General features: G+C 65.1%; 41 protein-coding genes (1 of these 41 cut by a window edge). 13 read left to right on the top strand and 28 right to left on the bottom strand.

The window, feature by feature from the left end; genetic code table 11:
• Positions 1-737 precede the first annotated feature (737 nt).
• Positions 738-2,795, top strand: a complete 2,058-nt coding sequence (locus B2246_RS12645) for a TonB-dependent receptor (RefSeq protein WP_286881397.1) — start codon at positions 738-740, stop codon at positions 2,793-2,795.
• 80 nt (positions 2,796-2,875) lie between these two features.
• Here the strand turns inward: B2246_RS12645 and B2246_RS12640 are convergent, their stop codons facing one another.
• From B2246_RS12640 to B2246_RS12605, 8 genes are all read right to left on the bottom strand, one after another.
• Positions 2,876-4,333, bottom strand: coding sequence for a hypothetical protein (locus B2246_RS12640; RefSeq protein WP_008643868.1), 1,458 nt, complete (start codon positions 4,331-4,333; stop codon positions 2,876-2,878).
• Positions 4,334-4,868: 535 nt separating this feature from the next.
• Positions 4,869-7,283: a TonB-dependent receptor gene (locus B2246_RS12635; protein WP_008643870.1), complete on the bottom strand. Its 2,415-nt coding sequence runs from the start codon at positions 7,281-7,283 to the stop codon at positions 4,869-4,871.
• Between the two features lie 10 nt (positions 7,284-7,293).
• The gene (locus tag B2246_RS12630; protein WP_286881400.1) at positions 7,294-9,528 is read right to left on the bottom strand and encodes a TonB-dependent receptor; all 2,235 of its coding nucleotides are present in this window, start codon (positions 9,526-9,528) and stop codon (positions 7,294-7,296) included.
• Between the two features lie 103 nt (positions 9,529-9,631).
• The gene (locus B2246_RS12625) at positions 9,632-10,603 is read right to left on the bottom strand and encodes a FecR domain-containing protein (RefSeq protein WP_008643874.1); all 972 of its coding nucleotides are present in this window, start codon (positions 10,601-10,603) and stop codon (positions 9,632-9,634) included.
• Positions 10,604-10,630: 27 nt separating this feature from the next.
• Positions 10,631-11,131, bottom strand: coding sequence for a sigma-70 family RNA polymerase sigma factor (locus tag B2246_RS12620; RefSeq protein ID WP_035884603.1), 501 nt, complete (start codon positions 11,129-11,131; stop codon positions 10,631-10,633).
• A 687-nt stretch (positions 11,132-11,818) separates the two neighbouring features.
• Positions 11,819-12,802: a Bug family tripartite tricarboxylate transporter substrate binding protein gene (locus tag B2246_RS12615; RefSeq protein WP_286881402.1), complete on the bottom strand. Its 984-nt coding sequence runs from the start codon at positions 12,800-12,802 to the stop codon at positions 11,819-11,821.
• An 87-nt stretch (positions 12,803-12,889) separates the two neighbouring features.
• Complete coding sequence (locus B2246_RS12610) at positions 12,890-14,584, bottom strand: long-chain fatty acid--CoA ligase (RefSeq protein ID WP_286881403.1); 1,695 nt, start codon at positions 14,582-14,584, stop codon at positions 12,890-12,892.
• Positions 14,585-14,597: 13 nt separating this feature from the next.
• Entirely contained in the window at positions 14,598-15,605 is a 1,008-nt protein-coding gene (locus tag B2246_RS12605; RefSeq protein WP_286881405.1) for a tripartite tricarboxylate transporter substrate binding protein, read from the bottom strand.
• Positions 15,606-15,902: 297 nt separating this feature from the next.
• Here B2246_RS12605 and B2246_RS12600 point away from each other — a divergent pair, with 297 nt between their 5' ends.
• Positions 15,903-17,093: an AraC family transcriptional regulator gene (locus B2246_RS12600; protein ID WP_286881407.1), complete on the top strand. Its 1,191-nt coding sequence runs from the start codon at positions 15,903-15,905 to the stop codon at positions 17,091-17,093.
• Here B2246_RS12600 and B2246_RS12595 read toward each other — a convergent pair.
• On the bottom strand, positions 17,050-17,976 hold the full coding sequence (locus tag B2246_RS12595) for a LysR family transcriptional regulator (RefSeq protein ID WP_017513732.1): 927 nt from the start codon (positions 17,974-17,976) through the stop codon (positions 17,050-17,052). The two genes, B2246_RS12600 and B2246_RS12595, sit on opposite strands and share 44 nt — an antisense overlap.
• Before the next feature lie 291 nt (positions 17,977-18,267).
• Here B2246_RS12595 and B2246_RS12590 point away from each other — a divergent pair, with 291 nt between their 5' ends.
• On the top strand, positions 18,268-19,572 hold the full coding sequence (locus B2246_RS12590) for an MFS transporter (protein WP_008643885.1): 1,305 nt from the start codon (positions 18,268-18,270) through the stop codon (positions 19,570-19,572).
• Positions 19,573-19,637: 65 nt separating this feature from the next.
• Positions 19,638-20,849 carry a M20 aminoacylase family protein gene (locus tag B2246_RS12585; protein WP_286881411.1) on the top strand — a complete coding sequence of 404 codons (1,212 nt, stop codon included), beginning with the start codon at positions 19,638-19,640 and terminating at the stop codon, positions 20,847-20,849.
• Positions 20,850-20,894: 45 nt separating this feature from the next.
• On the opposite strand, the gene B2246_RS12580 is transcribed toward B2246_RS12585, so the two are convergent.
• Entirely contained in the window at positions 20,895-21,767 is an 873-nt protein-coding gene (locus B2246_RS12580) for a flagellar brake domain-containing protein (RefSeq protein ID WP_008643888.1), read from the bottom strand.
• Positions 21,768-22,112: 345 nt separating this feature from the next.
• On the opposite strand from B2246_RS12580, the gene B2246_RS12575 reads away from it, so the two are divergent.
• The 4 genes from B2246_RS12575 to B2246_RS12560 are packed head-to-tail and all read left to right on the top strand — an operon-like array spanning position 22,113 to position 26,940.
• Positions 22,113-22,367, top strand: a complete 255-nt coding sequence (locus B2246_RS12575) for a YtcA family lipoprotein (protein WP_008643890.1) — start codon at positions 22,113-22,115, stop codon at positions 22,365-22,367.
• Positions 22,364-23,413 carry a multidrug transporter subunit MdtN gene (gene mdtN / locus B2246_RS12570; protein WP_286881414.1) on the top strand — a complete coding sequence of 350 codons (1,050 nt, stop codon included), beginning with the start codon at positions 22,364-22,366 and terminating at the stop codon, positions 23,411-23,413. The genes B2246_RS12575 and mdtN overlap by 4 nt, the downstream gene beginning before the upstream one ends.
• Positions 23,394-25,385 carry an FUSC family protein gene (locus B2246_RS12565; RefSeq protein WP_008643894.1) on the top strand — a complete coding sequence of 664 codons (1,992 nt, stop codon included), beginning with the start codon at positions 23,394-23,396 and terminating at the stop codon, positions 25,383-25,385. Before mdtN ends, B2246_RS12565 begins: the two co-directional genes overlap by 20 nt.
• Positions 25,378-26,940 carry a TolC family protein gene (locus tag B2246_RS12560; RefSeq protein WP_035883575.1) on the top strand — a complete coding sequence of 521 codons (1,563 nt, stop codon included), beginning with the start codon at positions 25,378-25,380 and terminating at the stop codon, positions 26,938-26,940. Before B2246_RS12565 ends, B2246_RS12560 begins: the two co-directional genes overlap by 8 nt.
• Before the next feature lie 7 nt (positions 26,941-26,947).
• On the opposite strand, the gene B2246_RS12555 is transcribed toward B2246_RS12560, so the two are convergent.
• Positions 26,948-27,799, bottom strand: a complete 852-nt coding sequence (locus B2246_RS12555) for a 3-hydroxyacyl-ACP dehydratase FabZ family protein (RefSeq protein WP_286881417.1) — start codon at positions 27,797-27,799, stop codon at positions 26,948-26,950.
• A 176-nt stretch (positions 27,800-27,975) separates the two neighbouring features.
• A complete protein-coding gene (locus B2246_RS12550) occupies positions 27,976-29,655 on the bottom strand; it encodes a site-specific integrase (RefSeq protein ID WP_286881418.1) in 1,680 nt (559 codons plus the stop codon).
• A gap of 794 nt (positions 29,656-30,449) precedes the next feature.
• On the opposite strand from B2246_RS12550, the gene B2246_RS12545 reads away from it, so the two are divergent.
• Entirely contained in the window at positions 30,450-31,595 is a 1,146-nt protein-coding gene (locus B2246_RS12545; RefSeq protein ID WP_008645919.1) for a sensor histidine kinase, read from the top strand.
• Entirely contained in the window at positions 31,592-32,236 is a 645-nt protein-coding gene (locus B2246_RS12540; protein ID WP_008645920.1) for a response regulator, read from the top strand. The genes B2246_RS12545 and B2246_RS12540 overlap by 4 nt, the downstream gene beginning before the upstream one ends.
• A gap of 30 nt (positions 32,237-32,266) precedes the next feature.
• Here the strand turns inward: B2246_RS12540 and B2246_RS12535 are convergent, their stop codons facing one another.
• Positions 32,267-32,719 (bottom strand): universal stress protein, encoded by a 453-nt coding sequence (locus B2246_RS12535; RefSeq protein ID WP_008645921.1) that lies wholly within the window; start codon positions 32,717-32,719, stop codon positions 32,267-32,269.
• Positions 32,720-32,917: 198 nt separating this feature from the next.
• Here B2246_RS12535 and B2246_RS12530 point away from each other — a divergent pair, with 198 nt between their 5' ends.
• Positions 32,918-33,766 (top strand): universal stress protein, encoded by an 849-nt coding sequence (locus B2246_RS12530; protein WP_286881419.1) that lies wholly within the window; start codon positions 32,918-32,920, stop codon positions 33,764-33,766.
• Positions 33,767-33,817: 51 nt separating this feature from the next.
• On the opposite strand, the gene B2246_RS12525 is transcribed toward B2246_RS12530, so the two are convergent.
• A complete protein-coding gene (locus B2246_RS12525) occupies positions 33,818-35,176 on the bottom strand; it encodes an MBL fold metallo-hydrolase RNA specificity domain-containing protein (protein ID WP_286881420.1) in 1,359 nt (452 codons plus the stop codon).
• A 140-nt stretch (positions 35,177-35,316) separates the two neighbouring features.
• Positions 35,317-36,141: a universal stress protein gene (locus B2246_RS12520; protein ID WP_186426627.1), complete on the bottom strand. Its 825-nt coding sequence runs from the start codon at positions 36,139-36,141 to the stop codon at positions 35,317-35,319.
• Between the two features lie 400 nt (positions 36,142-36,541).
• On the opposite strand from B2246_RS12520, the gene B2246_RS12515 reads away from it, so the two are divergent.
• A complete protein-coding gene (locus B2246_RS12515; protein WP_008645927.1) occupies positions 36,542-37,315 on the top strand; it encodes a helix-turn-helix domain-containing protein in 774 nt (257 codons plus the stop codon).
• A gap of 20 nt (positions 37,316-37,335) precedes the next feature.
• Here B2246_RS12515 and B2246_RS12510 read toward each other — a convergent pair whose 3' ends face one another.
• Positions 37,336-38,277: a GlxA family transcriptional regulator gene (locus B2246_RS12510; RefSeq protein WP_035883570.1), complete on the bottom strand. Its 942-nt coding sequence runs from the start codon at positions 38,275-38,277 to the stop codon at positions 37,336-37,338.
• Between the two features lie 144 nt (positions 38,278-38,421).
• Here B2246_RS12510 and B2246_RS12505 point away from each other — a divergent pair, with 144 nt between their 5' ends.
• Positions 38,422-39,222, top strand: a complete 801-nt coding sequence (locus B2246_RS12505) for an SDR family NAD(P)-dependent oxidoreductase (RefSeq protein ID WP_286881422.1) — start codon at positions 38,422-38,424, stop codon at positions 39,220-39,222.
• Between the two features lie 33 nt (positions 39,223-39,255).
• On the opposite strand, the gene B2246_RS12500 is transcribed toward B2246_RS12505, so the two are convergent.
• The 12 genes from B2246_RS12500 to B2246_RS12445 all read right to left on the bottom strand — a co-directional run.
• A complete protein-coding gene (locus B2246_RS12500; RefSeq protein WP_035883568.1) occupies positions 39,256-39,906 on the bottom strand; it encodes an FMN-binding negative transcriptional regulator in 651 nt (216 codons plus the stop codon).
• 257 nt (positions 39,907-40,163) lie between these two features.
• Positions 40,164-41,168, bottom strand: a complete 1,005-nt coding sequence (locus tag B2246_RS12495) for a DUF58 domain-containing protein (protein ID WP_286881424.1) — start codon at positions 41,166-41,168, stop codon at positions 40,164-40,166.
• A 17-nt stretch (positions 41,169-41,185) separates the two neighbouring features.
• Positions 41,186-42,166 carry an AAA family ATPase gene (locus tag B2246_RS12490; RefSeq protein WP_017513186.1) on the bottom strand — a complete coding sequence of 327 codons (981 nt, stop codon included), beginning with the start codon at positions 42,164-42,166 and terminating at the stop codon, positions 41,186-41,188.
• On the bottom strand, positions 42,163-44,697 hold the full coding sequence (locus B2246_RS12485; RefSeq protein WP_286881471.1) for a fused MFS/spermidine synthase: 2,535 nt from the start codon (positions 44,695-44,697) through the stop codon (positions 42,163-42,165). Before B2246_RS12485 ends, B2246_RS12490 begins: the two co-directional genes overlap by 4 nt.
• 177 nt (positions 44,698-44,874) lie before the next feature.
• Positions 44,875-45,951, bottom strand: a complete 1,077-nt coding sequence (locus B2246_RS12480) for an HAD family hydrolase (protein ID WP_286881427.1) — start codon at positions 45,949-45,951, stop codon at positions 44,875-44,877.
• A gap of 63 nt (positions 45,952-46,014) precedes the next feature.
• Entirely contained in the window at positions 46,015-47,241 is a 1,227-nt protein-coding gene (locus tag B2246_RS12475; RefSeq protein WP_051705451.1) for a formylglycine-generating enzyme family protein, read from the bottom strand.
• Positions 47,242-47,369: 128 nt separating this feature from the next.
• Positions 47,370-48,461, bottom strand: coding sequence for a BatD family protein (locus B2246_RS12470; protein WP_286881429.1), 1,092 nt, complete (start codon positions 48,459-48,461; stop codon positions 47,370-47,372).
• Positions 48,458-50,053, bottom strand: a complete 1,596-nt coding sequence (locus B2246_RS12465; RefSeq protein WP_286881430.1) for a VWA domain-containing protein — start codon at positions 50,051-50,053, stop codon at positions 48,458-48,460. Before B2246_RS12465 ends, B2246_RS12470 begins: the two co-directional genes overlap by 4 nt.
• Complete coding sequence (locus B2246_RS12460; RefSeq protein ID WP_286881432.1) at positions 50,050-51,054, bottom strand: vWA domain-containing protein; 1,005 nt, start codon at positions 51,052-51,054, stop codon at positions 50,050-50,052. The genes B2246_RS12465 and B2246_RS12460 overlap by 4 nt, the downstream gene beginning before the upstream one ends.
• On the bottom strand, positions 51,041-51,556 hold the full coding sequence (locus B2246_RS12455; protein ID WP_286881434.1) for a DUF4381 domain-containing protein: 516 nt from the start codon (positions 51,554-51,556) through the stop codon (positions 51,041-51,043). Before B2246_RS12455 ends, B2246_RS12460 begins: the two co-directional genes overlap by 14 nt.
• Positions 51,557-51,721: 165 nt before the next feature.
• Positions 51,722-53,362, bottom strand: coding sequence for a phage integrase family protein (locus tag B2246_RS12450; protein WP_286881435.1), 1,641 nt, complete (start codon positions 53,360-53,362; stop codon positions 51,722-51,724).
• Positions 53,363-53,481: 119 nt separating this feature from the next.
• On the bottom strand, positions 53,482-53,553 hold the 3' end of the coding sequence (locus B2246_RS12445) for a SphA family protein (protein WP_286881437.1). Its footprint extends 885 nt past the window's final position; 72 of the gene's 957 nt are visible here — the last part of the coding sequence; its start codon lies off the right edge, out of view; the stop codon is at positions 53,482-53,484.

Here is a 53,553-nt window from a genome sequence, read left to right as displayed (position 1 = left end):
CACATAACGTCTATTATGTTAAATAATTGATGGGCAGGTATTTGATCGAGGAAACTACGCAAATGGCTGCCTCTTCGGCAAGCCTAGCGATGGGCTTAGATTGAGGCCCCACTCACAATTACCGCGTTTTGTTGGGCACGGGTATCACCCGCAGACTGAGATCGGCCATGCTCACCCGATCCCGCAAATCGCCCGATTTGCCACAGAGCCACAGAGCCACAGAGCCGCAGAGCCGCAGAGCCACAGAGCCGCAGAGCCACAGAGCCACAGAGCCACAGAGCCACAGAGCCACAAAGCCACGTAGCGCGTCCGCGCACGTGAACTGCGCCGCCTCCATTGCACCTGCCCAGCGTGCGGCAGGTTTGGCATTGACTCGGCCACACTGACGCAGCGGGCCATGCCGGTGACAGTACGAAAGGATCTGCAGCGGCTTAGCTCCTTCGGCCACCTGCCACATGTGCGGCTTGGCCGCACGGGAGTTCGCATCGTCCCCGGCCGCGCGTGATGCCACGACTGACAGCAATTCCGAGACCGCTTCGGTCTGCGAGCGGCCCCCACCCTGCCCGACCGATCCGCACCACATCGGTGCTTGCTCGTTGGTATGAAGTTTGCGCACCTCCTCATTACCAATTCACAAAATAAAAATGACCCAGAGCAATTTTTCTCGTCGGGCGCCTTTGCGGCGCCCGACCACGCCAAAACTTGGCCTTCGCGCGGCGACACTTGGCGCCATTCCAGTGAGCGCCCTTGCAGGTGGCCTTCAGCAAGCCCAACAAGAGCTTCCGGCGATCACCGTCCAGGCGGCACGTTTCGATGTCGCGACTGCGGATACCGCCGTCTCCGCCAACCAGGGCTACGTCAGCCGCGAGCAACTCGCCAATCGCCCATTGTTACGTCCCGGCGAACTGCTGGAAACCGTCCCGGGACTGATCGTCACACAGCACAGCGGCGACGGAAAAGCGAACCAGTACTTCTTGCGTGGCTTTAACCTTGACCACGGCACTGACTTGTCCACGACCGTGGCAGGCATGCCGGTCAACATGCGTACCAACGCCCATGGCCAGGGGTACACCGATCTCAATTTCGTGATTCCCGAGTTAGTCAGCGGCATCGCCTACAAGAAGGGCACGTACTTTGCCGAAGAGGGAGACTTCTCGGCAGCGGGTGCCGTGAGCATGGACTATGTGTCGCAACTGCCGACCGGTCTCGCGCAGATCGAACTGGGCCAGCACGACTATCGTCGGGCGGTATTGGCCAACTCCCACCAGGTCGGCCCCGGCACCGCGCTCTATGGGCTGGAATGGCTGCAGGAGAATGGTCCGTGGGTGTTGCCGGAAGGCGTGCGCAAGCTCAATGGCATGTTCCGTTACACGCTGCCGCTCAGTGCCGGTGAGCGCGTCAGCATCACCGCCATGGGCTATCGCAATAGCTGGGACTCGACCGACCAAGTGCCGCAGCGCGCGATCAACGAAGGGCTGATCTCCCGCTTCGGGAATATCGATCCCACGGACGGTGGCTATGCGTCGCGCTACAGCCTGTCCGCCGACTGGTTCAGGCCCGTGCAATCGGGCTTGTTCAGGGCGAATGCCTATGTCATCAAGAGCCGGCTGCAACTGTTCTCGAATTTCACCTACGCGCTGAACAACCCGGAACGTGGCGACCAATTCCAGCAGTTCGAGAATCGCGTCACCGCAGGCGTCAACGCGTCGCGCCTCTGGTTCGGCAAGCTGGGCCCGCGCGACACCGAGACCGAGGTCGGCGCGCAGGTCCGATTCGACCGGCTGGGCCCTATCGCACTGGCCAATTCGGAAGAGCGGCAGATCTACGAAACGATTCGGACCGATACCGTCAACGAATCCAGTGCGGCGCTATATGTACGCAACACGACCGAATGGCTGCCTTGGCTGCGCACGATCGCGGGACTGCGGGCGGATCAGTTCTGGTACGGTGTTTCGAGCGACAATCCCGCCAACTCCGGAAACGGCACCGACCACATCGTCAGTCCCAAGTTCGGCGTCGTGATGTCTCCGGCCGACCAGACCGAAGTGTTCCTGAACTGGGGACGCGGTTATCACAGCAACGACGTACGCGGCGCCACCACCACGATTGACCCGTCCACGGGCGTACCGGTACAGAAGGTCAGCGTGCTCGTGCCGGCAACCGGCTACGAGATCGGCATCCGCACCCGGCGGCTCGCCCCTGCCCTGCAGTTGTCGGCCTCGCTCTGGCAACTCGACATCGGATCGGAACTGGTCTTCTCGGGCGACAGCGGCACGACAGAACCGAGCCGACCAAGCCGCCGCCGTGGGATTGAGCTGGCAGGCTACTATGCACCGCCCGACGGCCCGCTCGCCGGCTTGATCCTCGATGCGGACGCGGCTTTCTCGCGGGCACGCTTCCGCGATCACGAGGACATCGGCGATTACATTCCGGAATCGATCCAGACCACGGCGTCGGCCGGCGTGTCGTACAACACGGGACGCTGGTCGGTAGGCGCGCGGGCCCGCTACTTCGGCCCACGTCCGCTCATCGAGAACAACAGCGTGCGTTCCGCTTCCTCGTTTCTCGTCAACCTGAAGGTGGGCTATCGAGTACTGAAGGGCGTGCGGATTTTTGCCGAAGTTCTGAACGTGTTCGGCAAGCGGGTCAACGACATCGACTACTACTATGCTTCGCTGCTGAAGGGCGAGATGTCACCGCTCAACGCAGACGGCTCGCCTGCCGGGATCAACGATCACCATATCCACCCCGCCGAACCGAGGACGTTCCGGGTGGGCGTCTTGTGGAGTTTCTGAACATTGGACCTTTCGAGGCATGACGCAAGCGACGATTGACGGGTTCCGATTCCGTCCCGACTTCACCGCTCGTCATGCCATCAGAATGTGATCGGCAGCCGCACCGTGACTGTCAGGTCAGGGGTGTCGCGTGTCACGCCCGCGCCCACCGACAGGTTCAGCGTGTACCGGTTGTTGAAGCGATACGAGTAGCCCACCAGCAGCGTGCCCTGCGTGATACGCACCGATCCCGCGATGGTTTCTCCGTTCTGCTTGGTCGGCCAGATGATGCTCTGGTCGTAACCGATACTGAATGACGCGTTCTCATTGATCGCCAGACCCATGCCGAAGTTGAACTCGAACATGTCTCCGGGAGCGATCTTGCCAAGGAACTCCTGCTGGCCAGCAAGCACATTGCGGTAGACATTGTCACGCGCGAAGTTGTGCATGTAGCTGAAGCCGCCGAAGAGTACCGCCGGTTCGGTTGGAAACAACCACGTAATGCCGGGCTGGATCGCCTGGAAACCAGTTCCCGTTGGCATGCTCAGGGGTAGACCGGTGCCGGTGGCATTGCCCACGCAACGGGTCACGCAATCGGTGACCACCTGGAACGGATCCCTGCCGGTGTTCGACTTGTAGCGCAGCCAGCCGATGAAGTACGGCATCTTCTCGCTGCCGTAGTTGAGCTGGTAGCGAAGGGTCGCTTCCACATCGCCAAGGCCACTGCCATTGGCGGTGAAGGCGCTGTCGACAGCGGTCCCCGTGAAGACCTCGTGACTGATCGTGTTGCTGCTTGCGCTCACGTACGGCACCTTGGCTTCTATCTCGAGGCGCTTGGTGATGCCGTAGCGGAATGCGAACGCGCTGATGTAAGTGGACGTCCTGATGTCGCGCACATCGATCAAGCCGACCAGTATGGCGGGGATTACCGTGTAGCCTACCAGCGACACCGAGTCGCCGTACGAGTAGCTGTACTGGAAGCTCGGCTCGACGACAATTTTGCCGACTGGCGTGAGCACGCCTGGCTGGTCGAAGATCGGCGCGATCGCCGGCGGGCGCGTGTCGCGCTCTGGCGGATTGCCCACCGGCTGCTCGGCACCTGCTGCAGATTCGCCCTGCTGTTCGCCCAGGGCTGCCTGGCCCTGTTGCGTATCCTGTGGCGCAACGGCCTGTGGCGGCGTTTCGGATGGCGTCTGCTGGGCCTGCGCGGTGCTGTTGATCTGCGTGGCGCTGCTGGCTGCCGCAGCCGCTCGGGCGCCGGTCGCGGAATTGCCTGGCGTCGCGCCGGCGCCAACTTCTGCCTGGCCGCCGCGCTTATGCGCCAGCATCTCGTTGTCCACAGTGTTACGAAGTTCGCGAATGGTATCCGCCCGTTCGGTCAGCACTCGCTTCATGGCTTCGAGCTGCTTCGCCCGCTCGGCGATTTCCTTCTGTAGCGACTCAAGCTGCGCGGGGGTGGGAGCGTCATCAGGCGTCGTCTGCGCATGGGCCATGCCGCCTAGCAGCAACATCGTGGAGCAACTGGCAAAGCGAGTGCCCCACAGCGAGCGCTTCTTCATGACGTCCTTCTCCCAAGGGCCGACGCTCGGCTACCCGGATGCTCGAAATCGGCCCGGTCGATGTTCGCCTGGGCGCACCATGGCTTGGGGCGACTTCATTCCGGACGATATTTGGACAACCCTGCACCGAGGGAAAGTGGTCCATGCTCAATAGGAACGCAAACGTGCTCATGCTTGCGTTGACCGCCTTCGCGCTCTGGATGCTCTGGCTATTGAGATTATGCTGACGTACGTTGGACGGCAAGTTCGATACCGCACCTACGTAGTGACGATCTTGCCCGTGACTTGGCGGATCAAGGTGACAATCTGTCAACTGTTCAATGCCACCAGATCACCTTCCATATGTCTGCGCAAAAGATCATTAGGGAGGCGGAGGTATGCTGCCCAGACATCAGGTGGAGCCATACTCCTGGCAGTTCGGAATGCTACGGAGCCATCGCAAGGCTGCTGTCTCGCAATGTGAGACAGCTGATAGGGTTCGTGTGTGGGACCCACTGAACATGGAATCGCGACCATCGCCTGCAGGCGCGGACAATCAGAAGCTGGCAGTTACTGAGACCAATGCGACCCGTGGATCCGCTTGAGCCAGCCCTCCGTAGGCATCAACGGCGGCCCATCCTCGTCTTCCCAGAACGTTGCGAACGGCAAGACGCACCGTGGCGGGGTAGCGCGTGCCACTCACGCGATATCGCATTCCCAGGTCCCAGCGAGTCCATGATGGCACCTGCTGCGTATTCGCCGCATCCACATACTGCGCACCGTTGCTAGCCACGGCAGTGAGCAGCGTCAGGCCTGGTATCTGGCGGACATCCCATTCCGCGCCAAGATTGAGTTGCCATGATGGCACGCCGACCGGGGTCTTTCCAGACAGCGTTGGACTCCCCGAGATCGTCGCGTCGAGCCACATCGCACCGGCGTTGACGCGCACGCCGCGCAGCAACTCATGTTGTACGCCAAGCTCCAGTCCGCGGTTGCGCTGCTCGCCATCGGCCCCGAAATGCGCCCCGTTCAAGACACCAACAGGCCTGCTGATCAGGAAAGCACTGATGGTCGCCTCAAGGTCTCGCCGCGCGAGCCTGACCCCTGCCTCGTACTGGGTAGAACGGTAAGGTGCCATCACCTCACCTGCGTTTGCCGCGCTCGTCGGCGCGACATCTCCTTTGCTGAGTCCGTCAATGCGGTGCGCGTAGAGTGATACGGCCTGGTTCGGCTTGAACACAATACCGAGCAGAGGGGCTAACGCACCCGCATCGTAGTGCTCGATCACAACGCCTTCCGGGCTGAAGTTGTCGGAACGAATGCGCTGATAGCGAAATCCGGCCGTCAACTGCAAGGACTCATCCCTTGTCGATACCGTGTCGACAAGGGACAACCCAGTCAGGTACGTCGAGGACACCTTGGGGACGCTGACAGGATCGGCAATTGACTGCGGGGGTAGCTGCACGGGATCGTAGAGATTGGTAAGCGACGTGATCGCAGAGTTCACGAGTCCGCGATTGAGCCGGTCCCTGTAGCCGCTGGCCGACAGTGCAATACGATGTTTCGTGGGGCCGATGGCAAGCCGCCATCGCATACCGGCTTCGGCGCTAGTGCGTGCCACGTCGAATCGGTAGTTCGTATCGGATACGGATACGTCTCCCGCCTCGTTGATGATCGTTGGCGTGATGGCGAAAACGCGCGCCACACGTGTCCGGCCACCTCCGACGTGGGCGAACACCTGCGTGTTCTCGTCAACGTCGTAGGCAACCCGCGCCAATGTCGCGCCATCATGGATTTCCGAAGACTCCCATGGCTGGGATATGTTGCGATGGCCGTCCGGCGCCGCTGGCACGTCGATACCCGCAACGATATGCAGCAGCCGGAACGGCGCCGATATCCGCTCATACTGGGCGATGACATCGAGGCTCGCGCGCAACTGGCTGCCGCGATAGTCGAAAGCCAGCGCCCCCGAGCCGGCATCGCGATGCTGGTTGTCCAGAGCGGTATCACCACCGCGGTAGCCACCATTGAAGCGAATGCCGAACGCACGGTCGCCGCCGAGCCGTCTGCCCACATCGATGTTCGCGCCAAACTGGGACAACGAGCCATAGTCCGCAGCGGCCTCGGTCACGTCCGCGTCCCCTGCCCGCTTCGGCACGATGTTGATGGCGCCACCCACGCCGCCGCCAGGTGACATGCCGTAGAGCAGCGTCGCGGGGCCCTTGATCAGTTCCACCCGCTCGACGTACCCCGTCGCAACGCGATAGTTGGATGCGATGCCGTAGACGCCATCGAACGCAATTTCACCGAAGTTGCCGTTGCTGTACGGAAATCCGCGAATCGTGAAGGCGTCGAGAATGCCGCCCGGCTTGCTGACCGAGCGAACCGAAGCATCGTTCTCCACGACATCGGCCACGCTATACGCCTGCTGGTCCCGGATCTCGCGCGCGTCGAAAACCCGGGTACTGACTGGCGAGTCCATGCCGTTTATGCTTCCCAGGGCTCCCAGATTCACCGTGCCGGCGATTCCATGCCCGGCTTGCGCGCCCTGCGACACATCTGCGCGATAGGCCTGGCCGACTACGGTCACCGTGGGCAATGTCTGCGCGGCTTCCGCCTGCGTGTCGGCGGCAGAGGCCTTGCGTATCAGGTACCCTCCATCGCGCAGGTCGACGGCGTGGTAGCCAGTCTCGTGGAGCAGGATCCCGATGCCGTCGGCAATCATATGCTGCCCCGTCAGCCCCGCGCTGTGCAGCTTCCGCAGCGCGTCGGCATCGAAGGCCAGGTCCACCCTCGATGCCGTGGCGAACTGTATGAGCACCGCGTCCAGCGGCCCGGGTGGTATCGAGTAAGTGCGAGCCTCGGCCGCTGCCTCTTGCACGGAACCAGCGGCCGGACAGTCCTGGGCATCCAGGATGATAGCCGTCGCGAGAATGATCCCAACCAGGATCTGGCGGCAGCCTATCTGCATGGACCCTGCATCAGAAGTCCACCGTCACCGAGCCGAGGAACGTGCGCGGCGCGCCCTGCGAAATCGTGCTGTAGGAAGCCACGCCCGACCAGTAATGCTTGTCGAAGGCATTGATGACCGTGGCCCTGAACGTGGTGGTCTTGCCCGACACCTTCGTCCGGTAGCGAGCCCCAACGTCGACGGTGGTCCACGACGGCACCGACTGCGTGTTGGCCTGGTTGACGTAGGTGCGGCCCGTGTAGTTGAGCGCGCCAGTCAACGTCAGGCCCTGCAGCCACGGCAGGTCCCATTCGGCGCCAAGATTGGCCATGAAGTCCGGTACGCCCACCGGCCGGTTGCCCTGCGTCGCAGCGCTATTGGTCTTGGTCAGCTTGCCGTCCAGCCAGGTAATGCCGCCCAGCAGCCGAACCCGCCGCACCACTTCGCCAGAGACAGTCAGTTCCAGCCCTTGATTTCGTTGCTCGCTGTCCACGGCGTAAACCGTGCCGAACAACTGGCCGCTCGGCTTGGTCATGCGGAAGGCTGCCAGCGTGGCCATGATCGATCCGGCATCGACCTTGACGCCGACTTCCTGCTGCTTCGTCTTGTAGGGAGCGAATACCTGACCTGCATTCGAGGCACTGGCCGGCGCAATATCCCCCTTGCTCAGCCCCTCAACATAGTTCGCATAGAAGGAAACATTGCGCCATGGCCTGAAGACGATGCCCGCCAGCGGCGTCACAGCGTTCTCGTCATACGAGGACGACTTTGCGCCGGTTGCGGTGTTGTAGTTGTTCGACTCGACCTGTTGATACCGCAAGCCGAGCGTCAGCGCCACGCGATCATCCATGGTGCTGACCGTGTCGACCAGGGATACGCCGGAGAGCGTGGAATCCGACACCTTGGGAACAAAGCTCGGCGGCGCGATCGACTGCTCGGGGCTCACCACCGGGTTGTAGATATTCGAACGGACCGGCGTTCCCGCGACGTTGGCGTTGGCAATACGATCCGAGTAGAGATTGGCCTGCAATGCAAGTGCATGCTTGACCGGACCGGTGTCGAACTTCGCGCGCACGCCGGTATCGAACGACATCCGGTTGATCTGAAACCTCCAGTTTTGCACTGCGGCGGAAGTGTCGCCCGCCGCGTTGAGGATTGTCGGGGTCTGGTCCGAGAGTCGGGACACGTCAGACCGCGTCCCGCCGGCATCGGCATAGACAGTGACGTTGTCCGCCACGTCATATTCGACGCGCAACAGCGTCGAGACGTCGTTGGACTTCCACCATCCCCAAGGCTGGGTGACGTTACGCCGGCCATCGGGTGCCGCCGGCACTTCGATGCCAGGAGCCACCAGGAACGGGCGCGTCGGCGCATCGATCCACTGGTACTGCTCGATCAGGTCCAGCGATGCCCGCAGACGGTCGCCGTGATAGTCCAGCGATACGGCCGCCACCTCGCTGCGTGACTTCTGGTTGTCCAGCGGCGTGGGCCCCTGACGGTGCAAGCCATTGAAGCGAACGCCCCACTCCTTGTCGTCGCCCCAGCGACGGCTCAAGTCAACGGCCCCGCCCACTTGGGCGTCCGACGCATAGTCGAGTGTGAAGCGTGTCAGGTCCGTGGCGCCCGCCCGCTTGGGAACGAGGTTCACCACGCCCCCCACGCCGCTGTTGGGCGACATCCCGTAGAGCATGGCGGCCGGCCCCTTGAGGACCTCGACGCGCTCCATGTATTCAGGAAAGAGATGGTAGTTCGGCGAAACGCCATACACGCCGTCGAACGCGACTTCCGACAGGTTGCCTTCATTGATCGGGAAGCCGCGAATCATGAACGAGTCGGTGACGCCGCCAGTCTGCCCGGTGAAGCGAACCGAAGGGTCCGCGTTGAGCACATCAGCCAGGGTCACGGCCTGTTGGTCCTCGATGCGCTGGGCCGTGTAGCTGGTGGTGGAGAACGGCGTATCCAGGCTGTCACGGTTGCCGAGCATCCCGAGGCGGCCGCCGCGCGCGGTTTGCCCGCCTGCATAGGCTGCCGGGAGATCGGTGGCATCACTGGCGGCCACGGCGCTCACCGTCACTGCGGGAAGGGTGGTTTCCGGAGCCTTGTCCGTGGAAGTCTGCGCGGTGGCGTTGATCGACACGGCACCCGAGCCGACGGCAAGGCAGAGCATCGCCTGATGGAGTGCGGCAGCAAGTGGCTTGGGCGAAGGGAAGCATGCGGACTGGGTGCTGGTGCGGGATGACAGATGGCGGGATCGGTGTGACGACATGGTTGCGAAGTCCAGAGCGGATTGAAGAGGGTTCCTACAATCCAAGCCGGACAGGTCGCCCAATCCCCTCAATTCACCTCGATTTTTTTCACATCACCCTGTCTCAGGCATGCACCCTGGGCCCGACGCGAACCCAGTAGCGCGTGAAGTACGACACCCGGATTGGCAGCGCCTTCTCCAGGAAACGCAGCGTGCGATCCGTATCGTCGATGCGGTACGCACCCGAGATGACCAGATCCGCGACGGCGGGATCGCAATCGATGCGTCCGTGGCGATAGCGGGCAAGCTCCGCAAGCACGTCGGCCAGACGCATGTTGCTGCCGGAAAGCAGCCCGTTGGCCCAGCTGTCGGGCGACAGCGCGGCGGCATCGCTCAATGCGCTTGCCTCCTGCGTCATCGTCCAGGTCGTGCCGGGCGTGGCAACGGCTTGTGATTGCGCTTTGCCGTCGTGCAGCGCGACCGCGCCCTGCTGCACGCTGACACACGCGCGATCCGCTTCGAGCCGCACCGCGAAACGTGTCCCGAGCGCGCGCATCGCGCCGAACGGCGTTTGCACACGGAATGGCCGCGCTGCGCCGCCGTCGTGCCCGGTCGTGACCAGAATCTCGCCACGCCGAAGCAACACGTCTCGATGCTGGCCATCGAAGCGAACATCAAGGGCGGTCTCGGTATTGAGCACGACGACCGTGCCATCTTCCAGCGCCAGCCTGCGTTGTTCGCCCACGCCAGTACGCACGTCGGCGGCCCAGCTTCTCCATGGCGTTTCGCGATAGGCCATGGACAACCCAAGCATGGATACGCCACCCAGAGCCAGCAACTTGATCGCCTGGCGGCGGCCGCGAATGGTCTCGGCGTTGCGGAGCGTCTCCACAGCCAGCTTCGCCGGCACACGGGGGAATCCATCGCGTAGTGATTGGATGCGTTGCCATGCCAGCCGGTGCCGGGGATCCGCACCCTCCCAGACCAGAAAGCGCTGGCGCATCTCGTCGCTGGGTTCGTTGAACAGCAGGCGGACGGCCCAATCAATGGCCGCATCAATGACTTCTGACGGCAAATCGGCTTGCGAACTGGACATCTGTGCGCCCTGTGCTTGTGCCGGTTGCTAAGCGCCGAACTGCAACGCGTAGCATCGGCGCAGCGCCTGGCTGATGTACCGCTCGACGGTCGCCAGCGACATGCCAATGCGCTCCGCGATCTGCGGGCAAGTCAGGCCGTCAAGCTGCGCCAGCAGAAATGCCGTGCGCGCGTTCGGCTTCAACGTATCGAGCATCTGATCGATCTCGATCAACGTCTGCAGAAAGTGCAGACGGCTTTCGGGCGATGGCGAATGCGCTTCCGGCAACTGAGCCAGCGTCTCCAGCCACGCTTGCTCAAGTTCCCGCCGCCGCCAGAAATCGATGACCAGACCATTGGCAATGGTGCCCAGGTAGGTGCGCGGCTCGCGGATCTCGGCGACTTTCCTGTGAAGCACCCTGACGAATACGTCCTGGGCGATGTCCGCCGCATCGCATGCATTGCCGATCTTCCGCAACAGCCAGCCTTGCAGCCATGCGTGATGCCGGCTGTAAAGGACATCGACCTGCGAACGGGTACCTGGATCCATCGCGACTACCTCATCTCACCACAGCGGGTGTCATCAGGTCTTCCAGGACATACGCCGCCAACTGACGGCGCCCCGCTATGGCCGAGCGGATAAAGATCCCAAGCCTGATAGGCAGGAAAAACGGCAAGTAGAAGAGGCAACCTGGTGAACATAGACACTGCGGCGGGCACCGCCGTGCTGCACGGCGGTTCAGGAATTTCGAATTCGCATCAGATGCAAATGTAACTGATTCTCACTTACGAAGAAAGAACGTTACTAGAAACACCGCCACATGTGCCGCATACGGCATATTAGATGCCTGGGGCGTGACCAAACAAATGCCGCGCCAAGGCGAAACAGCACTGGCCACCGAATCGCACGCACTAGGTCGTCAAGGATTGGACACGGCACCGCATTGGCGTGGTGAAGCCAAGGTTCTACGCGCGCCTGATCGGCAGCGAAAAGACGTTTCCGGGCAAGACCCTGCCCCTCGACATCGTGCCAAGTGGCAAACCCCTGGAGTTTCGCGCGATCTTCAAGGACGCGCCGCTTTCCGGCGCGGATGTGAGGCGTTCGCACGCGAGGTCGTGCACGACCTCTGCGTCTGATAGCTGGAAAAGCCATCACGGGCCACTGGCGGGCAGGGGCTGGGGCCTCTCCTCCAAACATCGGAACCTGTCCGATAACCCGCGTGTGATCCGACGGTGTTCAGTCGAGCTGGATATGGGCGTCCTGCACGATCTTGGCCCACTTGGGCATATCACCCGAGACCACCGCCGCCAGTTCCTGCGGCGCCGACCCGACCGGTTGCAAGCCCATGCCCGCAAGCTTCTGGCTGATTTCAGGCAGCTTGACGATCCGCGCCACCTCGGTGGCCATACGGCTGGTCACGTCTTTCGGCGCATTGGCGGGCAGGAACAGGGCAAACCATCCGCTAGGCTCGAATCCCGGCAAGCCCTGCTCCGCGAACGTCGGCACATTCGGAATCGCCTTGTAGCGCTGGGTACCGGTGATGCCCAGGATCTTGAACTTGCCGCTGGTCAGGTACGGATACGCCGATGTCACATCGACGAAAGCCGAATCCACCTGGCCGCCGAGCAGATCGTTGAGCAAGGGCGCAGCCCCCTTGTACGGAATATGCGTCAGTTCGACGCCGGTCTGCTGTCGTAGGAGTTCGCCATGCAGATGCGACGAAGTCCCGTTGCCGTATGAGCCGTAACTGAGCTTGCCGGCCTTGGCCAGTGCGATGAACTCGCGTAGCGTGCTGGCCGGCACGCGGTTGGGCACGACAAACAGGTCGGACGATTTGGCAATCAGCGAGACCGGCGTGAAATCCTTGTTCACGTCATACGGCATACGCTTGTAAAGGCTGGGCGACTGGATCAGCGCGGTGATGGCCAGCAGCACCGTGTAGCCATCGGGCGCGGCCTTGGCCACGGTGTCGTTGCCCAGCATGCCGCTGGCGCCGGGCTTGTTGTCGACGACCACGGGCTGTCCCCAGGCTTCGGCCAGCCGCTGGCCGATCATGCGGCCCACAGTATCGGTGCCCCCGCCGGCCGGATACGGGACGATCAGCCGGATCGGCTTGTTCGGGTAGCTGGGCTGGGCCAGTGCCTGGCCAACGCCGCCCAGCATGGCGGCGCCCGCCAGGGTGCCGGCTTGCGCCAGCCAGGTTCGTCTGCTCGTTTGCATGAAGCTGTCTCTCTCAAGAACTGGATTCGGTACGCCGGATACGTCGGATGCGTCGGATACGCCGGAAACACCGGCCTCCCCCGCCGCCTATGCCCGCATGGCGTGTTCCTGCAGCGCGCGCCACTGGATCTTGCCGGTGGCCGATTTGGGCAGCGCGTCCACGAACTCGACGATGCGCGGCACCTTGTAGGCCGCCAGACGCTCGCGGCACCAGGCCATGATGCGTTCCGCATCGGCCTCCGGCGTGCCGCGCGATTCGGGGCGCAGCGCCACCACGGCCTTGACCGTTTCGCCGCGATGCTCATCGCGCGCGGCGATCACGCAGGCCTCGTGGATGGCCGGGTGGCCGTAGAGCAGGTTTTCCACCTCGGCCGGCCAGACCTTGAAGCCAGACGCGTTGATCATGCGCTTGAGGCGGTCGCGCATGAAGAAATAGCCCTCTTCATCCATGAAACCGAGGTCGCCGGTGCGTAGAAAGCGCTTGCCGGCGATTTCGATAAAAGATTCCGCATTGGCCTGCGGGTTGTTCCAGTAGCCCTGCATCACCTGACCACCGTGAACGACGATCTCGCCGATCTCGCCCTGCGGCAGCTCGGCGAGCGATTCGGGGTCCACCACGCGGGCATCCACGCCGAAGGTGGCGATGCCCAGGCATTCACGCTTGGGCTTCTGGCGCGGGTTGGACAGCAGGAACGACGCGGTCTCGGTCATGCCATAGGCCTCGACGTACGGCAGGCCGAAGCGCTCCTGCAACATGTTGGCCACCGCGTCGGGCATCGCCGCGCCACCGCCCCCCAGAAAAGCCAGGCTGGACAGGTCACGCCGGGCCACATCGGGCTGCGCGAAGAAGTCCACCAGCATGGCCGGCGGCGCGCCCCAGGCCGAGACGCGGTAGCGCTCGATCAGATCGGCGGCAAGCGCGCGGTCCCAGCGCGGCATCAGCACCACGGTGGCACCCAGGTAGATCGGCGAATGCATGCAGTTCTGCATGCCGAGCAGGTGGAACATCGGCGCCACCGCCAACACCACCGATTCCGGCGAACTGCTGCGCCAGACTTGCGAGCCCACCGCGGAACTCATCATGGTGCCGTGGGTATGCATGCAGCCCTTGGGATTGCCCGTGGTGCCCGACGTGTATGCCAGCATGCAGAGCGTGTCGTAGCCGGCCTCGTGCGCACGCGGACGCTGCCCGGCATTGCGCGCGGAGTCCCAGTCCACTGGCATGGCGCCACCTGGCGCCGCGCGCAGCGCGGGAGCAGGCTCGCGGAGCCAGGCCGGAACCGGCAGGCCACCATCGTCGCGCAGCATCCCCGCGTAGTGGTACGTGATCACGTGACGCAGCGCCTTGCCATGCAGCGGCGCGACGCGCTCATACAGTTCGCTGCCGCAGAACGCGGCCACCGCGCCGCTATCGGTAACCACATGCTCCAGTTCGGCTTCCAGCCACATCGGATTGGCTGGCACGACCACCGCCTCGGCACGCAGGATGGCGTAGTACGCCACGATGAACTGCGGGGCGTTCTGGCTGTAAAGCACTACCCTATCCCCGGGATGAATGCCGCAGCTTTGCTGCAGATAGCCGGCCATCCGTTCGACGTCATCCAGCAGTTCCGCATAGGAGATCGCGGTGCCGAAATACTGGATCGCCGTCTTTCCGGGATAGCGCCGCGCGGCCACTTCCAGGTTGTGGAACAGGCTGGTCTGCGGCACATGCAGCGTGCCAGGCAGGCCGGCAGGCCAGGCAGGAGAACGGTAAGGCTGGGATGTACTGGCGGACTTCATGTCAGGCAAAGGCTCAATCAAGACGAATGTTGTGGGTACGGATCACCTTGCCCCAGCGGGCATAGTCGGTCTGGACGGTCTGCGCAAAGGCATCGGGCGTGCTGCCGGTCAGGATCACGCCCATGTCGTTCATGCGCGAACGCACGGCGGGGTCTGCCAACACCTTGTTGACGTCGGCCGAGAACTTCTCGACGATCGGCCGCGGCGTGGCTGCGGGCAGCAGCAGGCCGAACCAGCCCAGCGAATCCATCCCGGAAACGCCGCTCTCCTTGAAGGTCGGCACATCAGGCAGTTGGGGCGAGCGCGACGCGCCGGTCACAGCAAGCGCGCGCAGACGCCCGGACGCGGCGTGGGGCTTGGCGCCCATCACCGAGATCACAGCGGCTGGCACTTGGCCACCGAGCAAGTCGTTCAACTCGGGCGCCTCGCCCTTGTAGGAGACGTGGATCATGTCGAGGTTGGCGGATTCGTTGAATATCTCGCCATAGAGGTGGCCGCTCGATCCCGTGCCATACGATCCGAAGGAGTAGTGCCTGGGCTTGGCGCGGACCAGCGCGATGAATTCCTTCAGGCTGGTGGCCGGCACCGCACTGCTGTTGATGGCAAACACCAGGTTGGTGGTGCCAAGCTCGGATACCGGCGCAAAGTCCTTGACCGGGTCAAACGGCGCCTTGGTATAGAGGCTCGGTGCCTGCACGAGCGTGGTGATGGTCAGCAGCGCGGTGTAGCCGTCCGGCTCCGCGCGGGCTACGGCCTCGGCGCCGATCATGCCGCTGGCACCGGGGCGGTTTTCCACCACGACCGGGCGCCTCCAGATCTTGCCGAGGCCATCGGCAATTGCCCGCGCCAGCACGTCGGTAGCCCCGCCGGCCGGGTACGGCACCACAAGGCGCACCGATTTCGACGGGAAGGCCCCTTGGGCCATGGCGGTACCGGCGCCGGATAGGCCAGCAACAGCACCCGCCAGCGCCAGCGCTCCGGTGCCAAGACGCAGCAATGCACTCCGGCGATTTGCCAGCATGTGGTTGTCTCCTTTCTTGTTGTCCTTTTTTTCCCGGGTCGCTGCCGAGTCCGGCGTTGCCGGCGGCGATCCGCCCGGCTCCGGACTTCTGCATAGTGAGAGAGTGCGTGATCCGGCACGGTCTGGACAATGACCAGACAACCCAAAATCATTGGCCGAATCGTTCAGACGGAAGGCAGGCTTTGGCAAATCCCGATTGTGTGTCGCGAACCGGGCGCGGTAAGGTCCGCATCAGCCCGGCATGCCGCCATTGCGCGCGGCAGGGTTCCGGAGCTGCCCTACACGACGAGGAGACTCATGCACATCGTTGCCACTCCCGCTCACCGGCACCCCGTGCCGGGCAAGCAGCGCAGCACCGCTGTACCGGGTCCGGCATTGGCTGGCACTACTGGCACCACCATCGCCCCGCTTGCGACAACGGCAACGCCAGCGCCGGCCCGCCATACCATCGCCATCCATCATGTCGACCAGATCCTGCTCGGGGTGCGCCGACTGGGATTCGACATCGATGCCGTGCTGCGGCGTGCTGCGATCTCTCCGGCGCTGCTGGCATCGCCGAACGCGCGCGTGACCCAGGACCAGTACGCCGCGCTGATCCGTACGCTGCGCCGCACCACGCGCGACGAACTGTGGGGCCTGCTTAGCCGCCCCGTACCTCCCGGCGTCTTCGCCCATGCGGCCGGCGCGATGGTCCACAGCGCCACCCTGGAAGAGGCCATCCAGGCCGGGTTGCGCCAGTACCGGCTGCATCTCGACGAATTCACGCCACGGCTGCACCTCAGCCCCGACGGCAAGACGGCTTCACTGATATTGCACGGGCATGCGCCAGCCACGCCGTGCCAGATCTTCGCCAAGTCGACCTTCGCGTTCCATGCTTACGGCCTGATCAACTGGCTGGTGGCGCGGCGCGTGCCCCTGTCGCATGTCGATCTGGGTTCGGGCCCGCCCCAGGCGCTGACGGACACCGAGCGTATCTTCAATACGACGGTCCGATACGGGCAGTCCTGCACGGCCCTGCACTTCGATGCTGCCTGGCTGCGGCTGCCGGTGATGCAGGATCCCGCCGGCCTGCGCGAATTCCTGCTCGAGACCCCGCACAAGCTGCTGGTGCGTTATCGCGACAATAGCTGCCTGGCGGAACGCATCCGGCTGCACCTGCGCTCCCACCTGGATGACGAGCTGCCGTCGCTGGAGCAGATGGCGCAGATGCTGCGCCTGACACCGCAAACCCTGAGCCGTCGCTTGCGCGATGAAGGCCGCGGTTACCAGAACATCAAGGACAACCTGCGCCGCGACGCGGCGATCGGCATGCTCGAGCACTCATGCCTGTCGCTGCAACAGGTGGCGCTGAGGCTGGGCTTTTCCGAGCTGAGCACCTTCCACCGCGCATTCAAGAAATGGACCGGCGTCGCGCCCGGCGAGTACCGGCAGCGCGGCATGCAACCTATCTCGCCCATCCAGGACGATAGCCCTCGGCAAAGTGCCTGATTTCCTTGCTGAACTCGGCACAGACATGCGTCATCAGGTCCATCGAGCGATAGACCAGGTAGACGTTGAAGTCCGGCAGTTCGTCCTCCATCGGTAGCACCTCCAGCGAACCGGGGTCCATGCGCAACGGCCCGCCAGTGCCCCGGAAAACGAAGTCTGACCACATGCTGATGAGGTCAGTCTTGGTAGCCAGTTGCAGCCCCAGCAGATTGGATGCGCTCTGCACGATCCGGCGCGGTATTTCCAGTCGGTGCAACCGCATCAGGCTCGAAATCGGGCTGCCGGGGTCATCGAGCGGGTCCAGCACCAGCCAGTCGGCATCCAGCAGCGGACGCAGCCGGCGGACACGTCGCAGTGGATGGCCCGGCCGCACGGCCAGACGCATCGGCACCGAGAACAAGGACTCCCACTGGAGTCCGCCCGCTCCCGGCCCGCTATTGGTGGAGATCAGCCCGAGATCGAGCCGCCCTTCCCGCAGCCCTTCCTGAATCTGCTGCGGGCGCTGCTCGAAGCCACGCAAGGCGACATTGGGGAAGCGCTTGCGCAGCGCCGCCATGGCATCAGGCAGCGGGCCACTGGAGGCCACGGCGGTAAACCCGATGTTGAGTTCGGCTTCCGCGTGGCCGCGTATGGATTCGATGTCTTCCAGCGCGTGCCGCAGTTCCTGTTCGACCACGGTGGCGCGCTTGACCAGCGCCATCCCATACGCAGTCAGACTCACACCGCGCACGGAGCGGGACAGCAGCGTGACGCCAAGTTCTCGCTCCAGTTCAGCGATGGCCTTCGATAGCGCGGGCTGCGAAATATGCAGCCCGCGTGACGCCTCATGGATGCTGCCGTGCTGCGCCACGGCCAGCAGAATGCGCAGTTGATGTAGCTTCACGTTCGACTGGTCCCCCTCTTCTCCGCGCCCGCCGCGGCGCCCCGACCGGACCATGCCCGCATCAGGTGCGCATCAGGTGCTTCGCGCGCCTGTGCGGTGCACCATGCGTCCGGTCTCTCGCGCCAGCACTTCCGGGCTTTCCCCGATAGCCGGTGAACACTGGTTATGGCGGTGATTCTATTTGGTTATCGGGATGAATATTTGCGATTTTGTAGGTTCGCGACTTCCCCGAATACTTCATCGCCAAGGGTTCCTGAACAGAAGCCCGTCCCCCACCTTCGGAGACCACCGATGAATGACGCCACCCTGCAGCCGGCTCTTGCCCCCGCACCGGCTGCCGCCGAGCCACGACGAACCAGCCAGGCCCGGTTGATCGCCGCCTGCTCCATCGGCAATGCGCTGGAAATGTATGACTTCACCGTCTACAGCTTCTTCGCGCTCATGATCGGCAAGCTGTTCTTCCCCTCCGAGAGTGCCTACGGTTCGCTGCTGCTGGCCGTGGCAACGTTCGGTATCGGCTTTGTGATGCGGCCTCTGGGCGGCTTCGTGATCGGCAACTATGCCGACCGCCACGGACGCAAGGCTGCCATGACGCTGACCATCGGCCTAATGGTGGTTGGAACGCTTTGTCTGGCGGTGGCCCCGACGTACGCCACGGCGGGCCTGCTTGGCCCGCTGATCATTCTGGCGGGGCGTCTGCTTCAGGGCTTCTCGCTGGGCGGCGAGATCGGTGCCTCCACCGCCATGCTGATGGAGGCCGGCGGTATCCGCGGGCGTGGATTTCGTGTGAGCTGGCAGCTTGGCAGCCAGGGCATCGCCGCCCTGTGCGGCGCGCTGACGGCGGCGGTGCTGTACGGCAGCCTGTCGCCGGAAGCGCTGCAGAGCTGGGGATGGCGCGTGCCGTTCTTCCTGGGCTTGCTGATTGCGCCCGTAGGCTTTTACATCCGATCGCATCTGGACGAAACGCACACGGCCGAGACCCATGCGCCAAGCCCGCTCGGCACGCTGTTCCGCGAGCACGGCACCCTGGTGGCCAAAGGCGTCCTCACCATCATCGGCGGCACCGTCGGCACGTATCTGGTGATCTATTTCATGCCGACCTACATGATCCGGGAACTGCATCTCCCGGCCTCGCTATCGCTGCTGGCCGGCTGCGTCACGGGTCTGACCAGCTTTGCCGCGTCGCTCTGCTCCGGCTGGCTGGCCGACCGCCTCCAGCGCCGCAAGCCGCTGGTGGTCGCCGCCATCCTGTTCACCGTGGTGGCCCTTTATCCGGCCTTCTGGCTGATGACGCACTACCCCAGCGTGCCGCTGGTGCTGTCGCTCTCCGCGCTGCTGACCGCGAGCCTGTATCTGGGAACGACGCCACTGCTGCTCATGATGATGGAGATGCTGCCGATCAAGGTACGGGCCAGCGGCCTGTCGGTGATCTACGCCATCGGCGTCACGGTGTTCGGCGGCTCATGCCAGTTCGTCGTCACCTGGCTGCTGGCCCGCACCGGCAATCCGCTGTCCCCAGCGTTCTACATGATGGCCTGCAGCGCCGTGACATTGCTGACCGTGCTGACCCTGCGCGAAGTGCGCGAAACCCACTGACCCGCCAGCATCTGCCAGCACCCGCTAGCCGCCGATTGCCCCCTTTCCCCGCAAGGAACCCTGACATGACCAAAGCGCCCACGCTCCAGCCCTTTCAACTGCTGCCCCATCTGCTGCCTCCGGTCGACATCGACGCCGAGACCTTCGTCAACATCCGTCGTCAGATTCACGCCCAGCCCGAACTCGGCTTCGAAGTCGGCGCCACCAGCACGCTGGTGACGCACCTGCTGCAGAGCTGGGGCTATGACGTCCACACGGGTATCGGCAAGAGCGGAGTGGTTGGCCAGTTGAAACTAGGCAACGGCACGCGCCGGCTGGGCATTCGCGCCGACATGGACGCGCTGCCCATCGTCGAAGCCACCGACCTGCCCTATGCCAGCCGCAACCACGGCAAGATGCACGCCTGCGGGCACGACGGCCATACCGCCATCCTGCTGGCGGCGGCGAAGGCGCTGGCCGACAGCCGCAGCTTCGACGGCACGCTCAACCTGATTTTCCAGCCTGACGAAGAGAACCTCTGCGGCGCGCGCGCGATGATCGACGATGGGCTCTTCGAGCGCTTCCCCTGCGATGCGGTTTTCGCGCTCCACAATATGCCGGGCGTGCCGGCGGGCAGTTTCCGTGTGTTGCCAGGGCCGGTCAGCCTGTCTTCCGACGTGGCCGACATCACCATCAAGGGCGTGGGCGGGCATGGGGCGATGCCGCACCGCGCGCGTGATCCGATTGCAGCATCCGCCGCGATCGTGACGGCGCTGCAAACCGTGGTAGCCCGCAATGTGGCGCCAGACGACACCGCCGTCGTGTCGATCGGTTTCATTCGTGGCGGCGCCACGCACAACGTGATCCCCGAATCGGTAGCCCTGGGCGTCAACGTGCGCGCGGCGCGCGCGGAAACCCGGGCGATGGTGGAGCAGCGCATCCGCGAGATCGTCAGCTTGACCGCGCAGGCCCACGGCGTCGAGGCACACATCGACTACCGCCAGCTCACCCCGCCCATGGTCAATACCGAAGCCGAAACCCGACTGGCGCAGCGGATCTGCACCGATCTCGTGGGGGCGGAGAACGTCGTCACGCAAGCCCCGAAGGGACTCAACGGCAGCGAGGATTTCGCCTGGATGCTCAATAAAGTCCCGGGCTGCTACCTGATCCTCGGCAACGGCGAAGGCGAATTCGGCGGCTGCATGGTGCATAACCCCGGCTACGACTTCAACGATCAGGTGCTGCCGCTTGGTGCGGCCTGCTGGGTACGGCTGGCGCAGACGTACCTGACAGCCTGACTGCCTGAGCCCCGATCCGGTCGCCGCCGCCGGCCCCGTCGGCGGCTAGTCCTTCGCCAGCTTTGCCGGGCGCATGGTCGCGCTTTCCAGCAACTGTTCGTGGACGAAGGAGCGCAGCAGCAGCGCCTCGCGTTCGCCATAGCCGTCAAACGCCACGCCGACGCTGTGGTACGGCGCGGCGGCGCCAGCATTCGGGTCCTGCCGCGTCCAGCCCTCCAATGAGAAAGCCGACTTGATCCCACCGGTGCGCAGCGTGAACGCCAGCCGCACCTGCAAGCCCGGCGCGGTCAGCGCGTCGTTGGCCGTGGAAACCGACACGCCGCCGGTACTCAGGTCCGTGATCAGCACGGTCTGAGGGGCGTCGGCACCATCCACACGGGACATTCGTCCCACCAGCCGGACCGGCACGCGGATGCTGCCACGCATTTCACGGGCATCGACATGGCTGATGTCCGTCAGCATCCAATAAGGGAACGGCGTGCGCGAAGTCGCCCGGACACGTGCCGAAAAGCTGTGGATGCTGGTGCCCGTGAAACCACGGACCAGCACCAGATCGCCGTCGCAGGGCTCCGCAGACGTGCCGGCCAGGCCTGGCCACGCCACGAACACGGCGTCATCGTTGAAGCCGATCAAGCGGCTCACCCAGGCGCGCTCCAGATCGCCCGGTCGCTTGACGTGCAGCAGCGTGCCGACCAGCAGCCCGTAACCGCCGGCCCATGGGGGCGATGGCTCGTCCGGCCTGAGCGGCGCCATGTCGTCCGCCCAGAAACAACGTCCCGCCTGCAGCACGAGCGCAACTTCGTCCCCGGTCTGGAAGACGGTTCCCTCATCCGCCACGGGAAAGCCCAGTTCATCGACCAATGCCGACTTCAGTGGCTGTCCCAGCTCGATCTCATTTGCCAGAATTTCCCTTCGCATTGCAGTCTGCCCTTGATTCTTCCCTGGTCGTGCCTGTTGGCCCTTACTCTACCGCCGTATCTGTTGCAAGCGTTCGAGTGCCTTGTGCGAATTACCAATCAATCACCTTTGGACAAGCGTCAATGTGCGCTGTTATATTGCCTGAGCCGATTTTGTCTCGGTTTCATGCATGTGAGCGACGCTATCCATGACCTCTGAACTGTCCACGTCTACAACCGGTCCCCGGTATTCCGCTCGCCAGTTTCCTGAATTTGCTGATCCATCAGCCCATCGGCTTCCCGAGTGATGCGGATGCCCGGTGCCTTTTCCCCGAAAACCGTTGCCCGGCTTGGACTTCGGGCTCGCATGGCCATTATCGGCACGTTGACTTGTCTACTTGAAGGATGCGCCGGAGCGCCTTCGGTCGGCCTGTTTGGCGCTTATTTTCCATTGTGGCTGTTAAGCGCCGTCATCGGTATTTTCGGCGCCGTGGTTTCCTACCGCGTGTTCGTGAAAACCGGTTGGGCGGAAACCGTTCGTTCCCAATTAATTGTCAATACAGCAATTGGCCTGATCATCGCCGAGATCGTCTGGCTGATCGGTACGGGGCATCTTCTATGAAAATGGCCGGCGTTCAAAAGGGGCCGCTACGCGGCCGGGTCATTACCCTGGCCATCGTGCTGGTGGCCGTGCTGCTTTCCGTCTATGCCTATGAGCGGACCGTGCACCATCCGTCGTCGGACGATGCCACGCTCGACGCCGATGTCGTTCATGTGGCCTCGCCGGTAGGCGGACGCATCGCCCGCATCGCCGTCACCGAGAACCAGCACGTCGCCAAGGGCGACGTGCTATTCGAAATCGACCCTGTGCCTTACAAGCTGGCGGTGGACCAGGCGCGGGCAGATCTCGAACTCGCGCAGGCGGGCCTCGGCACGCGGCGGCGCACGATCGTCAGCGAACGCGCGGCCGCGTCGATCGCCTCCGAGCAGACCACGCGCGCGGCGCAGAACTACGCCTTGACGGCACGCACGGTGGAACGCCTGCGCCCGCTAGCCGCCGATGGCTACGTGCCAAAGCAGCAGCTCGACCAGGCCCAGGTGGCGCAGCATGACGCGGCGGTCTCGCTCAAGCAGGCGAACGTCCAGCACTCGGCATCCACGCAAGCCATCGGCAACGACGACGACGCCATCGCCGCGGTCCACGCCCGGGAAGCCGCGCTGGCAATCGCCCAGCGCGCGTTGCAGGACACCGTGGTCCATGCCCCGCAGGAAGGCCGCGTCACCGGGCTCTCCGTGCTGGCCGGTGAAGTCGTGATTCCGAACCAGTCGCTGTTCCTGCTCGTTCATACCGGCGAATGGTTTGCCGTGGCGAACTTCCGGGAGACCTCGCTGGCCGATATTCACATCGGCGACTGCGCCACGGTCTATTCGTTGATCGACCGGGGCAAGGCGATACGCGGCACCGTGACCGGCATCGGCGCGGGCATCACCGATACAGAACGGCTCAACCTGCCGCGCTCGCTGCCCTACGTGCAGGCCTCGGTGAACTGGGTACGTGTTGCCAAGCGTTTCCCGGTTCGCATCCGGCTCGAAGACCCGCCCGAGACGTTGGCCCGCGCTGGCGCCAGCGCAAACGTCGAGATCCGGCATGGCGCAGCCTGCCGCTGACAAGCTGCGCCTCGGCCTGGGCGACATCGGCGCCCTGCTCGCGCCGACGCCCGGCCGGGCGTCGGCCACCACTCGCATCACCGTGGCGAGCGTGCTGACGGTGCTCGTCACCGCCATCTACGGCACGCCGGAAGCCGCTATCTCTGCCTACGTCATCTTCTTCATCAACCGGGAAGATCGCACCGTCAGCATCGTGATGAGTGTGGCAGCGTTGGTGCTGGTCAGCCTGATCATTGGCCTGGTGATCGTGCTGGCCAACTTCAGTGTCGACGATTCGCTGCGGCGGCTGGCCTTCATGGCCGTCCTGTCGGCCGCGCTGCTGTTTCTCACGTCGGCCAGCAAGCTTCGGCCGATTGGCGCCATCGTGGCAATGATCATCGGCTTCGGGCTCGATGAACTCGGACTGGTCCCGGGCGGAGAAGCCGCCACGCGCGCCCTGCTCTACGCGTGGCTGATGGTAGCGATCCCGATTGGCGTCAATGTGGCGGTCAATCTGGTGATGGGACCTTCACCACGCCGGCTGGCGGGCGACCGCCTCGCCCATTGCCTGCGCATGGCTGCTGCCAGCCTGCGACAGGAGGACGCCGCCCCAGCCATGCTCGTCCCGCTGCTGCGCGACGGCACGCAACCCGTCGGCATGTGGCTGAAGCTGGCGAAGATCGAGGGCCTGTCCCGCGCCGAAGACCTTGCGGCGCTGCGACGGGCCGCCGCGTCGACCACGGCCATTCTGATTGCTGCCGACATGGCGCTCCGGCAGCCGAACGCCCGCTTGCCGGCCGCCTTCCGCGCCCCGATCGCAGACACGCTCGATCAGATGGCGGCGATGCTCCAGGCGGGCGGCTACCCGGCGGAGATCACGCTGGCGCTTCCCGCGCTCGAATCGCTCGCGCCAGTGCAGCAGGCCATCGCCGTGGAACTGCGTGACGCCATCGTCGGCTTCGCCGATGCGGACGCGCCGAGCGCACAGGCCAACGCGGCCCTCGCTGCGGCCCCCAACGCAACGGAAGAGAAAAAAGGCGGATTCCTCAGCGCGGATGCCTTCACGAATCCCGAGCACATCCGCTACGCGCTCAAGACCACCGGCGCGGCAATGTTCTGCTACGTGCTCTACCAGCAACTGAACTGGCCCGGCATCCATACCTGCTTCATCACGGTCTATCTGGTATCGCTGTCGACCGCGGCCGAAACGGTCGAAAAGCTTTCGCTGCGGCTGGCGGGCTGCCTGATCGGCGCGCTGATTGGCACTGCCGCGCTGGTCTATGTCGTACCGTCGATCGACTCCGTCGGTGGGCTCCTGATGCTGGTCTTCGCGGGCACATGGGTGGCCGCCTGGGTCGCGCAGGGGTCGCCCCGTATCTCCTATGCGGGCTTCCAGATCGCGTTCGCGTTCTACCTCTGCGTGATTCAGGGAGCCGGGCCTGGCTACGACCTGACGATTGCGCGGGACCGGACCATCGGCATCGTGATCGGCAATCTGGTGACATTCCTGGTCTTCACGCGCATCTGGCCGGTCAGCATTTCAGGGCGGATCGAAGCCGCGCTCCATGACATGGTGCGGCAATGGCGGCAACTGATTGCCACGCCCCGGCGCGAGGCACAACGGCAAAACGCCGCCGCCGCGTTGGCGCTGCATGGCGCGATCACGCAGGACCTGATCCTGGCCAGATATGAGCCGGCATTGGTCGGACCCGGCACCGACTGGATCGAGGCCCGCCAGCGCCATCTGGCAACGCTGGACGCCGTAGCCGGTCCGCTTTTTCTGCTGGCGGAGCGGTTTCCGGGCGATCCGGAGGTCGATCGACGTCTGCAGGCCGTTCGCATGGATGGTCACGCGCCAGTAACAAGCGCGGCCCCGCTTTCTCCGCAGCATTCCCCGCGCGACGCGCTGCTCGCCCTGGTTGACCGGCATCTCGCCGCTCCGCGCCAGGACGATCCGCCGGCCGCCGCCACCGGATCACCGTTGCATGCCTAGAACAGGATTGCCGATTTTCCCGCTGATGCTGCTCGGCGCCAGCCTTGCCGGTTGCGCGACGGCGTCGCTCGACCTTGCACCGGAGCAGCCCGATCGTCCCTGGCAGCCCGCGACCACGGCATCCGGAGAGCTCGTGCCGGGCAAGCCTTCCGCAACGGCCAACACCAGCAAGCCGGCCGACTACCGGCTGCCCGCCAATTCCGCGCTGGCGTCGATCACACCGCCGGCGGCGCTCGATCCAGCGCATCCCTACACGTTGCCCGAGCTGATCGACATGGCCGAATCGGCGAATCCGATCACGCGCGTGGCCTGGAACGATGCACGCAACGCCGCGCTGGCTGCGGGGATCGCGAAGAGTAGCTATCTGCCGCAGATCTCCGCTTCCGCGCTGGGCGGCTACCAGAACGGGCACGGTTCGGTATCGGGCGCGCTCGGATCGGTCGGCACGAATTCGTCGGGCCATGGCGGCGTGGGCGTGCTGTCACTGCAATGGCTGCTGTTCGATTTCGGCGAGCGCGCGGGCATTGTCGAAGCCGCCGAACAGACTTCGCTCGCGGCAAACATCGCTTTTACGGCCGCGCACCAACGCATCATCCACGATGTCAGCGTGGCGTTCTACCGCTATCAGGCAGCGCGCACCCGCGCAGGCACCGTGCAGCAGGCGATGGAAAACGCGGATGCCGTGCTGGCAGCCGCCAAGTCCCGCTTTCAGCGCGGTATCGGCACCGTGGTGGAAGTGGCCCAGGCCACACAGAACCGCGCGCAGACCAACCTGGCGATGGTGCAGGCGCGGGGCGCCGAGACCGATGCCTACCTGGCGCTGGTCACCGCGATCGGCATCTCGCCATTGTCGAAGCCGAGTATCGCCGAGATGCCAGTCCGTCCGTTGTCGCCGGCCCTGCATAGCTCCGTCGAGCAGATCGTGGAATCAGCCATCGCGCGGCGGCCCGACGTGCTGGGCGCCTACGCAATCGAGCGGGCCAGCCAGGCCAAGGTCAAGGCGGCCGAAGCCGAATTCCTGCCCAAGGTGTTCATGTCGGCGTTCACGTCGTATGCGTCGGGCGGGTCTTCGATCACGGCGATCCCCTCGGTGGCCCAGCAGGCACCGACCGTGAACCTGAATGGCTACCGCTATGGCGCCAGCGTGTTCCTCGGGATTACCGTGCCGATCTACGACGGCGGGCTGCGGTCGGCGGTGCTGACGCAGGCGCGCAACGACGCCGACAGCGCGTCGACCAAACTCACGCGGGCCAAGGAAGAATCGGTGCGACAGGTCGTGGTCAGTCAGAGCGCGCTCGAAACCAGCCTTGCGGCATACGAAGCCGCCAAGGCCCTGGCCGACGCCGCCCAGATCACGTACGACGCCGCGTTCGCGGCTTACCGCAAGGGAGTCGGCACGGTCACGGATGCCAATCTGGCCCAGAACCAGTTACTGCTGGCGCGGAATGCATCGGCCGACGCGTACAGTGGCGCGCTATCGGCGGCTGCCGCGCTGGCCCTGGCCACGGGAGCGGTCGGCGCGACACCAGAGCCGGGCGGCTGGGCACCGCGCTGAGTGCTGGCTATGCGCCTGCCGAGGGCTGCTCCGGCCCGACCATGACCACGAGACTGCCCACGTGGATGACGGACTCCTCGCCGATCCGGATATCACCACCAAAGACCACGGCATTGGACCGCAGGCGTTCGATGCGGACATCCAGCGTCAGTACCGTGTCGTAGGGAATGGTCCGATGCACGGTAACGTCGCGCATCAGTCCGACCAGCACCTGCGCCGGCGAAGCGTTGTCCTGGCTCAGGCAGAACAACGTGACGCCGGCCTGCCCGAACGACTCGATCGCCAGTGAGGCCGGATATGCGGCGGGCGGGTGCGCCCCCAGAATCGGGGATTCACGATTGATGACCTTCGTGGCCAGGATGTGCTCACGCGGGGTGAAGCTGCGGACCGTGTCCAGCAGCAGGAATGGGTAGCGATGCGGCAACAGGCGGGCGATGTCGGGATGCGTCAGCGCCGGTGCCTCGCTGGCCACGTCACATTCAAGCGGTGCCGAAACCGGCTCCGCGTCCGACACGCACACGATCGTGGCCTGGACACGCGCATTGCCGTGAACGTGCGCCACGGCAAGACACGTAATCTGATCGCCTTCGCGCTCGACGATCGACACGTCAAGTTCGACGACATCTCCGGGCACGACCACGCCGAGGTACTGAACCCGTTTCACGCGCCGCGCCCACGCCTCCTGACCGAACGCCTGACCGGCCAGCGCCGCAGCCATGATCAACATGCGATCGAGCATCAACGCGCCGGGGTAAACGGGATTGCCTGGGTAGTGGCCCAGCGCGAACAGATCGGTACCGCTGACAAACAGCCGGTCGCGCAGCGCAGTGGCCGCGCAGGGAATCTCGGAATGCGACATGAGGAGGCTCGATGAGCAGGCGGAATGATCCGTCAGGCTAGAGCACCGAAGCAGCCCGCCGTTTGCGTTGACGCAATCTGATGCAATCTGGGTGATGCCCGGGGGGGCCAGGCTTGGGAATACCCCTGTCCGCATTTGCGCCATCCGTCACGCGGCGGGCACGTGTCTGTCATCCGTCACTGGAATGCGTCGTCCATCTGCCTGGCACGCTTCACATCGTCGCCATGTAGATACAGTGACGTGGTCGAGACCGACGCATGGCGCAGGTTGTCCCGCACCGTGGTCAGTTCCGCGCCGCGCGCCAGCGCATGGGTGGCGTGCGTATGGCGCAGCCAGTGTGGGCTGGCGCGGCGCAGCTTTTCGGCGGTGGCCGGGCGCTCGGCTTCGAGCTGGTCGGCGGCGGTGCCGAAGAATCGCTTGATCACCATCCACAATCGCGCTCCGGTGATGCCGCCGGCTTCGTCGGAACCTAGATTGCCGACGATCGGCGTCGTCGGGTCCCAGAGGGCGCGTGTCACCGGCAAGCCCCGCTCGACCAGATAGCGGTCAAGCGCGTTGCGGGCCATGGTCGGCAGCGCCACCCTGCCCGCCTTCGCGCCCTTGCCCACCAGCCGCAACCAGTGATCGCCGTGCACGTCGGTTTCGACATTGCGCAGCGTGGCGCCGACCAGTTCGCTCGCCCGCAGTCCGGTCGCGTATGTGAAATCGAGGATAAAGCGCAGCCGTTGCGCGGCGGAGGCTTCCCAGCCGTATGACCACTCCAGGCCATCCGCGATGCTGCGCGTCAGCAGCCATTCCCCTTCGGAGAACGCGTGCGATACATCGAGCGCCGCTGTCTTGGCGCCGCCCCGCACCTTGATGCCGGCGAACGGGTTGGCCAGCACGTAGCGTTGCTGCACCAGCCAGCGAAACAGCGCCCCAAGCACTTGCAGGCTGTAGGCTGCCGAGCGTGGCGACAGCCCGTCAGCAAACGGCTTCCAATCCGTGGCCCCACGCGGCCGGGCGGGCCCTACCCAGCGTTCGCGCGGCGCGGGTTGGCGCAGGAAGTTCCGGTAGGCCGTGGCGTCCTCGGTGGTCAGCGACGACAGCGGCCGCCCGCGCTCGATGATCGCCCAGAGGATCAGCCTCTCGGCTTCCTTGCGATAGGCACGCAGCGTGGACGGCGATTCGTGCAACCCCAGCCATGCTTGCACGGCCGCGTAGTCGTTGTCCGCGTTCAGCGTGGAGGTCTCCCGCGGCGCGCGGAACTGGCCGAGCGAGCCGTCCACCTCATGCGGCAGTCGCCCCATCTGCTCCCAGGGCACGATCACGCCGCGCGGCTCGGCTTCGATCAGCGCCCGCGCGCGCGCCGTCAGTTGCGGATGGTCGGCGAAGAACGCCTCGATGCGCCTGGCGCCCGCCACTCCCAGCCCGGAGACGCCGCGCCACCACTGGCGCCGGCGCGGGATTCGCACGGTGAGGTCAGCCAGCGTGTGAATGTCGCAAGCGCGCAGGGCCTCCGCGGCAGCCGGTGCCAGCCACATGCCGATATCGTCGGAAATCGCTGGTGCTGGGGGCGGCAAGGCACGGAGTGTTTCGATTGCGTGGTCTGCTTCCCTACCCTTCGCCGCCCGTTCCGCGGCCGGGAATTCGAACAACTGCGCAAGATCTTCACGCAGCCGGTAGCGCGCATAGGCGGCAAGCTGCCGGCGAATCCTGCTCACCATCCCGCGCGAGGACTGGCCGGTGGCCCGCGCGTCGTCCAGATACCGAGAGACCGCGTCACGCGTGGAAAGTCCCGCATGCCAGGCTCGCAGGGCGGCCAGGGCAGCGGCGTCGGGGAAGTCCGTGGGCGTGGCGGTCGGGCGATTCGTCATGGGCGCAATCTTAACATTTGCCCATGTCATTGCGATAACTTTTCTTATCGCAATAGCATTAACATGGAAGCAAACTCATGGCTGTTGATCGGCGTCCGAGGCACCGCGTAGAGACGCCCCCCGGCAGAGGAACCCATCGAAAACCTGGCGAGGCGGGAAAACTCAGCAAATACACCTCGTCCTGTCAACAAACGAGGCGTAGAACGCCCTCAGGCCGACGGCGCGGAGGCAGCGGCGTCCCAATCCCGCTTGTTGATCCTGGCACCGCCCAACGAGACTTTCGATAACAAGCCCGAATTGGTTTGCACAAATGCAATCAGCGGTCTTGGACAATGCAACGCTATCGCCTTCCACTGTCCAGCCTTGCGACTGCACCAAGTGGTGAATGTGGGCCCTGCGGTATTGCGTGATCACCTCGAGGGGCTATTGGCGACAATATCTCCCACGATAAAAATCCTCCGATATCGTATTAATGGACCGAAATAAGAAATTGAGGTACCAAGGCGCCAATAATCAATCGCCGCGCCAATTTGGCGACAACGGTCTCTACTTAGTCCGAAACTGCATTCCTGCTGCATGCGCATATTCTTGATTCACCCATGGCGTACGCTTGACGCTGCCTGAGCCCGGATTCCGCGTACGCCGGACACGAAACCGGCTTTGCGTTGCCTCGATGGATATTGGGCACATGCGTGGCGCCACTCCCATGTTTCATCGCATAATTACGAATACAGATTCTGGCTGGAGCAGCAAATCGCCCGCTACCGACCACGAATCCAGGACAGGAGTTGGGAATGGGGCCGGAAGCCTTGACGGGCACCGACGACAATGGCGACCGGCGAATCGCCGAAAACGAAGCCCGGCTGGCGGGAATCATCCGCTCGTCGATGGAAGCCATCATCTCGGTGGACGAAGAACAGCGCGTGGTGCTGTTCAACCCGATGGCGGAAACGCTGTTCGGCTTGCCGGCGGAACAGGCCATGGGCCGCCCCCTCGGCGATTTCATCCCTGCCCGTTTCCGCACTGCCCATGCCGCGCACGTCACGCGTTTTGGCGTGACCGGTGTTTCCGACCGGCAGATGGGGCGCCAGCTCACGCTATACGCCCTGCGTCAGGACGGAACCGAATTCCCGATCGAAGCGTCGATCTCGCAGACCTCCGATGGTGCCGGACACAAGCTTTTCACGGTCATGCTGCGCGACGTCACCGCTCGCGTGCGTGCCGAGGCAGCGCTGCAGCGGTCCCGCGAGGAACTCCAGGCGCTGTCGGACAGCATCCTGGCTGCGCGCGAGGACGAAAGCCGGCGCGTCGCGCGCGAGCTTCACGACGATCTGGGCCAGCGTCTGAGCGCGCTGAAAATGGATCTTGTGATGCTGGAGACCGACTTGCGTGCGGACTGCGGCGCCGTGCGCGCGCTCGAACAGGTCAGCGCCATGCACACCGTCATCGACGAAACCATCGCCGCCGTGCGCAGGATTTCGTCCGATCTGCGCCCGGCGTTGCTCGATGAACTGGGCCTCGCCGCCGCGCTGGACTGGCTAGCCAAGGATTTCAGCCGGCGCTACGCGATCTCGGTGAGCACGCGGACGCCGGAGGAAATCGACGTCACCGAGCAAGCCGCCACCGCTGTATTCCGGATCGTCCAGGAGGCGCTCAACAACGTCGTGCATCATGCGGACGCCAGCGAGGCCTGGGTGACGCTGACCCACCAGAACCAGGACCACGACCACGACCAGTACGTGCTGCGCGTGCTCGATAACGGGCGCGGCTGGAACGGCCAGCCGAAGGATGGCGCGCGCCGCTCGTTCGGCCTGCTTGGCATCCGGGAACGGGCACGCCTGCTGGGTGGCACGGTGTCCATCGAACATTCGCCCGGCGACGGCTTCGAACTCGTCGTCACTTTTCCGGGTCATCCGGATTGCAAGGAGACCCAGGCATGATTCGCGTGATCATTGCAGACGATCACACTGTGGTGCGCAACGGATTGCGCCATATCCTCGAACGCACCAGCGACTTCGAGGTGGTTGGCGAAGCAGCCCGCGGTACCGAGGTGCCACAACTCGTGCGCGAGCTGTCCCCGCATGTCATCCTGCTGGACCTGTCGATGCCCGGCCGGAACGGGCTGGAACTGATCCGGCAACTGCGGGCCGATCATCCTGCACTACGAATCCTCGTGCTGACGATGCACGCGGAGGAACAGTATGTGGTCCGCGCCTTCCGTGCCGGCGCGGCCGGCTACCTGACCAAGGAAAGCGCGGCGACGGAACTGGTCGAGGCGCTCAGGAAGGTGGCCGCGGGCGGCACCTACGTCAGCCCCGCCATGGCCGAAAAGCTGGCGCTGGGCCTGCAGGAAAAGCCCGATGCGCCGCACGAAGGCCTGTCGGATCGTGAACTCGAGGTATTCCGGCGCATCGTCGATGGCGAGTCGCTGACGCAGATCGCCGCCGCGCTGTGCGTCAGCGCCAAGACGGTCAGCACCTACAAGATGCGCCTGATGGAAAAGCTCCAGCTTCGCAGCGACGCCGCACTGGTCCGCTATGCGATCGAGGCGAGGCTGTTCGGCGACGAAGACAAGCTATAACGTCGTGGCCCCCGGCCACAGCCCCGTCGTTCAGGCCGACTCGCCGCGAATCAGCAGCACCGGCTTGCTGGTCTTGGCCACCACACCTTCAGAGACGCTACCCATGATCATGCGGCGCACACCGCGTCGGCCGCGTGTACCCATCACGATCACATCGGCTGGCCAGCGGTCGGCATAGCCGACGATCGCGCCAGCGATGTCACCCGGCACCGCTGACTTCTCTGCCAGTTCGGTCTGAAACCGCACGCCAGCGTCCTGGAGACGGTGAGCGGCGGCTGCAAGGGCCTTCCTGCCAAAGTCCGTCAGTCCATTCAGGATGTCCTGCGGATTGACGAAACCTGCCTCAAGGAACACTTCGCCCTCGTCCACTACGAACAGGACCTTCACCTCCGCGCCCAGGCCCTTGGCCAGCCCGGCTGCCTGCGCAATGGCCAGGTCGGAAGACGGGCTGCCATCCACGGCAACCAGGATGCGTTCATACATATCGGTCTCCTCAGTCCGGGCCACGTGCCCTCACTGACCCAGCATAGGACGTGCCAAGGCTCCATGGTTGATGTATCGCAAGATGACCCGAGTCCACCGAATCAGGCGCTCTTGATCTGTCGCAACCATACGCGGCACATCACGCATACATTTGAGACCCAAATGGCGCCGAAGCGCCTTGCTTTTTCAGGAGACCATATGGACATCTCGGCGATCATGGTCCACGTCGATGCCTCGCAATCAGTGGAGGCCCGGCTCTGTCATGCCGTGGCGCTGGCCGGATCGTTCAACGCCACGCTGATCGGCCTGCTTTCGCTGAGCGCGGACGAGCCAGCGTGGGTCTATCGCACCGCGGACGGCCGCCGCGAGCGCCAGGCATACGCGCCGGATCTTGGCGCCGCATGTGAAGCCGCCCGGGAAGCCTTCGACATCGCCACCGAAGCCGCGACGTTTGCCGTCGACTGGCGCGTCGGCGAGGGCGCGCCCACCGACGCCATCCAGTGCGAAGGCCGGCTGGCCGACCTGCTGATCGTCGGCCAGCCCGACCGACTGAACGCCGACAGCGACGTAGCCCGGCACTTCGTCGAGACGGCCATTCTTTCGAGTGGCCGCCCGGTGCTGGTCATTCCTCAAGGGCCGCTGCCGGACGCTTCCACCTTCCCCTATGGCTCGATCGTGGTGGCCTGGAACGGCACCCGCGAATCCGCGCGCGCGCTGCATGACGCGCTGCCGTTGCTCAAGCGCGCCACCCAGGTCGACGTGGTGTCCTGCATTCCTCCGTACGCGCGCCGCAAGGCCGAACTCTCCCCGCCCGCCTACGCGGCAAACTGGCTGGCTCGGCATGGCGTGCACGCGAGCATGGTCGAGATGGTGCTGGAACGATCGGCCGATATCGGCGAGTCACTGCTTGCCATCGCCGGCCAGCGCCGCGCCGACCTGCTGGTTTGTGGCGCGTATGGCCGGGGGCTGCTGCGCGAGGAATTGCTGGGTGGCGTGACGGACACCGTGCTTCGTCACGCCACGATTCCCACCCTCTTTTCCTACTAGCCGCGCCGGCACGCCTTGCTCGGTCGCCCGGTCGAACGCTTAGTCGAACGCTTAGTCGAGCGTATAGATACCCCGGTACTCGGGCATCGTGACATCCCAATGCAGCGAATGCTCGATGCGCTGGCGCAGCGCATCGGCGGCACTGGGCTCGCCGTGCACGATGAACGTCTGCCGTGGCGGCGTCCCGATGGCACTCATCCAGTCCATCAGCCCATCCGCATCGGCATGTGCCGAGAAATGGCGAATCTGTTCGACTGAAGCACGCAGTTCGACTTCGCGCCCGTGCATCCGCAACGTGCGCTGGCCGGACGCCAGCGTCGCACCCCGCGTTCCGGCCGCCTGGAACCCCACCAGCAGGAAAGTGCTGCGTGGGTCCTGCCCGAACGATTCGAGGTGATGCACCACGCGCCCGCCCGTCAGCATTCCGCTACCAGCCAGGATGATCTTCGGCTGATCCACCCGGTTGATGCGGATCGACTCCTCCATGCTTCGGGTTGGAATCGCCACCGAACAGGCAGCCGCGCACGTTTCGGGGTCGATCCGCAGTTCGTCCGAGTGCTCGGAGAGAATCCGCGTGGCTTCGATGGCCATCGGGCTGTTCAGGTAGATGGGCACATCGGGAAAGCGCCGTCGCTGGCGCAGCCGGTAGAGGCAATACAGCAGCAACTGGGCACGCCCAACCGCAAAGACGGGAATGATCACGCTGCCGCCCCGGGCAACGGTCTTGCGAATGATATCGGCCAGCAGCTCGATGGGATCGCCTTCCGGATGCAGGCGGTCACCGTAAGTCGATTCCACTATAAGGTAATCCGCCGCGGTGGGTGGCTCCGGCGGCCGCATCAGCATGTCATCTTGCGGGCCGAGGTCGCCGGAGAACAGGATGCGCCGGCCCTTGGCATGGATCGTCACGCTGGACGAGCCAAGAATATGGCCCGCGCGATGAAACTCCGCTTCCACACCGCGTGCGATTGTCACCCGCTTGCTATAAGGCGCGGGCTTCAGATGCTCCAGCGCATGCATGGCATCCGCCACGGTATAGAGCGGCAGCGCCGGTTGATGACGCGAATACCCCTTGCGATTGGCATAGTTGGCGTCTTCTTCCGCCAGATGGGCGCTGTCCGGCAGCAGCAGGCCGCAAAGCTCCGCGGTTCCCGTCGTGCAGTGCACGCGCCCCTTGTAACCGCGCTTCACCAACAAGGGCAGATAGCCGCTGTGGTCGATATGCGCGTGTGTCAGCACCACGGCATCGAGACTGCCCGGGCTGATCGGAAAGCGATCCCAGTTACGCAGCCGCAGGGCCTTGTAGCCCTGAAACAGTCCGCAGTCGATCAGAACCCGCGCTTCTCCGGTGTCTAGCAGAAAGCGCGAACCGGTCACGGTGTCCGTTGCCCCAAGGAACTGGATGTGCATGGTCTGTGATGTTGGTGTTGGTGTTGGTGTTGGTGTTGGTGTTGGTGTTGGTGTGGGCGGCGTCAGCAGCGGTGTTGTCAGTATTGCCGTAGCCGTTCACTGGCTTTGAAACGATGGCAGAACAGCACGTATCACGCGCTTCAATGCGACATCAGCAGTGGCACCGGTGCGTTGCGCAGCAGCGTGCGCGTGGTTCCGCCCATGACGAGTTCGCCGAGCCGTGAGTGGCCGTAGCCGCCGCTCACCAGCAGATCGGCTGCCTCGTTGCGCGTCACGCGCATCAGGCTGTCGGCTGGCGATGCGCCCTCGTCGATACGCAGCGAAGCGCTGACGCCGTGATCGGCCAGCCAGCGCACGGCCTCGGCCGCGCCATGCTCGTTCGGCCCCGCGCCGCTGAGCACCACCTGCAGGATCACACGCGATGCCAAAGCCAGTAGCGGCAACGCATCCCTCATGGCGCGCGCAGCTTCGCGCCGGCCGTCCCAGGCCACCACGACGGTGCCGCCCGGCACCAGGCTGACGTCGGGGGGTATTACCAGAATCGGGCGGCCAGAGTTCAACAGCACATACTCGGCGGAAGTGGCCATCAGCGCCGGCGTATCGTGCGCCAGCGACGGTGGCGCCGGCAAAATCAGATCGCTGCTGACACCGCGCGAGGTCAACGCCCAGCCCGCCTCCTGCTCGACCACCACGTGTGAAATCTCGATGCCCCGCCCACGTCGCGCCACTGCCGCATCGAGCGCGGCGGCATCGGCCTGTTTCAGGTTGCGCAGCATGTCGGCGCGCATCTGCTGATAACGCGCGGTCTCCTCACCGGCGCTCCGGAATGGATCCAGCAAGGTGCCAGTAGCGGTCAGTCCGATGACGCGGGCGGTGAACAGCGACGCCAACGTCAGCGCGGCATCCAGACGCGCATCGCGCGCCGGATCAGCGGCAAGATCGACGAGAATGGTCTTGAAATCCATGGGGGCTCCAGGCAAGGGGGCGATCGGGCGGCAAGAATGGATACCGTCTTGTGCACTTTAATCGTCAAAGGTGCTCCGCGCTTGCCTCAAGTCAAATACATGACAGCCGGGAAACCAAACATTGTCGGTAGAAGCCGCGGCAATCAACCTCCTGAAGGAGGAGTCAGTCGAAGGCGAGCTACCTTGCCTCGGCTATCGGGAGCACCTGTGCTGCACGTAGGTAATGTCCGGCCCGTCAGGTTAACCTGACAAGCGCACTCCAGACCCTGACACAGGTATCAGCCGACGCTGATTTCAGCCTTTCCGATCACAAGGCATACTTCCGCGCAGATGGGGAGTTATTCAGATCAAAGAACCTTGATTTGGCGGTGAACGCCTGACGACCCCAGGGGAGAGCATCATGTATGAAGTGGTAGAGGGGTCGAGCGTCGAAGCAGGAATGGATGGGGAATGCACCGGACATGCGCACGCGCCGGGCACGGCGCGGCATTTCCAGGCGCGCTGCATGGATTGCGGCCTGCGCCGCCTCTGCATCGCATCGTCTCTCGAACCGGAGGAGCTTCCGCAACTGGAAGCCGTGGTCAGCCACTGGCGCATGGTGCATCGTGGCGAATACCTGTACCGCTCCGGCGACAAGTTCCAGAACCTCTACACCGTCCGCTCGGGATCGCTGAAGACCGTGGCCTCCCACGCCGGCGGCCATGAGCACGTGACCGGTTTCTTCCTGCCGGGAGAAACGGTCGGCCTTGGCGCGATTGGCGAAGGCGAGTATGACTGCGACGCGATCGCGCTCGAAGACAGTGCAGTCTGCGTGCTGCCGTTCTCACCGCTCGAAGGACTGTGCCGCGACGTCAAGAGCGTGCAACAACATTTCCATCGGATGCTGAGCCGCGAGATCCTGCGCGAGTCCAAGCAGATGATCCTGCTGTCGGGCATGACTTCGGAACAGCGTGTCGCGGCATTCCTGATCAACGTGTCGTGCCGCCTGCAGGAACGCGGCTATGCTTCGCGCGACTTCACGCTGCGCATGACCCGCGAGGAAATCGGCAGCTACCTCGGCATCAAGCTCGAAACGGTTAGCCGCACGTTCTCCCGGTTCCAGCGCGAAGGCCTGATCCGCGTGGATGGCAAGCGCATCGAACTGTTCGATATCGAGGCGCTCGCGGCCATCTGAGCCGCTGACACCGGCGCCCGCTACTCACGGGCCTCCCGCCGCACCGCCTGCGGCGGCACGCCGAACCCCCGCAGGAATGCCTCGCGCATATGGCGCCGGTCTCGAAAGCCGGCTTCCCGCGCCACGACTTCCAGCGGGTGGCGACTCTGTTCGATCATGAGTCGCGCCGCTTCCAATCTCAGATTCTCGATCGCCTTGGCCGGCGACTGCCCGGTCTCCGCGGTGAATACGCGGCTGAACTGGCGTGGGCTCAGATGCACCGTCTCCGCCAGTTCCTCCACCGTCAGTGCCTGGCTCAGATTCTTGCGCGCGTAATCCAGCGCATTCTGGATACGGTCGGATTTCGGCGCCATATCCAGTAGCTCCGAGTGCTGCGACTGTCCGCCCGAGCGCCGCTGGTGCATCACCAGCTTGTGGGCGACCGACCGCGCGATATCCGCGCCCAGATCCTTCTCGACCATCGCAAGCGCCAGATCCAGGCCGGCCGTCATGCCCGCCGACGTCCAGATCGCGCCATCGACGATGTAGATGCGATCGTCCTCCACCTTGATGTCCGGATGGAGCCGTTGCATGTCGCGCGCGAAGGCCCAGTGCGTGGTCGCGCGTCGGCCATCGAGCAGACCGGCTTCCGCCAGGATGAACGCCCCCGTGCAGATCGACGCCGTCCGGCGCGCACGCGGCACCGCCTTGCTCACGAACGCCAGTACCGGTGCGGGTGTTGGCTGCGCGACTGGGTCGCCAACGCCGGCCAGCACCCAGGTATCCACCGCCACGCGCGTGCTTGCCGCGTGCGTCTCTACCGTCATCCCCAGCGAAGAGACTACCGGCCCACCGTCGATCGAGAAATTCCTGATGCGGTAAAAGGGCTCGCCGGCCACAAGATTCGCGTACTCGAAGACGCTCTGCGTCGCCAGCGCCATCACCTGAAAACCGTCCGTCAGCAGGAAGCCGATGTTGTGCATGATTGGCCTCGTTGGAGCCATGTCCTAAAACATGACCATAATCGTCATTTCTGCCATGGTCAAGCCGCTTTACGATGCAATGGATGGATTCGACGCATCCCGATTTTCGGATCCCCATCGCAACGACATCGCAAGGAGAACACCATGACGCAAACCCATCTCGGCACGGCCCTGATTACCGGCGCATCCTCGGGCATCGGCGCCATCTACGCGGACCGCCTGGCACGCCGCGGCTATGACCTGATCCTCGTCGCCCGCAATCGCGACAAGCTCGATGCCCTGGCGCGGCGCATCACTGACGAGACGCAGCGCGTGGTCGAAGTCTTCCCGGCCGATCTCAACGACCGCCAATCGCTCGCGCGGGTGGAGGAAAAGCTGCGGCAGGACGCCAGCATCACGCTGCTGGTCAACAACGCAGGCGTCGGCACGCACACGCCGCTGCTCGACAGCGATGTCGATGCCATGAACCGGATGATCGACCTCAACGTCACCGCGCTGACGCGCCTGACCTATGCCGCCGTGCCGGGATTCGTCGCGCGCGGCCGTGGCGCGATCATCAACATTTCGTCGATCGTCGGCATCGCGCCCGAAATCCTGAACGGGGTGTATGGCGGCAGCAAGGCGTTCGTGCTGGCATTCAGCCAGTCGCTGCATCACGAACTCGCGGCCAAGGGGCTGCGCGTGCAGGCGGTACTGCCGGGGGCGACCGCCACGGACTTCTGGGAAACCGGTGGCCTGCCGATCGAACATCTCGACAAGGCGATCGTCATGCCGGCCGAAGCGATGGTCGATGCAGCACTGGTAGGCTTCGACCGCGGCGAGCTGGTGACGATTCCACCGCTGCACGCGATCGAGCAATGGAATGCATATGAAGGCGCGCGCCAGGCGATGGCGGGCCAGCTATCGACCAACACTCCGGCGCCCCGGTACGCGACGGGACGCTGAGAGGCGGAAGGTAAAGGGTGGGAGGCCCGGGAATTACTGGGTCTCGCCCCGCTCCTTGGCATCTGCGCGGGCCAGCATCGCTTCGCCGAGCATCGTGCTGCCCTGCTCGGCCAGCGCCGTGCCGGCGCCACGGATGTCGCGCACTTCCTTGTTCTGGCTCAGCTTCAACTTGCCTTCCAGGCGCGTGATCTCAATTTCGATGCCGACAATCGCCTTGAGCATCGTGTCGACAAAATCCGACGGGGCGTCGGACATCTTCCACGGCCTGGGTTGCGTGGCTTCGTGCGTGCGAGTCAGATGGGCTACCACACCGCGCACGAAGCGCTCATCGTCGCGAATCGTGATGCGACCGTGCGCGTGCACGACCATGTAGTTCCACGTGGGCACCTGCTTATGGGCCTCGTGCTTGCTCGGATACCAGTTCGGCGAGATATACGCATCAGCGGCACGGAAAATCACCAGTACCTCATCACCGTTCGCCACGTCCTGCCAGACCGGGTTGGCGCGGGCAACGTGAGCCTTCAGCATCCCATTCGGCCCTTGCGAGGGCTCGAGATGGAAGGGAATGTGGTTCGCATCCAGACCGTTCCTGCCATGCGTGACCAGCGTGCCAAACGGATACGCGGTCATCAACGCATGGAGAGCCTCGGGGCGCGATTCTTCGAAATGGGCAGGGACGTACATGAGCGTGCGGGGCGTGGGTGTGTTGGGTTCGGAATGCAAGCATTGTCATCGGAAACTGGAGCCGAGTGTAGCCGCAGTTTGCGGTTATCGCCCACACGCTGATGGAGAACTGTAGGCTCAGCGGCATCGAACCCACCGAACCAGAGGGTGATCAAGCGGTTGCTTGATTTTCGGCTGGGGTCCCCGCCAGTTGTGCTACGCGGTCATAAGGGCCAACTGAGAGTGCTTGGACTGCACATCCAGCCCGAAGCTGCGTCCTATGCCTTGCCGCGCCGCGGCGACGCATCGGCTGGATATCCCAGCAGCCGGCGCAGTTGCAGCGCCGTATCCTCGGCTGCCGATATCGGGAGCAGCGGCACGCCAATGCCGTTGTGCCACTCGACCAGCGACGCATTGTGATCGTCCGCGAAGCGGTGAATCGCGCTCCGGAGTGTCTCCCGGCCAAAGCCGAGTTCCACCTGCAGTTCACCGTCGCTGACCACGAGGTGACCGGAATCGGGCAGGTTCAGCAGGAACGGGTCATAGACCAGCACCGACAGCATGTCGTTGCGACGGCGCAGTTCGAGCATCAGGTCGCGGGTCTGCGCATCGTTGCCGCTGAAGTCGCTGATGACGATGACCAGATAGTCGCGACGGGCCAGTTGCAGCGCGTGCTGCAGCGCCGCGTTCAACTGGCTGGCGCCCTGGCTGGCCGGGGCGTCCGCGCGCAGCGCCTGATTGTGGCGCGCCAGTTCGCCAAGCAGGTGGAGCACGCCGTGCTGGCTGCGCTGCGGCGCCAGCGCGGTCACCTCCTTGTCGCCAAAGACGACGCCGCCCACGCGGTCCCCCTCCACCACCATTCGCCACGTGGCCAGCGCCGCCACCTCCGCCGCCGCCACCGATTTCATCGCGCGGCGGCTGCCGAAGAACATGTTGATGCGCTGATCCACCACCACCAGCGCCGGGCGCTCCTTTTCCTCGGCATAGACCCGCACGTGCGGCTTGCCGGTTCGCGCCGTCACGCGCCAGTCCATCGTCCGAACGTCGTCCCCGGGCAGGTAGGGGCGCAATTCCTCGAAGGCCAGCCCACGGCCCCGCACACGTGACCCATGGCGCCCCGACAGCAGGCTGTGCACGGGCTGGCGCGACAGAAAATGGAAGTCCCGCGCAGCAGCTTCGAGCGCGGCCAGCGATGCGGTGTCGACATTGACACCGGGCGTGGCGCTGGACGGGAGCGTCTTGTGCTGGGGCGAGCGGCCGAGTGCGGCGGTATCGGGTTTCATAACGAAGCCGGATGGCCTCAGGCCACCGCGACGCGCTGCACCAGGCGGTCGATGACCGCGTTGGCGCTAACCCCCGCCGCGTGGGCGTCGTACGAGAGGATCAGCCGGTGCCGGAACACGTCGTGCACCACCGCCTGCACGTCCTCGGGAGTGACGTAGTCGCGCCCACGCAGCCAGGCGATCGCCCGCGCTACCTTGTCGAGACCGATCGAACCACGGGGGCTCACGCCCACCTCGATCCAGCGTTTCAGATCGTCGTCGAGACGCGCGGGATCGCGCGTGGCCTGCACAAGCGCGACGATATAGCGCTCCACCGGCTCGCTCACCTTGATCTCGTGAATTTGCCGGCGCGCATCGAACACCGTAGCCGGGGACATGCGGGTTTCGCTGCGACCGGCACCACCCTGATGGGTGTCCGGTTCTTCCTCGGCACGCGCCAGCCGGATGATCTCCGCTTCGGCATCGGCCGCGGGGTAGTCGACGTTCACGTGCATCAGAAAGCGGTCCATCTGCGCTTCGGGCAGCGGATAAGTACCTTCCTGCTCGATCGGGTTCTGCGTGGCCATGACCAGGAACAGCCGTTCCAGCGGGTGCGTATTGCCGCCCACGGTGACCTGCCGCTCCTCCATGGCTTCGAGCAGCGCTGATTGCACCTTGGCCGGGGAACGGTTGACTTCGTCCGCCAGAATCAGGTTCGCGAACAGCGGGCCGGGCTGGAAGCGAAACTCGCCCTTGCCGCCTTCGCTGTAATAGATGTCCGAGCCCGTGATGTCGGCGGGCAGCAGGTCTGGCGTGAACTGCACGCGCGACAGCCGCGCGTCGAGATGCTTTGCCAGACTCTTGATGGCACGGGTCTTGGCCAGCCCCGGCAGGCCTTCCACCAGCAGGTGCCCGTCGGCAAGCAGTCCAAGCAACAACCGCTCGATCATGCGTGCCTGGCCGACGATGGATTCGCCCATACGTGCCTGCAGCGCCAGAAAATCGTCGCGAGCGCTCATTGCGCGCCTCCCGTGAACCAGTTGTAGTACGGATTGCCCGGATCCTCGCGCATGACCTGCGTGATATCGCGCATCCATTGCTGGCGGTCGCCCCGGTATGCATCGAGCCCGGCGCGATAGAACAGATGCAGGTTGGCCCGCTCGCGCCGGATGGCGACTTGCAGCGCGTCGTCCGCGCCTTGCAATTGCGGTTCGGACGAGAGATTCAGCAACTCCTCCAGCACGGGCGGGAACGACTGCTTGCGCACCCAGCCCGAGTATTCGATGCGCGGACGATCGTCCGTAACGGCGGGCGCGTCGCTGGCAAACCAGTCGAGGCCGGTGCGGTCGGTCACGTAGGTAGCCAGCAAGGCGGCGGGCGATGCCACCCCGACGGACTGCAGCGCCGCGCTGACCCCGGCATCGGCGAAACGCGACTGGATACGCGCCACGTCAAGCGTGACCGGCTGCAACGATCCAACCAACAGCATCTCGTGCAGTTCGGTGGTCCAGAGCGTGGCGTGCGGGAACACATCGAGGAAGCTACGCACCAGCGAGCGAGTGTCCTCGGGATTTTGCGTCGGCAGGGGCAACCATTGCGCCACGATACCGCCCGTCTCCAGACGCTGCGCGGCGAGACGATAGAAATCACGCGAGTACAGGTTCACGACACCGCTGGCCGACGGCGGCGGCGGTTCCAGCGTGATCAGGTCGTAACGCTGGGTGCTTTGCAGCAGCTCGCGCCGGCCGTCGCGCAAGCGGATATCAACGCGCTTGTCGCCAGTCACGCCGTAGTTGCCCTGGAAGTTCGGCGCGGCACGCACCACGGCGGGCAGCAACTCGGCCACTACCCGATGCTCGAGCCCCGGATACTGCAGCAGCGCGCCAGCGGTAATGCCGGTCCCAAGGCCGATCACCAGGGTCGAGCGCGGTGCGCCGTTGTGGATCAGCAGGGGCAGCAGCGCCTGCAACCGCATATAGCGCAGCGACGTCATCGTATCGCCGGAATTCGAGACGCCCTGAATATAGAGCCGGCGGAACGGTTGACGGGCCTTGCCCTGCTCCACCACGGCCACCGTGGCGCCACGGCTTTCCTCGTAGAAAACAAGTTCACCGCCGCGCGTCTGCGCCAGCAATGCGGCAAGCCGATCGGCCGGCGTCACCACGGCCACAATCAAGGTCACCACGGCCAGCAACGGCACGGCCACCCGCGCGAAGCGGCGCACGCCGGTGCCGAATGCGGTAGCCAGCAGCGCCACAACGCCGCTCGCCACGGCCAGCACGCCGAGCGTATGGACCACGCCGATCCACGGCACCAGCACGAAGCCAGCCAGCACCGAGCCAGCAATACCGCCCAGCGTATTCACCGCAAGCACGGCGCCGAGCCCCGAACCGGGGCGCGATACATCGACGGAAAGTCGCACGACATACGGAAACGCCGCGCCAAGCAGCACCGTCGGCACGAACACAATACAAAACGCCGCCATGCCAAAGCTCGCGCACATGGCGGCAAGCTGGCTGCCGGTGGCACCGAGCACGCGCTGCGACACCACGGACTGGGCGACCGGGAGCCATTCACCCAGCCATGCGAACTCGACCAGACCCGCCAGCCCCGCGCCGACAACCAGCGCCGCGAACACGCCCCAAGGGTCCCTGGCCCGATCGACCTTGCGTGCCACCAGCGCACTACCAAGCATGAGGCCCGCCAGATACGTGGCAAGCATCACCGCGAACGCGAATGCGCGCGTGCTCAGGAACTGGACAATGGCTTGCGACCAGACCACCTCGTAGCCAAGCGCGATACCGCCGGCCAGGGCATAAAGCGTGAGCGCCAGTGCGCGCTGCCCAGTCCTTGGCGTTGCCTCGGCTTGCGCCTGTGGCACGGTCCGGGTGGTCGCTTCGGGAGCGCGGCGGACCATCCAGTACGCGCCGAGTGCGGCCAGCAGGTTCAGCGCGGCTGCCGCGCAGGCGCTACCCGTGACGCCGAACGCAGGAATCCACACAAACCCCGCGAGCAGCGTGCCCGCAATGGCACCGGCCGTGTTGGCCGCGTAGAACCGGCCGCCGTGGCCGCCGAGTTCGTGCTCGGCAGGCGTCACGGCCCGGAGCAGCGCCGGCAGCGTGCCGCCCATTGCGACCGCTGGCAGGCCGACCACCAGCACCGGAAGCGCCCACGCCACGGCCCCCGCGCGCAACTGCAGCCATGCGAACGGCGCCGCCGCATGAGCCAGCGCCAGCGTCGCGCCAATACCCAGCAGGGCGATGGCGACTTCGAGCCAGAGGTATAGCCGCCAGGCCGAGGTACTGCGATCGGCGTGACGGCCAACCAGCCAGCCGCCAAGCGCCAGGCCTGCGAAGAACGCGCTGACACCGGTGGTCACCGCCTGTACCTCGACGCCGACCACCAGCGAAAGTTGCTTGATCCACAGCACCTGATAAACCAGGCCTGCAGCGCCGGACAGGATCAGCAGCAACGCGGGCCATCGCCACGCGGTCGACCGCGGCAGGACAGCAGGCTCGGATGCTTGGGCTGGCCGCCGTTTCGCACGCATCCCCTGCCCCAGCTTACGGTCGGCTGCCGTCACGTTTCTTGCCGCGCTTGTTGCCTGTGAAGTCTGCCAATCGAGGGCTCCGCTATTGTTGGTGTTGGTGTTGTGGTTTGTACTGTTCCGTCCGCACTGGCAAGGCAACCCCAAGGGTCAACCGAGGGGGCAGCCTGAAGCGGCATTTCACGGCTTCGCGGCGGGATAGATCTGGGCCCAGTCCTTCTGCATGCTGATGACGGTCCAGCCACGCGTCGTCGCTTCGTCAAGCGCCTTGTCGAGCTTGCCGATCTTCGACTGGCGATCGTAGGCGAACTCGCGCTGGGCGTCGTCGTGGTGGACCAGCATGGCCAGGCGCGCGCCGGTGCCGGCCATCGTGTATTGCAGCATCTGCAGGTCGCCGTCGGAGTTGCCCACCGCCAGGATCGGCTGGCGGCCAATCTGGCGATAGATGCCGACCGGCTTGCCCGGGCCATCGTCGATGAAGTCGAGTTTCGGACCACGCATCAGCACCGGCTTGCCGTCGCGGACGTCATAGGTGATGGTCTGGGTCGAGCCAACCACCTGTTCGGGCGGAATCCCGTACACGCGCTCGGTCCAGGGACGCATGAACTCGATCGTGCCGCCGGACACGATATAGGTCTTGAAGCCGTTGGCCCGCAGGTACGACAGCAGTTCCAACTGCGGCTGGTAGACGAGGTCCGTGTAGCGTCGGTTGAACTTGGGATGCCGCGCCGTATCGATCCATGCGCGAATCGTGCGGTCATACTCGTCGACGGTCATGCCGCTGTTCGCCGCCGTGATCAGGGGCAACAACCGCTTTTCCTCGCGCATAAGCCCGGCCATGTCATTGGCCATCAGCGCCTTGAACGCCGGATTGTTCTTCCATTCCGGATGTGAAGGCGCTGCCGCCTTGACCTGATCGAGCAGGAAGAAGAACTGGAAATACAGCGGCTGTTCGCTCCACAGCGTGCCGTCGTTGTCGAACACGGCGATGCGTTCAGCCGGGGGCACGTAGGTCGGCGAGCCCTGCTGCGTCACGTCGGCCACGAACTTGATGATCGTCTTGCGCGTGGCGCCATCGCGCCAGGACGGCAGTGCCGCCTCGGCATTGACGGCGGTCTGCGCCGATTCCTGCGTGCCGCCAGACTGCGGCGCGCTGGATGCGCATCCACCCAGCGTGGTGGCGGTGGCGCCAATGACAAGGGCCGCGACCGCGGTATTGATCCAGCGTCGCAACCACGGTGCGCGGGCATGTTCCATCGGGTTCTCTCCGGTTCGGTGCGTCTCTTGTCTGTCTGCTTTGCGGCTTGCCGCTTCGATGCGCTATTTCTGCACGCTCTGCGGCCCGCCTGCGGCCATTGCCACGGATGGCTGCTTGCGAACTTCCGCCCAACGGGCGTCATCCATCACGAGCCGGAAGCCGAGGTGCGACATGCTGGTGTACGGGTCGGTACCGCGCCGCGCGCTCGGGCGGTAACTGAGGCAGAAGTCCTCGTTGCAGAGGAACGAGCCACCGCGCGTGACCCGCTTGGGCGCCGACACCGGCACGCCCGGTTCGGTCGGGTCCCACGAATCGGTCGGACCGGTCGGGTTCTGCAGCACTGCCGCCACCGTGGCTTCGCGGCGGAACTGGTCCGCGCGATACCAGTCGGCCACCCACTGCCAGGCGTTGCCGGTCATGTCATAGAGCCCGTAGCCATTGGCCGGAAACGTGCCGATGGCGCTGGTGCCAGCCGCGCCGCCCGCCTTGGCGCTGACCACCGGGAACGGCTGCACCTGCTGGCCCTGCCAGACATTGGCCATCTGCCGGCCATCCGGCGCGAACTTGTCGCCCCAGGCATAGGTGGCCTGCTCCAGGCCGCCACGGGCGGCAAACTCCCACTCGGCCTCGGTGGGCAGACGCTTGCCGGCCCACTTGGCATACGCCTGCGCGTCTTCATACGAGACCTGCACGACGGGATGGTTGTCCTTGCCTTCAATGGAGCTGCCCGGGCCGGTCGGGTGACGCCAGTCCGCGCCCGGTACGAAGCGCCACCAGCGCCAGTATTCGCGCAGCGGCACCGGGCTGTTGGTGCCGACGAAGACCATCCCGCCCGCGACCATCGCGCTGTCAGGCGGGCGTGGCGTGCCGGCCGGAAGCTGAACCCTCAGCGTCTCCCAGTCCGGCTTGCGCTCCGCCGTGGTCAGGTAGCCAGTGGCCTCGACGAACTTGCGGAATTCGGCATTGGTGACGTGGTGCTGATCCATCCAAAAGGCCTTGACCTGCACCTTGTGCGCCGGGCGCTCGTTGGCCTGGGACATCTTGTGGTCGCTACCCATCAGGAATTCGCCACCCGGGATATGCACCATGCCGGCCGGGCCGTTGACGCCATCGCCCGCACGAATCGACGCGGGGTCCGCGCCCTGCCCATTGTGCCGGCTATACCAGACCGTGCCGGCGGCGCCTGCCCCGGCCATCCCTACGACCAGCGCGCCCAGCCACATCCGCCGCCGCCACGATGACGGCGCCGCGCTTGCGGCCACCGCCCTTGCCTGCTGTTTACGTGCCATCAGTGTCCCTTGCCCGGTGCAATCCGGAACACGGGCAGTATGCGCATCCTGGCTCGGCGAAGGAATGCAATATTTTATTGACTGATCTGAATGATTTTTTACGAGATTCTTAATGGCGCCCAGACCACTCATGGGTTAAGCGGTGGCAGCGGGCCACGCAGCTCGCGCCAGGCGGCCTTCCAGGCCTTCAATTGTGCGTGCCACCAGACCGGCAACCGCCTGCGCAGCCCGAACGCCGCCAGGGCAATCACTGCCAGTCCCACCAATCCGGCGAAGACCCTGCCGTCGAGCCAGGCCGGCCACCAGTCCTCCGCACCGAACGCGTCGCCGGTCGGCGCAAGGCCCAGGCCCGGCCCAGCTCGGCCCACCTCCACGGTAATGGCCGGGGCCACCGACTCGGAAGGCTTGCCACTGGCGGGGTCATACCATTTCACGGTCACCGCCGGCAGCGTGTGACTGCCGCTGGACTCGAACACATAGGTCACGCGCTCCACGCGCCGCCCGCCCGGGGTCTCGCCGGCACCGGCCGCGCCATCGGATAGCTGCGGATCCGCCTTGAACAGCTTCACCCCACCTGGCGCCTCGAACACGGGCGGCTGGATCATCATGGCCGGCGCATTGGGCGCGACGATCGTAATCGTCCGTACTACGGCATCCCCTGCGCGCAAGTGGGCATCCTTGCCCGTGACCGGGCGATCGAACTGTTGCGTGATCTGGAGCGGTCCGGCCGGAAGCGTGCCGACAATTGCCTGCACGCCGGATGCCGCGCCCGGCGCACCGCTGCCGCCCTGCCCGCCGGCATGAATCACCGTGCGCGGCAACGTGACGCTGCCGGAGTGCGGCTTGCCGTCACCACCCGCGTACGTAAACGGGATCTCCGGCTGCGGCAGCGTGAAATCGCCGGCGCTTTGCGGAGTCAGTACATAGGTCTTGGTGATCGCCGCATAGCTGACGCCGCCCACCGTCTCGGTCGAGTTGACGGCGCGATCGTCCGGCATCGTGATCACAGCGCCAGCCACCTGCAGTGGCGGGAACACCGGCGCCGACATGAAGAAGTTCGGTGCCAGGATCGTCACCGAGATCTGGACGGACTGTCCAACCACGGCGGGACGCTGGGCACCGTTGCCGCCAACGTCGACGCGAACGATCGGCGCCGGCTCGGCCGCATGGGCCAGTGCAGCCATGCAGAACGTGATCAGGGCAAGCAGCCGCGCGATCATGGCTTCCCCTGCTGGCGCTGCAGCGCAAACTTGCGCGCCAGCAATTCCGTCGGAGACGTCTGGATCGCGCGCATCCACATCTCCGCGTTCTGCTGCGCGAGGCCCTGCTGCATCTTGTCACCACCGGGAGGGGGCGGTGGCGCCGAGGCGTCGTACTGGATCTGATCCGGCTTGACGTCTGGCGCCTCCTCATCGTGCTTCTCGTTCTGCTTCTGGCGCTCGATCAACTCCTGCATCAGCGCCAGGTTGCGCTGCGCTGGCGCCCAGCCGGGCCGCTGCTGCAGTACCAGCCGGTACTGCGGGATGGCGTCCTGATACTTGCCCTGCTTCGCCAGCGCGTTACCCAGATTGAAATGCCCGTCCGGACTGCTGATGTGCTCGAACTCGCGCGCGGCCTCGGCAAATTTGCCTGCGCGGTACCACGACACGCCGCGCCACATCGGATCGTCGAATTGCGTCGCGGCCTCCGCGAACTTGCCCTGTTCGAATGCCCTCCGCCCCTGCTGGTCGTGCGTGAGCCAAAGATCGGCCATGCGCCATGCTCGCGGGGCGGCGGTGGATTGCGCCCGCAGATCGGCCTGCGGCGCAGCCAGCACCATGGCCGCGCCGATGCCGACGATCCAGCGGATCGTCCAGCCCTTGCGGAACCAGAGCAGCGCCAGCAGCGCGATCGGAATCGTCAGGGGCCAGCCCACGTCGTGCCAGCGCACCGTGTCGGGCGACGCGGCCTGTTCCACGTGCTGCCGCACATGGCGCTGCACCCACGCCACGTCGGCATCGCCATCGGGGGTCAGCGTCGCAACGTCGATGTCCGCTGCGCGCAGCGCGTGAAGCGTGGCTGAGTCCAGCCCCGGCGCAGTGCCGTCACGACCGCGCAGCGGGCCACCATCCACCGTCCCGATGGCCAGCACCACCACCTGCGTCCGCGCCGAGCGGGCGTAGGCATGAAGCGGCTCGACTGCCGCGGGCTCCACGCCATCGGTCAGCAACAGGATCGTTCCGGGAACGGTCTCCTTCTTCAGCGCTGCGTCGATGGTCCGCACGGCCAGCACGGTGTCCTTGCCTGGCACCGGCATGATGCGGGTCTGCAGCGCATCCGCGAACGTCTGCAGCAGCGTCGGGTCATCGGTCAGCGGCAGCACCAGATGGGTCGAGCCAGCATACGCATAGAGCGCCGTGCGCCCCCCATCGCGTCGGGCCAGCAATGCCTTGATCTTGAGTTTGGCCCGCTCGAGCCGGGTCGGGGTCACGTCGATGGCGTCCATCGTCGGCGACAGGTCGACGGCAATGACCAGCGGTGCCTTGTCTGACGGAAACGGCGGCCGTTCACGCTCCCAGGTCGGCCCCGCCAGCGCGACGGCGCCCAACGCCAGCAGCAAGGCCGACAGATGCACCGGGCGCAGCGCGCGCTTGCGGGTCTCTCCAACCACCAGCGCATTGAGCAGGTGGGGCGCGATGACAGCCCGCCAGCGTCGACGAATATCGCCACGGCGTCGCACGGCCCAGGGCAGCCAGATCGCCGCCAGCAGCACCAGCAGCCACCAGGGCCTCAGAAAATGGAACTCGGCCAGGGCCTCGACGTACGCGCTCATGCGGTCGATTCCAACGCAGCCGCCCGCGCCAGCCAGCGCGCGTAGAGCGCCATCGCCAACTGGTAGAACAGCATCAGCAACACGGCGGCGCCAAGCGGCCACATGAACAACTCGCGGCGCGGCTGCCATGTCAGTGTCTTCTCCCTGTGCGGCGTGACGCGGTCCAGCGTGGCGTAGATAGAGGCCAGGCTGGTTTGGTCAGCGCCAAAGAAGTACCGGCCTCCGGTGGTGCTGGCAATGTGCTTCAGCGCGTCCAGATCGACCTTCTGCTCGCCGGTCGTGGCCGGGTCCCCGATGCCGACGGTATGGACCACCACGCCGCGCGTCTTCGCGATGTCGGCCGCCTGAGCCGGCGGCATCCGGCTGGCGGTGTCATTGCCGTCGGTCAGCAGAATCATCACCTTCTCCTGCGCGTGACTCTGGTCGAACATCTTGATACCGAGGCCGATGGCGTCACCGAGCGACGTGCTAGCCCCGGCCATGCCGGGCACCATGTCGGTCAGCAGTTCACGCACCAGTGCGTGGTCGAGCGTGAAAGGGGCCAGCGGATACGGGGCATCGCCAAAAACGATCAGCCCGATGCGATCACCGGTCCTGCGCGCCACGAAATCGGCCACCACCTGCCGCACGGCATCGACGCGCGGCTCCAGGGCGCCCGACGGGGTCTTGAAGTCGCGCGTGTCCATCGACTGCGACAGGTCGAGCGCCAGCAGCAGATCGCGCACGGGCTGGGTCCGTTGCAGCGGCGGCTCCAGGTACTGCGGACGGGCCAGCGCGACGACTACCAGGCCCCATGCAATCGGCCCCAACAGCAACTGGACAACATTGCGCCGCGGCACGTGCGCCCCGAGCGCAGGCTTCAGGCCAGCGGCACTGGCCACCTCCCCGAAAAACGGCAGGCGCACCGACGCGCTTTCCTCGCGATATGGCGGCAGCCACCACCAGAGCAGCAACGGCAGCGGCAGGAGCGCGAACAGCCAGGGATACTCAAATGTGATCATCGTGCCCATCGTGCCCATCGTGCCCATCGTGCCGATAGCCGGCGATCCAGACCCGGCACGCGCCAAGGGTTGCCCGAAGCTGCGCCTCGGGCCACTGGGCCAGGGTTGCCGCGCCACGATACTCGGCATCGTCAATCAGCGCCGCGAGAGCCGGAACCGCATCGCCCGCGCCACCTGCATGGGTGCGCAGAAAATCGCCCCACGCCGGGCCCGACAGGGCCGCCACGGAGTGCCGGGGCCATTGGGCCAGTGCCAGCCGCTTGAGCAGTTCGGCCAGCGACAAGAGCAGCGTGGCCCGTTCGGCGCTATCCGCCGTCTGCTGCAAGGCAGTCAATTCCCTGAGCGCCGCCCGGCGGAAACGATTGGCGTACCAGCGTCGCACGGCCGTCCAGGCCAGCCAGAGCACCCCGGCAAACAGCACGACGCCAACCACGAGCCAGCCTACCGTCTGCGGCATCCACGACGGCGGCGTTGGCGTGACGATATCGATCAGTTCGTTCACGGCCCCACCCGTGTCATGCGAATGCTCCCTCTCGTGCGGATCGCCCGGAATTCGGGCAGGTTACGCTGAGTCGGGGGCTGACCGAAGTAAGATTTTTCGAGCGCCGGGCTAAAGGAAATCGACGAAGGCCGGGTAGCCGGCCATCACGTGACCATCAGGTGGCCATCACGCGGCCAGCACGTACATTGACGTCGTGTCCAGGCTCGCATGACCAAACTGCTGCTGCACGACCTCGAGCGCAACGCCTCGCGCCACTGCGTGCGCACCCGCCGTGTGCCGCATCCAGTGCGCGCTGGCCTGGGCCAGTTGTGCCGCGTCATCCTCGGCCCCCGCCAAGGTGGCGGCCTGGGCGAAGTACCGCTTCCAGATCGCGCCGATCTGCGCGACCGACAGCGCGCCACCCTCGTCACCAGTCTTGACGCGGCCGATCAGCGGCGTGGCGGCCGGCAGGCTTTCGACTCCGCGCCCCAGCCCACGCGCTGCCAGATGCCCACGCAGGGCATCGATCACCGCCTCGGGAAGTGGAATCAGGCGCGGCTTGGGGCCCGGCACCGCAAGCGTCCAGTGCCCGTTCCACGTCAGATGCCCGACCGTAGCCACTGCCTGCTCCGAGATACGCAGCCCCGAGGCATGTGCCAGGTGCAGCATAAAGGTCAACCGCGCGGCACGCGGGTCGTCGGCGGGCAGACTCGACACATGACGCAGCAGGAAGCGCCACTGCGGCTCAGTGAAGCTGCGGGCAACCTGGATGCGAGGGGTGTCCCCGTCAGTCGGGAGGGACAACACCTCGAACGGATTCGCGCGCGCATGGCCTTGCTCGATCAGCCATCCATACAGCGTGCTGAGGATCTTGCGTGCATGACGGATGCTGGCAGGGGAAAGCGGTCCTTCGAAAGGCCGCCAGTCATGGCGGTCGCGCGGCGTGCCGCGCCGGCCCACCCACTGGGCGGAAGGTTGCGGATCGGCGAGGAACGCGATGTAGGCGGCGCCATCCTCGGCCGTCACCGTCGCCAGGGACTTGCCTCGTGCGTGCAGGGTCCATAGCAGGAACCGCTCGGCCTGCGTCCGGTAGGCGCGCCAGGTGTGCCCGCCTTCCGGCTGATAGCCGCCCAGCCAGCCCTGAATCGCCCTGACTTCGGCGCGTGCGCCCGGCGCACGCAGCGACTCGAGCGGCCCCGGCGCCAATACGGCAGCCATCGCGCCAATATGGGCGCCCTGCTCCTGCAACCAGATCTCCATCTGCCGCGCGGTCCGCGCGCCGATGCCGGGTACGCGCCGGTACCAGCCCTGTCCGCCCGCGCCCACTGCAGCCTGCAATGCGCCCAGCGTCTGCCAGCCGGCGTCCGCCAGCCTTGCGGCGATGGCCGAAGCAAACCAGCCACTCACCGCATCGGCTGCAGTGGGGCGCGTCAGCAGCATCGGCTGGAGCGCGTCGAGCGCCCGCAGCAGCCTGCGCTGGCGGGTCTGCCTGGCTGTGACGGATTCCCCGGCCGGCGCATGAATCAGGGCCAGCCACGCCGACTCGGTCAGCATCCGCTCCTCGCCGCTGCCACCAGATCGGGGACGGGTAGCCAGACGCTTGATGCCCCGCGCAAGCGCTTCCTCGATCCAGAGAAGCTGGGAACGGACCAGGCGCAGATCGAGACCCTTGTCCAGATAGCGGTCGGCCAGACGTCCGAGGTCCAGCCCCTGCAGGTACCCACGGTAGAACGCGAAATCATTGGGGCCAAGCGCGCGGCCGGGGGTGACCGGCGGGCGCTGACGCCGGCGGGCCGCCGGGGCGATACGGGGTACGGCTTGAGGCAAGGCGGTAAGGCGTAAACGACAAAGGGCGCGATGATACCGCGAGTCGCGGTGCCATCACGCACCCAGTACCTTGCCAGGCCGCCCCCTTTATCCAAAGGAACCTGCGAACACGCCGCGCCTCAGAACACCAGCGTCGCGCTCCCCATCACCGTCGCCGTGCTGTCCAGACGGTTCTTGCTGGCGACGGTCGG

The sequence above is a fragment of the Cupriavidus sp. UBA2010 genome, assembly GCF_002335265.1.
Classification (GTDB): Bacteria; Pseudomonadota; Gammaproteobacteria; order Burkholderiales; family Burkholderiaceae; genus Cupriavidus; species Cupriavidus metallidurans.
This window is presented reverse-complemented; position numbering and strand designations above follow the sequence as displayed.

Coding starts and splice junctions, on each gene's coding strand:
- B2246_RS12535 (WP_008645921.1), bottom strand. CDS start 32,719: ATGTATGAACGCATCCTGGTTGCCGTGGATGGCAGCCCGTCTTCCGAC.
- B2246_RS12480 (WP_286881427.1), bottom strand. CDS start 45,951: ATGGAACATGCCCGCGCACCGTGGTTGCGACGCTGGATCAATACCGCG.
- B2246_RS12635 (WP_008643870.1), bottom strand. CDS start 7,283: ATGCAGATAGGCTGCCGCCAGATCCTGGTTGGGATCATTCTCGCGACG.
- B2246_RS12630 (WP_286881400.1), bottom strand. CDS start 9,528: ATGTCGTCACACCGATCCCGCCATCTGTCATCCCGCACCAGCACCCAG.
- B2246_RS12545 (WP_008645919.1), top strand. CDS start 30,450: ATGGGGCCGGAAGCCTTGACGGGCACCGACGACAATGGCGACCGGCGA.
- B2246_RS12515 (WP_008645927.1), top strand. CDS start 36,542: ATGTATGAAGTGGTAGAGGGGTCGAGCGTCGAAGCAGGAATGGATGGG.
- B2246_RS12605 (WP_286881405.1), bottom strand. CDS start 15,605: ATGCTGGCAAATCGCCGGAGTGCATTGCTGCGTCTTGGCACCGGAGCG.
- B2246_RS12560 (WP_035883575.1), top strand. CDS start 25,378: ATGCCTAGAACAGGATTGCCGATTTTCCCGCTGATGCTGCTCGGCGCC.
- B2246_RS12615 (WP_286881402.1), bottom strand. CDS start 12,802: ATGCAAACGAGCAGACGAACCTGGCTGGCGCAAGCCGGCACCCTGGCG.
- B2246_RS12460 (WP_286881432.1), bottom strand. CDS start 51,054: ATGATCACATTTGAGTATCCCTGGCTGTTCGCGCTCCTGCCGCTGCCG.
- B2246_RS12505 (WP_286881422.1), top strand. CDS start 38,422: ATGACGCAAACCCATCTCGGCACGGCCCTGATTACCGGCGCATCCTCG.
- B2246_RS12465 (WP_286881430.1), bottom strand. CDS start 50,053: ATGAGCGCGTACGTCGAGGCCCTGGCCGAGTTCCATTTTCTGAGGCCC.
- B2246_RS12580 (WP_008643888.1), bottom strand. CDS start 21,767: ATGCGAAGGGAAATTCTGGCAAATGAGATCGAGCTGGGACAGCCACTG.
- B2246_RS12530 (WP_286881419.1), top strand. CDS start 32,918: ATGGACATCTCGGCGATCATGGTCCACGTCGATGCCTCGCAATCAGTG.
- B2246_RS12610 (WP_286881403.1), bottom strand. CDS start 14,584: ATGAAGTCCGCCAGTACATCCCAGCCTTACCGTTCTCCTGCCTGGCCT.
- B2246_RS12485 (WP_286881471.1), bottom strand. CDS start 44,697: ATGCGTGCGAAACGGCGGCCAGCCCAAGCATCCGAGCCTGCTGTCCTG.
- B2246_RS12620 (WP_035884603.1), bottom strand. CDS start 11,131: ATGGATCCAGGTACCCGTTCGCAGGTCGATGTCCTTTACAGCCGGCAT.
- B2246_RS12540 (WP_008645920.1), top strand. CDS start 31,592: ATGATTCGCGTGATCATTGCAGACGATCACACTGTGGTGCGCAACGGA.
- mdtN (WP_286881414.1), top strand. CDS start 22,364: ATGAAAATGGCCGGCGTTCAAAAGGGGCCGCTACGCGGCCGGGTCATT.
- B2246_RS12510 (WP_035883570.1), bottom strand. CDS start 38,277: ATGCACAACATCGGCTTCCTGCTGACGGACGGTTTTCAGGTGATGGCG.
- B2246_RS12565 (WP_008643894.1), top strand. CDS start 23,394: ATGGCGCAGCCTGCCGCTGACAAGCTGCGCCTCGGCCTGGGCGACATC.
- B2246_RS12500 (WP_035883568.1), bottom strand. CDS start 39,906: ATGTACGTCCCTGCCCATTTCGAAGAATCGCGCCCCGAGGCTCTCCAT.
- B2246_RS12590 (WP_008643885.1), top strand. CDS start 18,268: ATGAATGACGCCACCCTGCAGCCGGCTCTTGCCCCCGCACCGGCTGCC.
- B2246_RS12520 (WP_186426627.1), bottom strand. CDS start 36,141: ATGGATTTCAAGACCATTCTCGTCGATCTTGCCGCTGATCCGGCGCGC.
- B2246_RS12525 (WP_286881420.1), bottom strand. CDS start 35,176: ATGCACATCCAGTTCCTTGGGGCAACGGACACCGTGACCGGTTCGCGC.
- B2246_RS12585 (WP_286881411.1), top strand. CDS start 19,638: ATGACCAAAGCGCCCACGCTCCAGCCCTTTCAACTGCTGCCCCATCTG.
- B2246_RS12550 (WP_286881418.1), bottom strand. CDS start 29,655: ATGACGAATCGCCCGACCGCCACGCCCACGGACTTCCCCGACGCCGCT.
- B2246_RS12490 (WP_017513186.1), bottom strand. CDS start 42,166: ATGAGCGCTCGCGACGATTTTCTGGCGCTGCAGGCACGTATGGGCGAA.
- B2246_RS12575 (WP_008643890.1), top strand. CDS start 22,113: ATGGCCATTATCGGCACGTTGACTTGTCTACTTGAAGGATGCGCCGGA.
- B2246_RS12625 (WP_008643874.1), bottom strand. CDS start 10,603: ATGTCCAGTTCGCAAGCCGATTTGCCGTCAGAAGTCATTGATGCGGCC.
- B2246_RS12640 (WP_008643868.1), bottom strand. CDS start 4,333: ATGAAGAAGCGCTCGCTGTGGGGCACTCGCTTTGCCAGTTGCTCCACG.
- B2246_RS12600 (WP_286881407.1), top strand. CDS start 15,903: ATGCACATCGTTGCCACTCCCGCTCACCGGCACCCCGTGCCGGGCAAG.
- B2246_RS12555 (WP_286881417.1), bottom strand. CDS start 27,799: ATGTCGCATTCCGAGATTCCCTGCGCGGCCACTGCGCTGCGCGACCGG.
- B2246_RS12495 (WP_286881424.1), bottom strand. CDS start 41,168: ATGAAACCCGATACCGCCGCACTCGGCCGCTCGCCCCAGCACAAGACG.
- B2246_RS12475 (WP_051705451.1), bottom strand. CDS start 47,241: ATGGCACGTAAACAGCAGGCAAGGGCGGTGGCCGCAAGCGCGGCGCCG.
- B2246_RS12470 (WP_286881429.1), bottom strand. CDS start 48,461: ATGATCGCGCGGCTGCTTGCCCTGATCACGTTCTGCATGGCTGCACTG.